General features: G+C 54.9%; 54 protein-coding genes (2 of these 54 cut by a window edge). 26 read left to right on the forward strand and 28 right to left on the reverse strand.

Going from position 1 to position 57,330, the window contains the following annotated elements; all coding sequences use genetic code 11:
• Positions 1-1,113: the 3' portion of a response regulator gene (locus tag HCH_RS03920; protein WP_011394829.1), read on the forward strand. Its footprint begins 297 nt before the window's first position; only the last 1,113 of its 1,410 coding nucleotides appear in the window; the start codon falls outside the window, past its left edge; it ends in the stop codon at positions 1,111-1,113.
• A gap of 54 nt (positions 1,114-1,167) precedes the next feature.
• On the opposite strand, the gene HCH_RS03925 is transcribed toward HCH_RS03920, so the two are convergent.
• Entirely contained in the window at positions 1,168-1,515 is a 348-nt protein-coding gene (locus HCH_RS03925; RefSeq protein WP_041599210.1) for a YceK/YidQ family lipoprotein, read from the reverse strand.
• A gap of 221 nt (positions 1,516-1,736) precedes the next feature.
• Here HCH_RS03925 and HCH_RS03930 point away from each other — a divergent pair, with 221 nt between their 5' ends.
• Genes HCH_RS03930 through HCH_RS03940 form a run of 3 tightly spaced genes read left to right on the forward strand, consistent with a single transcriptional unit; the run spans position 1,737 to position 4,436 of the window.
• Entirely contained in the window at positions 1,737-2,825 is a 1,089-nt protein-coding gene (locus tag HCH_RS03930) for a DUF2157 domain-containing protein (RefSeq protein ID WP_011394831.1), read from the forward strand.
• Complete coding sequence (locus HCH_RS03935; protein WP_011394832.1) at positions 2,815-3,912, forward strand: DUF4401 domain-containing protein; 1,098 nt, start codon at positions 2,815-2,817, stop codon at positions 3,910-3,912. Before HCH_RS03930 ends, HCH_RS03935 begins: the two co-directional genes overlap by 11 nt.
• Entirely contained in the window at positions 3,909-4,436 is a 528-nt protein-coding gene (locus tag HCH_RS03940; protein WP_011394833.1) for a GDYXXLXY domain-containing protein, read from the forward strand. The genes HCH_RS03935 and HCH_RS03940 overlap by 4 nt, the downstream gene beginning before the upstream one ends.
• A 1-nt stretch (position 4,437) precedes the next feature.
• Here HCH_RS03940 and HCH_RS03945 read toward each other — a convergent pair whose 3' ends face one another.
• Both HCH_RS03945 and HCH_RS03950 read right to left on the reverse strand, forming a co-directional pair.
• On the reverse strand, positions 4,438-5,730 hold the full coding sequence (locus HCH_RS03945; RefSeq protein WP_049780832.1) for an MFS transporter: 1,293 nt from the start codon (positions 5,728-5,730) through the stop codon (positions 4,438-4,440).
• 319 nt (positions 5,731-6,049) lie between these two features.
• Positions 6,050-8,329, reverse strand: a complete 2,280-nt coding sequence (locus HCH_RS03950; protein WP_011394837.1) for an Ig-like domain-containing protein — start codon at positions 8,327-8,329, stop codon at positions 6,050-6,052.
• Between the two features lie 618 nt (positions 8,330-8,947).
• Here HCH_RS03950 and HCH_RS03955 point away from each other — a divergent pair.
• Positions 8,948-9,673, forward strand: coding sequence for a DUF1223 domain-containing protein (locus HCH_RS03955; protein WP_238384966.1), 726 nt, complete (start codon positions 8,948-8,950; stop codon positions 9,671-9,673).
• A 15-nt stretch (positions 9,674-9,688) separates the two neighbouring features.
• Here the strand turns inward: HCH_RS03955 and HCH_RS03960 are convergent, their stop codons facing one another.
• Together HCH_RS03960 and lpdA are read right to left on the reverse strand one after the other, a co-directional pair.
• Positions 9,689-10,159 carry a type III secretion system chaperone gene (locus HCH_RS03960; RefSeq protein ID WP_011394839.1) on the reverse strand — a complete coding sequence of 157 codons (471 nt, stop codon included), beginning with the start codon at positions 10,157-10,159 and terminating at the stop codon, positions 9,689-9,691.
• 251 nt (positions 10,160-10,410) lie between these two features.
• Entirely contained in the window at positions 10,411-11,841 is a 1,431-nt protein-coding gene (gene lpdA / locus HCH_RS03965; RefSeq protein WP_011394840.1) for a dihydrolipoyl dehydrogenase, read from the reverse strand.
• 247 nt (positions 11,842-12,088) lie between these two features.
• On the opposite strand from lpdA, the gene HCH_RS03970 reads away from it, so the two are divergent.
• From HCH_RS03970 to HCH_RS03990, 5 genes are all read left to right on the forward strand, one after another.
• Complete coding sequence (locus HCH_RS03970) at positions 12,089-12,568, forward strand: DUF2059 domain-containing protein (protein WP_011394842.1); 480 nt, start codon at positions 12,089-12,091, stop codon at positions 12,566-12,568.
• 458 nt (positions 12,569-13,026) lie between these two features.
• On the forward strand, positions 13,027-13,254 hold the full coding sequence (locus HCH_RS03975; RefSeq protein ID WP_011394843.1) for a hypothetical protein: 228 nt from the start codon (positions 13,027-13,029) through the stop codon (positions 13,252-13,254).
• Between the two features lie 260 nt (positions 13,255-13,514).
• Positions 13,515-14,330 (forward strand): AraC family transcriptional regulator, encoded by an 816-nt coding sequence (locus HCH_RS03980; RefSeq protein ID WP_011394844.1) that lies wholly within the window; start codon positions 13,515-13,517, stop codon positions 14,328-14,330.
• 132 nt (positions 14,331-14,462) lie between these two features.
• Positions 14,463-15,200, forward strand: a complete 738-nt coding sequence (locus tag HCH_RS03985) for an AzlC family ABC transporter permease (RefSeq protein ID WP_011394845.1) — start codon at positions 14,463-14,465, stop codon at positions 15,198-15,200.
• Complete coding sequence (locus tag HCH_RS03990; protein WP_011394846.1) at positions 15,200-15,511, forward strand: AzlD domain-containing protein; 312 nt, start codon at positions 15,200-15,202, stop codon at positions 15,509-15,511. Before HCH_RS03985 ends, HCH_RS03990 begins: the two co-directional genes overlap by 1 nt.
• A 70-nt stretch (positions 15,512-15,581) precedes the next feature.
• Here HCH_RS03990 and HCH_RS03995 read toward each other — a convergent pair whose 3' ends face one another.
• The 4 genes from HCH_RS03995 to HCH_RS04010 all read right to left on the reverse strand — a co-directional run bounded on the left by HCH_RS03995 (position 15,582) and on the right by HCH_RS04010 (position 21,928).
• On the reverse strand, positions 15,582-16,292 hold the full coding sequence (locus tag HCH_RS03995; RefSeq protein WP_011394847.1) for a CARDB domain-containing protein: 711 nt from the start codon (positions 16,290-16,292) through the stop codon (positions 15,582-15,584).
• Between the two features lie 606 nt (positions 16,293-16,898).
• A complete protein-coding gene (locus HCH_RS04000; RefSeq protein WP_011394849.1) occupies positions 16,899-19,277 on the reverse strand; it encodes an ATP-dependent DNA helicase in 2,379 nt (792 codons plus the stop codon).
• Positions 19,268-20,932, reverse strand: a complete 1,665-nt coding sequence (locus HCH_RS04005; protein WP_011394850.1) for a VRR-NUC domain-containing protein — start codon at positions 20,930-20,932, stop codon at positions 19,268-19,270. Before HCH_RS04005 ends, HCH_RS04000 begins: the two co-directional genes overlap by 10 nt.
• 9 nt (positions 20,933-20,941) lie before the next feature.
• Positions 20,942-21,928 (reverse strand): GlxA family transcriptional regulator, encoded by a 987-nt coding sequence (locus tag HCH_RS04010; protein WP_041598410.1) that lies wholly within the window; start codon positions 21,926-21,928, stop codon positions 20,942-20,944.
• A gap of 321 nt (positions 21,929-22,249) precedes the next feature.
• On the opposite strand from HCH_RS04010, the gene HCH_RS04015 reads away from it, so the two are divergent.
• Entirely contained in the window at positions 22,250-22,516 is a 267-nt protein-coding gene (locus HCH_RS04015; protein ID WP_011394852.1) for a hypothetical protein, read from the forward strand.
• 76 nt (positions 22,517-22,592) lie between these two features.
• On the opposite strand, the gene HCH_RS04020 is transcribed toward HCH_RS04015, so the two are convergent.
• On the reverse strand, positions 22,593-23,516 hold the full coding sequence (locus HCH_RS04020) for an SdiA-regulated domain-containing protein (protein ID WP_011394853.1): 924 nt from the start codon (positions 23,514-23,516) through the stop codon (positions 22,593-22,595).
• Between the two features lie 248 nt (positions 23,517-23,764).
• On the opposite strand from HCH_RS04020, the gene ehuB reads away from it, so the two are divergent.
• From ehuB to HCH_RS04060, 8 genes are all read left to right on the forward strand, one after another.
• Positions 23,765-24,592 carry an ectoine/hydroxyectoine ABC transporter substrate-binding protein EhuB gene (gene ehuB / locus HCH_RS04025; RefSeq protein ID WP_011394854.1) on the forward strand — a complete coding sequence of 276 codons (828 nt, stop codon included), beginning with the start codon at positions 23,765-23,767 and terminating at the stop codon, positions 24,590-24,592.
• A complete protein-coding gene (gene ehuC / locus HCH_RS04030) occupies positions 24,583-25,266 on the forward strand; it encodes an ectoine/hydroxyectoine ABC transporter permease subunit EhuC (protein WP_238384967.1) in 684 nt (227 codons plus the stop codon). The genes ehuB and ehuC overlap by 10 nt, the downstream gene beginning before the upstream one ends.
• Positions 25,263-25,940: an ectoine/hydroxyectoine ABC transporter permease subunit EhuD gene (ehuD, locus tag HCH_RS04035; protein ID WP_011394856.1), complete on the forward strand. Its 678-nt coding sequence runs from the start codon at positions 25,263-25,265 to the stop codon at positions 25,938-25,940. The genes ehuC and ehuD overlap by 4 nt, the downstream gene beginning before the upstream one ends.
• Positions 25,937-26,710: an ectoine/hydroxyectoine ABC transporter ATP-binding protein EhuA gene (gene ehuA / locus HCH_RS04040; RefSeq protein WP_011394857.1), complete on the forward strand. Its 774-nt coding sequence runs from the start codon at positions 25,937-25,939 to the stop codon at positions 26,708-26,710. Before ehuD ends, ehuA begins: the two co-directional genes overlap by 4 nt.
• 114 nt (positions 26,711-26,824) lie before the next feature.
• The gene (locus HCH_RS04045) at positions 26,825-27,496 is read left to right on the forward strand and encodes a vWA domain-containing protein (protein WP_011394858.1); all 672 of its coding nucleotides are present in this window, start codon (positions 26,825-26,827) and stop codon (positions 27,494-27,496) included.
• Between the two features lie 5 nt (positions 27,497-27,501).
• Entirely contained in the window at positions 27,502-28,263 is a 762-nt protein-coding gene (locus HCH_RS32105; protein ID WP_011394859.1) for a PP2C family serine/threonine-protein phosphatase, read from the forward strand.
• A complete protein-coding gene (locus HCH_RS32110; protein ID WP_011394860.1) occupies positions 28,242-31,013 on the forward strand; it encodes a protein kinase domain-containing protein in 2,772 nt (923 codons plus the stop codon). The genes HCH_RS32105 and HCH_RS32110 overlap by 22 nt, the downstream gene beginning before the upstream one ends.
• A gap of 71 nt (positions 31,014-31,084) precedes the next feature.
• On the forward strand, positions 31,085-31,978 hold the full coding sequence (locus tag HCH_RS04060) for an ankyrin repeat domain-containing protein (protein ID WP_011394861.1): 894 nt from the start codon (positions 31,085-31,087) through the stop codon (positions 31,976-31,978).
• A gap of 121 nt (positions 31,979-32,099) precedes the next feature.
• Here HCH_RS04060 and HCH_RS04065 read toward each other — a convergent pair whose 3' ends face one another.
• Entirely contained in the window at positions 32,100-33,929 is a 1,830-nt protein-coding gene (locus tag HCH_RS04065; RefSeq protein ID WP_011394862.1) for a putative Ig domain-containing protein, read from the reverse strand.
• Positions 33,930-34,251: 322 nt separating this feature from the next.
• Here HCH_RS04065 and sbcD point away from each other — a divergent pair, with 322 nt between their 5' ends.
• On the forward strand, positions 34,252-35,568 hold the full coding sequence (gene sbcD, locus HCH_RS04070) for an exonuclease subunit SbcD (protein WP_011394863.1): 1,317 nt from the start codon (positions 34,252-34,254) through the stop codon (positions 35,566-35,568).
• Positions 35,565-39,254 carry an SbcC/MukB-like Walker B domain-containing protein gene (locus HCH_RS04075; protein WP_011394864.1) on the forward strand — a complete coding sequence of 1,230 codons (3,690 nt, stop codon included), beginning with the start codon at positions 35,565-35,567 and terminating at the stop codon, positions 39,252-39,254. Before sbcD ends, HCH_RS04075 begins: the two co-directional genes overlap by 4 nt.
• A 64-nt stretch (positions 39,255-39,318) precedes the next feature.
• On the opposite strand, the gene HCH_RS04080 is transcribed toward HCH_RS04075, so the two are convergent.
• Both HCH_RS04080 and HCH_RS04085 read right to left on the reverse strand, forming a co-directional pair.
• Positions 39,319-39,543: a hypothetical protein gene (locus HCH_RS04080; protein WP_011394865.1), complete on the reverse strand. Its 225-nt coding sequence runs from the start codon at positions 39,541-39,543 to the stop codon at positions 39,319-39,321.
• Between the two features lie 159 nt (positions 39,544-39,702).
• Entirely contained in the window at positions 39,703-40,728 is a 1,026-nt protein-coding gene (locus HCH_RS04085; protein WP_011394866.1) for a hypothetical protein, read from the reverse strand.
• 483 nt (positions 40,729-41,211) lie between these two features.
• Between HCH_RS04085 and HCH_RS04090 the strand changes: the two genes are divergently transcribed.
• Positions 41,212-42,315: an ABC transporter substrate-binding protein gene (locus HCH_RS04090; protein ID WP_238384968.1), complete on the forward strand. Its 1,104-nt coding sequence runs from the start codon at positions 41,212-41,214 to the stop codon at positions 42,313-42,315.
• Here the strand turns inward: HCH_RS04090 and HCH_RS04095 are convergent, their stop codons facing one another.
• Positions 42,316-43,098 carry a secretin N-terminal domain-containing protein gene (locus tag HCH_RS04095; protein WP_158304924.1) on the reverse strand — a complete coding sequence of 261 codons (783 nt, stop codon included), beginning with the start codon at positions 43,096-43,098 and terminating at the stop codon, positions 42,316-42,318.
• An 83-nt stretch (positions 43,099-43,181) separates the two neighbouring features.
• A complete protein-coding gene (locus HCH_RS04100) occupies positions 43,182-43,892 on the reverse strand; it encodes a hypothetical protein (protein ID WP_011394870.1) in 711 nt (236 codons plus the stop codon).
• A 200-nt stretch (positions 43,893-44,092) separates the two neighbouring features.
• Between HCH_RS04100 and HCH_RS04105 the strand changes: the two genes are divergently transcribed.
• Both HCH_RS04105 and HCH_RS04110 read left to right on the forward strand, forming a co-directional pair.
• Positions 44,093-44,929 (forward strand): hypothetical protein, encoded by an 837-nt coding sequence (locus tag HCH_RS04105; protein WP_148212471.1) that lies wholly within the window; start codon positions 44,093-44,095, stop codon positions 44,927-44,929.
• On the forward strand, positions 44,926-45,129 hold the full coding sequence (locus HCH_RS04110; RefSeq protein WP_041598412.1) for a hypothetical protein: 204 nt from the start codon (positions 44,926-44,928) through the stop codon (positions 45,127-45,129). Before HCH_RS04105 ends, HCH_RS04110 begins: the two co-directional genes overlap by 4 nt.
• Before the next feature lie 6 nt (positions 45,130-45,135).
• On the opposite strand, the gene HCH_RS04115 is transcribed toward HCH_RS04110, so the two are convergent.
• On the reverse strand, positions 45,136-46,077 hold the full coding sequence (locus HCH_RS04115; protein WP_011394873.1) for a LysR family transcriptional regulator: 942 nt from the start codon (positions 46,075-46,077) through the stop codon (positions 45,136-45,138).
• 152 nt (positions 46,078-46,229) lie between these two features.
• On the opposite strand from HCH_RS04115, the gene HCH_RS04120 reads away from it, so the two are divergent.
• Entirely contained in the window at positions 46,230-47,096 is an 867-nt protein-coding gene (locus tag HCH_RS04120; RefSeq protein ID WP_011394874.1) for a DMT family transporter, read from the forward strand.
• Between the two features lie 8 nt (positions 47,097-47,104).
• Here HCH_RS04120 and HCH_RS04125 read toward each other — a convergent pair whose 3' ends face one another.
• The 4 genes from HCH_RS04125 to HCH_RS04140 all read right to left on the reverse strand — a co-directional run bounded on the left by HCH_RS04125 (position 47,105) and on the right by HCH_RS04140 (position 50,819).
• A complete protein-coding gene (locus HCH_RS04125) occupies positions 47,105-47,647 on the reverse strand; it encodes a YaeQ family protein (protein ID WP_011394875.1) in 543 nt (180 codons plus the stop codon).
• 64 nt (positions 47,648-47,711) lie between these two features.
• Positions 47,712-48,512, reverse strand: a complete 801-nt coding sequence (locus HCH_RS04130) for a substrate-binding periplasmic protein (protein ID WP_011394876.1) — start codon at positions 48,510-48,512, stop codon at positions 47,712-47,714.
• Positions 48,513-49,029: 517 nt separating this feature from the next.
• Positions 49,030-49,971 carry a ribose-phosphate diphosphokinase gene (locus HCH_RS04135; protein WP_011394877.1) on the reverse strand — a complete coding sequence of 314 codons (942 nt, stop codon included), beginning with the start codon at positions 49,969-49,971 and terminating at the stop codon, positions 49,030-49,032.
• Positions 49,972-50,099: 128 nt separating this feature from the next.
• Entirely contained in the window at positions 50,100-50,819 is a 720-nt protein-coding gene (locus HCH_RS04140; protein WP_041598413.1) for a sterol desaturase family protein, read from the reverse strand.
• Between the two features lie 162 nt (positions 50,820-50,981).
• Between HCH_RS04140 and HCH_RS04145 the strand changes: the two genes are divergently transcribed.
• Entirely contained in the window at positions 50,982-51,401 is a 420-nt protein-coding gene (locus HCH_RS04145) for a hypothetical protein (protein ID WP_011394880.1), read from the forward strand.
• Here HCH_RS04145 and HCH_RS32115 read toward each other — a convergent pair.
• The 8 genes in view from HCH_RS32115 to atpD are tightly spaced (at most 31 nt apart) and all read right to left on the reverse strand, a layout consistent with a single transcriptional unit that may run on beyond the window.
• Positions 51,381-52,184, reverse strand: coding sequence for a F0F1 ATP synthase subunit gamma (locus HCH_RS32115; protein ID WP_011394881.1), 804 nt, complete (start codon positions 52,182-52,184; stop codon positions 51,381-51,383). The genes HCH_RS04145 and HCH_RS32115 overlap by 21 nt on opposite strands.
• Positions 52,185-52,187: 3 nt before the next feature.
• Positions 52,188-53,693, reverse strand: a complete 1,506-nt coding sequence (locus tag HCH_RS04155) for a F0F1 ATP synthase subunit alpha (protein WP_041598414.1) — start codon at positions 53,691-53,693, stop codon at positions 52,188-52,190.
• Positions 53,686-54,414: a F0F1 ATP synthase subunit delta gene (locus tag HCH_RS04160; protein WP_011394883.1), complete on the reverse strand. Its 729-nt coding sequence runs from the start codon at positions 54,412-54,414 to the stop codon at positions 53,686-53,688. The genes HCH_RS04155 and HCH_RS04160 overlap by 8 nt, the downstream gene beginning before the upstream one ends.
• A 27-nt stretch (positions 54,415-54,441) precedes the next feature.
• Positions 54,442-54,705: an ATP F0F1 synthase subunit C gene (locus tag HCH_RS04165; protein ID WP_420794869.1), complete on the reverse strand. Its 264-nt coding sequence runs from the start codon at positions 54,703-54,705 to the stop codon at positions 54,442-54,444.
• A gap of 8 nt (positions 54,706-54,713) precedes the next feature.
• A complete protein-coding gene (locus tag HCH_RS04170) occupies positions 54,714-55,418 on the reverse strand; it encodes a F0F1 ATP synthase subunit A (RefSeq protein WP_011394885.1) in 705 nt (234 codons plus the stop codon).
• Positions 55,419-55,449: 31 nt separating this feature from the next.
• A complete protein-coding gene (locus HCH_RS04175; RefSeq protein ID WP_011394886.1) occupies positions 55,450-55,716 on the reverse strand; it encodes an AtpZ/AtpI family protein in 267 nt (88 codons plus the stop codon).
• Positions 55,717-55,745: 29 nt separating this feature from the next.
• A complete protein-coding gene (locus HCH_RS04180; protein ID WP_011394887.1) occupies positions 55,746-56,129 on the reverse strand; it encodes a hypothetical protein in 384 nt (127 codons plus the stop codon).
• Positions 56,126-57,330, reverse strand: partial view of a F0F1 ATP synthase subunit beta gene (gene atpD / locus HCH_RS04185; RefSeq protein ID WP_011394888.1) — the 3' portion only. 175 nt of this gene lie beyond the right edge of the window; 1,205 of the gene's 1,380 nt are visible here — the last part of the coding sequence; its start codon lies off the right edge, out of view — the gene reads right to left on this strand; its stop codon occupies positions 56,126-56,128. The genes HCH_RS04180 and atpD overlap by 4 nt, the downstream gene beginning before the upstream one ends.

Below are 57,330 nucleotides of genomic sequence, written 5' to 3' on the forward strand. Positions count from 1 at the left end.
AAACAAGGCGCCGTGGACTATGTCATCAAACCGTTTAATTGGTTCGAACTCATCGCCAAGGTCAACACTCAACTGGTGTTGCGGGAAATGAAGTCGGAACTGCGCAACGCCCAGGAGCGGGAAGAGTTATTTCTGCGCCAGATTCAGCTGTCGTTGGAAGAGACCGAACTGACGCTTGGGGGCGGCAGACCACAAACCAAACAGCGCGTGCTCATCGTGGACGACTCCGTCAGCAATATCGAAACGCTGGCGAGCATGCTGGGGGACGAGTATGAGCTGTTCTTTGCGGTCAATGGCGAACAGGCCAAGCAGATCGCCCGTGAGGCGCATCCGCACCTGATTATGCTGGATGTAGTGTTGCCGGATACGGACGGCTATCAGGTCTGCAAACAGCTGAAGCGCGAACCGGAAACCCGCGATATTCCCATTGTGTTCGTCACTTCACGGGACTCTGCGGAAGACGAGACGCGCGGTTTGGAAGCCGGCGCCATCGACTATATTATCAAGCCCTATAGCCACTCTATCGTCAAAGCGCGAACGCGTAACTTGCTGGAGCTGGTGCGCAACCGGGACTTGCTGAAGAAGCTGACATTGACCGACGCGCTCACCGGCGTGCCAAACCGGCGCAATTTCCAGGAAGTCTATCGACGTGAATGGTTCCGCGCCTGCCGGGCGCGAGAGCCGCTGTCGCTGATCATGATCGACATTGATAACTTTAAGCGATTCAATGATTTCTACGGCCACCCCGCCGGTGACGCCTGTTTACAGAAAGTGGCCAAAATGATTTATCAAGTGCGCAAGCGCAACACGGATTTTGTCGCTCGCCTGGGGGGAGAAGAGTTCGTAGTCATTCTGCCGGACACGGACGCGGAAGGCGGGCAGCGCTTCGCTGACGCCATGTTGAACGCCGTGCGCAAACTGGCGATCGCCCATGAGCATAACGACGGCAAGAAAATCGTCACCATCAGCGCAGGTCTGGTTACTTGCTATCCTGGTCCACACATCAGTCGCGAAAATCTGCTGTCCACCGCCGACGAGTGCCTGTATCAGGCCAAGAAGGAAGGGCGTAACCGGGTATGCAGTCGCATGGAGCCGTCGGACGATCCGGCGTAAGCTCCACGGCTTGCACAGCCTGCCAATTCACTCTCCATTGGGGTTGCGCCCCGATCACTGGATGCGGATATTGCCCAGCTTGGACTGCTTGTAAATGGTGTAGGGCAGGGACAAAGTATCAAGCACGCCCGATACGACTATATCCACTACCAGCATGTGCGCCTCTCCATCCGTGGCCTGCCAGGTGTGGATGGGAGCGGGCGCGCCATGCAGGCGACAGAGGTCATAAGCAACGCCGCTATAAACCCGGGGGATGGACTCGCAATGAGTCCCGATTTCGTTGAGATTGCGCGCTGCGACATCATCGCCGCGCATGACAGTGTTTACTGTGCCACAGCCGGTAAAAACCGTGACGGAGACAGCCGCAAGGCTGCCCAGAATGGCGGTTTTAAATATATTCATTGTTGGCGGATTAACTGCTGTATTTGTTGTTTGGTTATTGTTTTTCTTTTTCTGTTTTTTCTTAGTCGGCGCCATGTTGACTGTTGGAAAAGTCTAGCCAAAAAATAAGCCTTTTGGTGTGAATTTCATCAACATTGTCAACCGGACTTGATTATAGAAAAGTATTCTAATAAGCGAGTCTGAGATAGACTACCGGCTAATGACCCTATGAAAATCCGCCTATGCAGACGAATCAGAATTTACCGCCTTCCACTGCTAAAGAAGCCGCTGAGCTGCCGGTTTCCCGCTCCTTGATCTTTTGTCTCGCCAATGAATTGCAATGGGACCAGGCGACGCTGGAGCGGGCGTTGAGTCATGCTGGTTATCAGACTTCTCGTTCAGACTGGCTGGCCAGGTGCCGCCTGTTTTTTATGTTGTGCGGCGCGGCGTTGATATTGGCCGGAGTCGCCGCTTTCTTTGCCTTTAACTGGCAAGATCTGCACAAATTCGCCAAATTCGCTTTGATCCAGACGGGTGTCGTGGCTGGAGCCTGGGGCGCCTGGCGTAAAGGGCTGGATAGCCTCGTTGGGCGATGCTGTCTGTTCGCCGCCGCGTTTTTGGCGGGCGTCCATCTGGCGGTATATGGTCAGATATATCAGACCGGCGCGGACCCTTATGGACTGTTTATCGCCTGGGGCGTATTGACCGCGGCCTGGGTCGCAATCGGCCGGCAACCTGGGTTATGGATGCTCGCGACGGTGCTGGCCAACTTGTCTCTGATTCTGTATTGGACGCAGATGCTTTATCCCCACTCAAGTTGGATCGAAGACTTTGGCGGTCCACTGCTCATGCTCGGTCAGATGGTGTGGGACCAGGGGCTGGCGTTGTCGCTATTGTTGCTGAATGGTCTGGTGCTCGTCATGTGGGAGCTTTGCGCCGAGCGTGGGGTGAGCTGGATGCAGGGACGCTGGTTTCCCCGCGTCGTCGCCACTGGCGTACTGGCGTTAATGGCCAGCGCCAGTTTATCGGTGATATTTGACGGTTGGGAGCATGGAGCGCGCTTAGCTCCGTTAACGCCTGTCGGGTTTGTTGTGGTGGTCGGCGGCTGCCTCTGGTTTTATCAGCGCCGCAAGCCTGACTTACTGGTTCTGGCTGAATGCGCGCTTGCGATCATTTTGGTAGTGAACTCTTTAATAGCAAGACTTTGGGCGGATTCATTCGAGTTCGCATTGTTCATGGCGCTGCTGGTTATCGGGCAAACCGCCTTCGCTGCGCTATGGTTGCGTGAGTTGGCGCGTAAGATCCGCAAGGGGGCTCCGCATGCGCGATGATCAATTGACGCTGGCGCAGCTTCTGGAGCGCATGCGGGCGGAGAACCCCGCGATTACCACTGCATCGGAAATGCCGACGCCGTTGCAACAACGACTGTTGCAGTATGAGGAGCAGCCCTGGTTCATCAAGGCGCTGGTGGGATTTGGCGCCTGGCTTGGCAGTTGGCTGTTTATCGCCTTCGCGTTAGGCGTTAGCTTGATGGCTTCCGATGGGGGATATATTGCCCTGGGATTGCTGTTTATAGGCGGCGCTACTGTTCTGAGTCGTGTAGTGGATCATCTGTTCGTCAATCAGGTCGCGCTGGCGACCAGCATGGCCGGCCAGCTGATGCTGGGCTTTGGTCTGGAAGAAATGAATCTGGTTGACGATGTGGAAGGCATACTGGCGACGCTGATTTTGGTCAATCTGGCGTTGATTCCTTTATTCGCGGACCGCGCACATCGCTTTTTGTCCATTCTCTTTATCTGTGTGGCGACGGCCATATTGCTTTATATCTACAAGCAACAAGCGCTGATACCTTTTGCGCCGCCTCTATTGGCGGCGGGATTCGCCTGGCTGACTCTGAATGACTCTCAAAGCGGGTTGCGTCGATACGAAGCCCTGACGTCGCCCCTCGCGGCGGGAATGATTGTCGCTGCGTTAGGATGGTCGCTATTGTCGGCGGTTTATGTACTGCCGGATCTGCTGGATGACTTTGTGTTTTATCCCAACCCTTGGATCTCCACTCTGGGAATTGCGGCGGTTTTGATCTGGTCGCTTTGGCGGGTGTTAACCCCTGTCTTCGGTGAAGATAAGCGCGCGCCGGCGGTGTTGATCGCGACGGTGTTGATCGCAGCGGTGACGGCGCATAACGCGCCAGGATTGACGGCGGCGTGTCTGGCCCTGGTGGTGGGCGTAGCGCAGCGGCGCACGTTTTATATTGGGTTAGGCGTCGTGTTTCTGTCCGTGTTTCTGACGGCATATTTCTACGGCATTGAGATAAGCCTGTTGGCGAAGTCTGTCAGCCTTGTCGCTACGGGCGCAGTATTGATCGGCGTACGCAAATTGCTTGATCGCATCGGCGTCGAAGAGGAGGCCTCGTCATGACGGAGATGTTACGCAGACGTATTCTCTGGGGCGGCCTGGCGTTGGTGCTGCTGGTATGCAACGGGCTGATTATCGCCAAAGAAAGACTGCTCGCAAGCGGTGAAACCCTGTTGTTGGAGTTGGCGCCTCGCGACCCCCGCTCGATTATGCAGGGAGACTATATGCGCCTGCGCTATTCACTCATGCGGGAAATTGACAATGCCTTGGGCGATCAGGAAGACGTGGCGACGGCGGATGGGTATGTGATTGCCACTCTGGATGAAGATAGCGTCGCCCGCTTCCAACGTTTGGCGCAATCAGCGGACGAGGCGGGCGCTTCTGAAGTGGCTATGTTGTATCGGATCAGAGGCGGGCGGGTCAAAATTGCTTCTGACGCGTTCTTCTTTCAGGAAGGGCTTGGCGAATTCTACGAAGCCGCCCGCTATGGAGAGGTTAAAGTGAGTCCTGGCGGCGATGTACTGCTGGTTGGGCTGCGGGATCGCGACAAGCGCCCCATGCAGCCCGCCTTGATAGACGTGGAATAAATTACGCCGCTTTCTCTTCCTTGCTGGCCGCTTCGTCGTTCAGGGAATCATCCTGATCTGAGCGCGGGTCGAATTCCGCCATGACTGGGGTATTGGGCGTAGTCAGGGTATAGGCCTGATGCTCGTCCAGCGGCACAGCGGTTCTGACTCTGCGGCGCCATAACAGGAATCCAACCAGAGCGAGCGACACCACGGCGAAGTAAGTGAAAATTCCCTTGGGGCCCATCATCGAAACGAAGGCGGGCTCCACCAGCGGGCCGGTCATAGCGCCGATGCTGTAAGCGATCAGCAGCCCCTGATTGGCGCTGATCACCTGTTCAGGCTGCAGCTCGTCACAGGCGTGGCTGAGACTGATGGGATAAATCGAGAACGCAACGCCGCCCAGCAGAAAGATCATCAGCGCCATCATGGCGTTGCTGCCGCCGGCGCCATAGCTCATCAGGCTCATGATGCTGCTGAGAATCGCCAGGGCCGCCGCCAGCGCCGTCAGCGTCAGACGACGGTCATAACGATCCGAGGCGCGGCCGACGGGATATTGCAGAGCCATACCGCCCACGATCACCACCGCCATCAGGTTGGCGACCCAGTCCAGATCGTAGCCGGACTGAGTGAAAAACAGCGGCAACAGGCCGTATATCACGCCCAACACCATCCCTGACATGAAGCTGCTCAGCACGCCTGCCGGCGTGAGTCGAATCAGCTCGATCATGCTCAATGGATGCGGTTCGCCCATTTCCGGCATGGCCACGCGTGTAAGGGAAAGCGGCACCACGGACAATGAGGCGGCGATAGCGGCCAGCGCGAAAGGAATCAACGTCAGAGGGTCGATGTACTTCAGCAACAACTGGCCGCAGGCCAGCGAAGCGTAGAAAAGAATCATGTAAATCGCCATCACCTTGCCGCGGTTTTCTGATGAGCTGGACACCAGCATCCAGGACTCTATCACCACTAACAGGCCGCCGGTGGCGAAACCGCCCAACAGGCGTAGAAAGGCCCAGGTATAGGGCTCCACCACCAGTCCGTACATGATGGCGACGCTTGCCAGCATGGAGGCGTACGCCGCGTAAGCGCGGATATGACCCACCCGGATGATGAGCTTGGCGTTGACGAATGATCCGATCACCAGGCCGGCGAAATATGCGGTGGAAATCATGCCGATGGCGAAGGTGGAGGCGCTCTCGGCGGACATGCGCACAGTTAAAAGAGTGGTCAACAGGCCATGGCCGATAACGAAGATCAGCATGCTGATGAGAGGGGGCATGACGCCGAGGGCGCCTGAACGGGGGGCTGACATGGTCAGGCTCATAGTGGAAATGAACTCACTTTGGTAAAACAGGAGACATGCGCATTTTTCAGGGGACTATAGTGTATGCAGCTATTTATTCAAGTTAGCGCAGGTACGTGAAGATACCTGTAACGGTCGTCATGTTCGGCTGGCGATCGCTGTTGGATGTGGCTATCTTTTTGTTTTATATGGAAATACTGTTTTTATGACTTTTGTGTAGAAATTGTAATCGGCGATTTACATGCCGATTAACCCGCTCGATATAAGCGGCGGCGCATTGCCTGAAAAAGGGATAAAAAAGGGCGCCGAAAGACGCCCAAGGCAGGGACTATAAACCGTTGAGGAACGGCTTATGGCTCTTCAGATATTCGTTGTTGTTGACGCGATCCCAGTTGATAGACCAGGTCATCAGACCTTTGAAGCCCGGATAACCCTCAGGGTTCTGTAACTGATAAGAACCGCCGAAAGACTGCCCTTTCACCAGATAGTTGACGGCTTGATGCACGACGGAGGGCAAGGTGTAGCCGCTGCCGGCGGCGGAGGTGGAGGCGGGCAGGCCGATCGCCACTTTTTCCGCAGGCAGGGGCGGGAAGCGGTTATTCGCATTGCCGCCCACGGGGAAGCCAGCCAATAGCATTTCCGCCATCGCAACATGGAAGTCGCCAGTGCTTACGCTGTAGCATTTGCCGTCCAACCCCAGCATGCAGCCGGAATTATAGTGCTGCACATGGATGAAGCTGAGCTCATTGCGCAGGGCGTGAATGACTGGCAGGTAAGCGCCTGAGCCGCCGCCATAGGCGCTGAACCCGCCTTGTACGTAGTAGGTTTCCGGCGCCATGGTCAGCATCAGGTTACCGCCGAAGTTGCTGATAATGCGTTTGCTGGCGGAAATCAGATGTGTGAGTACGGGAGACTTCGGATTTTTGAAGTCGGTGTCGCCAGCGTCCAGAGACAAGGAACTGCCTTCCAGGTCGATATCGAAACCGTCGAAGCCATACTCACGGATCAGCGCGGTCATACTGTCGACGAATTCTTCCTCGGCGTTGGCGTCAGTCAACCTCACAATCGCTTCCGCGCCGCCAATAGAGATTATGACCTTCTGACCACGGGCCTGTACGGCGGCGATATCCGCTTTCATTTGCGCCGGGGTGATCTGGAACGGAGAGAATTCCATATCCGAATGGCTGCCCAACTTAGGTGTGGCGAAGGCGACATCGATGACATCCCAGTCCGGTGACACATCAGGTAGTCTGACGAATCCGGAACCGTTATCGAAGTTATGCCAATAGCCCACGATAACGCGATCTGAGGTCTTGCCGCCAAGCACCGTCACCAGAATGGGCGCGGAAGTGGCGTCATAGCCGTCTTTGTCGGTGGCGGTGACGGTTAGCTGATACTGGCCTTCCGCGTTGGGAGTCCAGTTGCTTTGATAAGGCGCGCTGGCGTCAGAGGAAATAGAGGCTCCGTTGACGAAGAACTCGACCTTGGCGATATCTCCATTGATGGAGCTGGCGCTGGCGTTAATGCTGACGCTGGCCCCAAGAGTGACGCGCGCATTGTTTTGCGGCGAAGTGATGGCGGCGGCGACGGCTTCGTCGCTGACAGTGATGGTGACGCTGTCGGAGGTGGTGGATTTGCCTCCGTCGTCTTTCGCGACCGCCGTCAGAGTATGTTGCCCGACAGGCGCGTTCATCCACTCATAGGCGTAAGGCGTATTGACGGTGCTGCCCAACAGGTTGGAGCCGTTGTAGAAAGCGACTTCCGTGATGACGCCGTCGCTGTCGGAGGCGTTCGCCTGCAGATTGATCGCCGTACCGGAGAGAATGATTGCGCCATCCGCGGGACTGGTGAGGGAGACGGTCGGAGCCGCATTGCCGTCGCTGCATACGCCAAGATCGCCCCAGGCTTGCTCCCAGTAGAGCCCTTTACCGGGCTCATACGCCCAGGCGGCGCTGGAGGAGCACCATCCGCCCACCTTGCATTCGTAAACCCGTCCCAGATTTTGTACGTGATCGCCATTGGCGTACGGGGTACCCGCTGCGTACTGTTGTGCGTCGCAGTCAGACGAGGGGGGTTGCGTATCGTCATCGGAGACGTTGATAGAGATGGTCGCGGATTCCCCCTGCGCGGAGCCGTCATCAGTAGCGACGACTTTCAGGCTGTGTTCGCCTGCGGTGGCGGTCCAGGTCGCTGCATAAGGCGCGGTGGCGTCCTGAGCGATCTGCGCGCCGTCAACGAAGAACGCGACGCTGGATACGGAGCCGTCCGCATCGTTGGCCTCTGCGCTGATAGCGACGGTTGCTCCAACCTTGAATGACTGCCCTGCGCTAGGCGAAGTCAGCCTGGCGGAAGGACGCTGATTGCCCCCGGGGCCGTCGCAAGCACCTTCCGCTTTCCATTCCTGCCATTGTCCGGAACGGACTTCCGGGTCTGCGCCCTGGTTCCACCAGTTGGCGGTGTAGGCGTTTTGCTTGTGTTGGATTGTTTTGCCGCCGACATAGACGGCGGCGGCGTCCCAGTTGCTAAGTCCGGCGCAGTCGTAAGCCATTGCCGGCCCGGCTGCGATAAGCGCGGCGATAGCCGTCGCTTTAAGTCCCTGCTTAATCATTGGCGATACCTTAATGTATTTGTCAGGTTTAAAAGGCCGACGCGCTCACTGCGCGCGCCGGAATCTCCCGAGGAAGCTTTACGTCGGTGGAGCTGGGGTCGAGAGCGAGGCCTCGACATAGCCAATGCGGTATTAGCGCGCCAGCAGCCATGACGGACGGAAGACGGCGTCCGTCATGTCGCCCCCGGTAATTCGTCGCGACGAGAGTTGTTGCTGGTGCTTATAAGTAACGCTCTTATCCGTGGTTATTCAGACGGGACAAGACGTTGAAGTGGAATCGTTTTCATTATGTGTGCGAAATACTCTAGCTTTCCTTCAAAATATTGCAAACCCCCATTTGGACTACAGCCATAGAAATAAAAGATAAGGAACGCGTTTGTTAACGATGCTGTGGCGTGGCTTATTCTTGAGGGGCCACCACTTTCTTTGGAAAGCGTTTTCAATGACAACTGTCGAATCCAGATATTGATAAGAGGTTCAAAATGGAGTCGACGCAGCAGGGCGTACAGGGGAACTGATTGTCTTCCGTGGACTCTAAACCGACAGACTTTGGTTTTATTCAATACCCAGGGGCTGCCGTCCAAACGTCAACAGCCCCTGAAGCGCGAGGAGCGAAAAGTGAAAGCTAATCTGTTCACATGGCTATTGTTCACATGGTTATTGCTAGCGTGGCCTTTGCTGGCGTCGGCGCAGGAGTTCGTCAGTGATAAACAGGCCACGGATGTGGTCGAGCTTTTTACTTCCGAAGGGTGTAGCAGTTGCCCGCGAGCGGATGAATGGTTGTCGGAAATGAAAGGTGAAAAGGGGCTGTTTAAGGACTTTATTCCCATGGCGTTTCATGTGGACTACTGGAACCAGCTGGGCTGGACGGACCGCTTTTCTCGAGAAGAATACAGCGAAAGGCAGCGGGATTACGTGCGCTCAGGTCTGGTCGCTCATGTGTATACGCCGGGCATCGTGGTTAACAGCAAAGAGTGGCGTCGCTGGTTTTCCGGCGCCAGACGCTGGCCTGCCGGTGACGCCAAGCCGGGAGTCCTGTCTGCGCAGTTGCAGGATGGTCGCTTGCGCGCACAGTTCGCGGATCACAGCGCAGCTGTTTTGAATGTCGCCTATCTCGGCGTTGGTTTGATGTCCGAAGTGAAGTCAGGGGAAAACCGAGGACGTATGCTGCGGCACGACTTTGTCGTGCTGGACGTGCAGCAGGTCCCTGGCGCTGGGGAGTGGAATATAGAACTCCCGCCGCCGCCGCAAGTAGGCCAGGAGAAAACGGCGTTGGCGATATGGGTGTCGCCGCCGGATTCTCCCCGAATCATCCAGGCTGTAGGCGGGTACCTGCAGCCTTGATGCGCCGCGCTGGCGTCAGAGCGCTTGATGGCGAGCGTGCAGGACGCCGGCGCCAAAGTGAGGACTGCACGGCTTGGGCGTGCTTTGGGGCGTCTCCAGTTCCTGCCTGAGCGACTGCCGCAGATCCATCATGTTCAGCAGGATGGCGGCCATCTCGCTGTCGTCCAGACTAAGCGCCTCCCGGCTCATGCATAGCTCCACCGCCCCCGAGTGCTCTGAGAGCGCAAGCCATGCGCCCAACGTGGCTTCTGGTTGTGAGTTGATATTCAGCAGTTTGGCGTAAAACGCCTCCCGATTGACGTTGGGAGGCTGCGTCAGAGGCATCCTGAACACCACCGTTTCTGAATCCCGGCCGACCTGCACATGCAAACGGGACTCCTGATCAAAGGAGAGCGTGCAATAGCCGTTCTTCAGCGTCAAATCAACGCCGCAACGGTTTCCTATCAGCTGCAGCAATTGATGAATATGCGTTTGATATAGAGTCATATTGGAACTCGCTATACTCCTGTGGTTGATACTACCCGGTATAAATGCAGCGCCGATTCGTCCAGCTGGTCATCGCGCCTCAACTTGTAAGTAACAGGTAAAGCGAAAAAGTTCCTAGTCCAAAAAGATTATTCCTGCTGTGGCGCGCTAACCTTCAGCAGGTCTCTAACGTGTCAACTCTATTCAGGACGGGGGAAAGCAATTAAAAAAGCCGGCATGAAAGCCGGCTTTTAGGATCGCGAGAGAGGTGATCAGGATTTCTTGATCTTCGCCATGGGGTTGGGCAGGTCGGTAATGGTTCCCGCCGCCAATTCACCGGCCAGACCGACTGTTTCGTGCAGGGTCGGGTGAGCGTGAATGGTCAGCGCCAGGTCTTCTACGTCCGCGCCGAACTCAATGGCCAGGCTCAGCTCGCCCAACAGTTCGCCGGCGTTAATGCCCACGATGCCGCCGCCGATCAGTGTGCCGTCTTCTTTGTAGATCAGCTTGGTTTTGCCTTCGCTGCGTGCGGCGCCGAGGGCGCGCCCACTGGCTACCCAGGGGAATACAGCGGTTTTGTACGGAATGCCGGCCGCTTTGGCTTCTTTCTCGGTCAGGCCTGTCCAGGCGATTTCCGGGTTGGTGTAGGCGATGGAGGGAATCACTTTAGGATCGAACACGCATTTGTGGCCTGCGATCACTTCCGCCGCCACATGGCCCTGATGGGTGGCTTTGTGCGCCAGCATCGGGTTGCCGGCGATGTCGCCGATGGCGTAGATGTGCGGCACATTGGTGCGCTGCTGGTTGTCAGTATTGATGAAACCGCGCTCATCCACCTGGATGCCTGCTTTTTCCGCGCCGATCTTCTTACCGTTGGGGGAGCGGCCTACCGCCACCAGAATGGCGTCATAGGACTGCTGTCCTTCTGGCGCATTCTTGCCTTCGAAAGAAACGTACAGACCGTCTTTCTTCGCTTCCACCGCTGTTACCTTGGTGGACAGCATGACATTGAACTGGTCTTTGACGAATTTGCTGTAGACGGCGATCAGGTCTTTGTCCGCAGCCGGAACCAATTGATCGGCGAATTCGACGATGCTGACTTCACTGCCCAGCGCTTCATACACAGTGCCCATTTCCAGGCCGATAATGCCGCCGCCAACGATCAGCAGGCGTTTGGGGATTTCTTTCAACTCCAGGGCGGAGGTGGAGTCCAGAACGCGGGGATCGTCATGGGGAATGAAAGGCAGTTTAACGCTCTGTGAACCTGCCGCGATGATGCAGTGGTCAAAGGTAATTTCAGTTTTGACGCCGTCGTTGTCCACGGTAATCTGGTTGGGACCGGCGAATTCGCCATAACCATACACCACTTTTACTTTGCGGCCCTTGGCCATGCCCTGGATGCCCTGGGTCAGCTTCTTGACGGTGTTGTCTTTGAACGCGCGCACTTTATCCAGGTCCACTTCCGGTTTGGCGTAAGTGACGCCCACGGCGGAGGCGGAGTGCGCTTCTTCCATTACGTAAGCGACGTGCAGGAGCGCTTTGGACGGAATACAGCCTACATTAAGACAAACGCCGCCCAAGGATGAATAGCGCTCAATCAAGGTTACTTCCAAGCCCATATCCGCGGCTCTGAACGCTGCGGAGTAGCCCCCCGGTCCGCTGCCCAACACTACAACCTGGGAATGAGTCGTTTGCCCGGCCATATAGTCTCCTTAGTTGTCTTCTAGGTTAGATTTTTTACCAGCTAGGCAAACTAAAGGCTTATTCTCACCGGGTCAATAAGATGTTTGTCGACGGGATCTGACGGCAGTTTGGGCGTGCTGACAGTGCGCATCCTGCGCCTGGGGGAAACCCCAGGTTGTAGTGAATTGCAAGGCGTCAGAGTGAATGATTCGTTACAATGACCGCAGCGTCTGACTGTAAATCCATTGATTCTAAAGGAGAAACATTATGTTGAAATCTGTAGTCGCCTGCGTCATGACGGCGGTTCTACTCAGCCCTGGCGCCTTCGCTGCGGATGATGGCGCCAAAAAAGCCGCAGCCAAGCTGCTGGATGTCATGAATATGGAAGTTATGATGGAGAACTCCATCGAACAAATGATGACGATTCAGTTGCAACAAAACCCAAATCTGGCGCCTTTCCGGGATGTCATGATGAGGTATTTTAAAAAGCAGATGAGCTACGACACACTGAAAGGAGAGTTTGTAAATATCTACGCGGACGCCTTTACTGAAAAAGAGCTCAATGAGATTATCGCTTTCTACCAGACCGAAACCGGCCAGAAAGCCATCCAGAAGATGCCGGAGCTGATGAGCAAAGGCGCGCAACTGGGCGCAACTCGCGTGCAAGCGAATATTCAGGAACTGCAACAGATGATCAAAGCGGAAGCCGAACGTCTGAAAACGGAAGGCGGTCCGACTCCCCAGTAAGCGTCACCGGCACAAGGACGTGTCGCGGCTTTCAACTATTTCTTCAAATCTCCTCGCCACTATACTGCTCAATTATCGCTCGGTTTAACCGACCTGACGGCCTGTCAGAGTCTCGGGCCCTTTCCAGAATCTTCCCACACCCGTCTTTGGCGGCGGAAATCTGGAAAAATATTGAACGACGTTCACTTATCGGGAGCCCAGGCCTGGTCTGGACTAGGACAAATATAGATCCTTTGGGTGATCGTCTGGAAACGGTTCCCGTCCTATACTCGGCGGTTTCGAGAAAAAGATAGTTACTCATGTTTGGGTGTAGCTTGCGGAGGCGGATTTGATAGGTGTTCCAGCAAGTCTATGGCGCGATCTCCGGGGACGCAGTAAGTTTCGAAACGTTGCAACGAGCGCGGCGGAAATCACCCAGGCGAATCAGAATTTCTTAAACGATACAGGTAGTAATGCATATGGATAAGCAAAAGCAGCCCACGCCTCAGCAAATGGTTGAAGAAGCGATCAAACGCTACGCTCCGATATATGTTCCTGATGCGCCGCAATGGGCTGAGGAGCAGGTCTGGCCGACAACGGATGAGCAACGGGACTGCCGATATCGCAGGAATATGGGACTGCGCCAGATCGCAGAAGTCATAAACGGAGGAGTCGCCCCATCTCAGGTCAAAAGAAAGAAGAGCTGATTTCCAGTAAGTACGGCTGCAGGCGCTGAATACAGCGACCTGGCTGTCAGCCGCATAGTTTCGCATTAATAGAATTGTTCCTCTTTGCCCTCCATTCTCACACCCTCCCTTCAATTATCCTTTCCCCCTCATGGGCTTTCGTCTTTCCGCTGTATATAGAGCAAAAACGTACAATACAGGCGCCGCTGAAGCCGCTAGACTGATTTCATATTGGGCCTTCCCATTCTTCGTTAAATGACGTTAACCATGAGTGTCGGTTTGTGATTGAACAGGCTAAGTATTGGCAGGACAAAGCGCTCGGCGGCGTCGAAATTCTGAAAGCTACGTTCGTAAAACAGCACTTTCCCCGGCATGTGCACGAGGGATATTGTGTGGCGGTGATCGAGAAAGGGGCGCAGCACTTCCTTCGTGATGGCGCTGAACATACTGCGCCGGTCGGGAGTATCGTGTTGGTGAATTCTGATCAGGTGCATACGGGCCGTACTGCGACGGAAGAAGGATGGTCCTACCGGGCGATTTATCCCACCCCGGCTGAGCTGGCGCCAGTCATCGCAGACATTTTCGGACCTGGCGTGGAGCCCTGGTTTCCTGAGCCGGTGGTGCGCGATCTGCAATTGGCCAGAGGCTTGCAGGTCTTGCACCGCCTTCTGGAGCAGGGCGACGAGCCGCTGCATTGCGAAACCCTTTATTACCAGATGATGGGGCAACTCATGCAGCGCCATGCCCGCATGCGTCCGCGCCAGCTCATGGAACAATGCGGCTCGCACTGGGCGGTGGCCAAGGTGAAAGAGTATCTCCAGGCGCATTACGCCGATGCAGTGTCACTGAAGGATTTAACGGAATGCACCGGGCTCAGTCCCAGCTATCTGACGCGGCTATTTACGCGAATGACGGGCATGCCGCCGCATGCGTATTTGAATCAGGTGCGGGTAAGCCGCGCACAACAGCTGTTGCGGATGGGATTGAGCCTGACTGACGTGGCTGTGGCGACCGGCTTCTCAGACCAGAGCCACCTGAGCCGCCACTTTCAGCGTATTATGGGCGTTTCACCGGGACGATTCGCCAAGGTCTGCTAACTGCGCACGCGGCGCATATCAACTTCGACAAGCTGCCATTGCAGACAAATACTGTCACTGCGGACAAATAGAAGGAAGCTATTTGTCCGCCTGATCAATAAACACGGATATAGCATTGAGAGCAGTTCCTCTATGAGCACACATGCATTCGAAACGCCAGGACAAGCGTTTAAGTCCGGCGCGCAGAACACGATTCCCCTGATCGTTGGCGCGATCCCTTTTGGCATCGTGTTTGGCACCTTGGGACCGGTGAACGGGTTGTCGTTTGAAGCGACGCTGTGTATGTCCTTGATCGTTTTCGCCGGCTCTGCGCAATTCATTTCGTTGGGCTTGCTGGCGGCGGGCGCATCGCCATGGCTGATTGTTCTGACGACCTTTGTGGTTAATCTGCGCCATTTACTGTACGCCGTGACCTTGATTCCTATGGTGCGCACGTTGCCGCAACGTTGGCGGGCGCCGATGGCGTTCTGGTTAACGGATGAGACCTTCGCCGTCGTAGCCGGGCGTTTGGCGAGCGAGCATAGAGGACAGTTTCATTGGTATTATCTGGGGTCCGCGTTATCCATGTACCTCAATTGGCAGCTTTGTACGTTGCTGGGTCTGACTTTGGGCGAGTGGGTTCCCGATATCGAGAATTGGGGACTGGATGTGGCCATGGCGGTGACTTTTATCGGCATTGTCGCCCCGCAAGTAGTTAACCGCCCTCGTTTGGCGGCGGTGCTGGCGGCAGGCGTCTGCTCGGTATGGTGGCGTGATTGGCCGCATCAATTGGGACTATTTGCAGCGGCGCTGACGGGGATACTGTGTGGCTTGGGCGCGGAAATGGCGCTACAGGATCGCAAGTCTGAACTGGCCGAAGGAGGTTGCTGATGGAGTGGGCCATGTTATTGGGCATGATGGCGGTAACCTTTGGTATTCGCTACCTGCCGTTCGCGCTTGCGGACCGGCTGCGTCTCAATCCCTGGGTGGAAAGAGCCCTGAGCTATGCGCCGATGGCGGTGCTGTCGGCGATCATTGCGCCAGCGGTGTTGGCGCCCAAAGGCGAGCTTTGGCTTGACTGGCGCAATCCTTACCTGATCGCAGCGGCGGCGGCGATTGTTGTCGCCGCGCTCACCCGTAACCTGCTGGCGACTATCGCCGCGGGCATGGGGCTTTTTGCACTATGGCGGTTTTGGCTGTAGCTCCGCCTGATGGCGGCTGGGGAAGGGCGCTCCCAAGAGCGCCGTTAGCCTGCCACCAGAACAGTCATTACTACCCCTGCTTCTTATAAATAGCGGTATTGTTGCTTTCGTCGCATTCGTCCACCTTGTAAGAATAATCCACCATGAAATGCAACTCGGCGTCAGGGTCGAATACCCAATAGCCAAGCCGGAACTTAACGCCGGCGGAAGCGCCGGGCGCCAGCGCGACGACAGGTTGGATGTCTGACGCGCCTGTGCCGGGGTCGTAAACTCGCGCGTCTGTTGCGGCCGACATGCCGACGCCTACATTAGTGACCACGATTTTTATGACGGACTCGCCGGTCGTAGAGTCCCACACCGGGTCGTATACTGTGCGAATCACTAAATCCGGGCCGCTGCACTCGCTGACGCAGAGACAGTAATAACGCTCGCTGACGACGGTTTTTTCATGGGGCGTACCCATAAAACAGGCCGTTTTCTCATCGAACTGATTGCCGTAGAGCCATACGTCTCTATCAGTCGGCGAGGGGAATGTGTCAAGGTTGTTGGATTTGCATACATAGGTGCGCTTTATGCCGTCATACGGCGCCAACTCACCTTCCGCCCGCCACCCCGTCCAGGCGCGACAGGTTTTCGGGCAGGTTAAGGGCCCCTCGTTTTCATAGACGTTTGGGTACCAGCCGGCCTTGTAGTGGTTGGACACGCTGTCCTGGATGGGATCAGCGAAAGCGTTGGAGATCGCAAACAAAAGTGCGATAGCAATACAGCGAAGAAATGTCATGGCTTCCCTCCATCATAATCCTGAAGTGATAAAGGCATCCTGCTCGGGCGTGAGAGTCCATGCCCAGTATGGATAGTTTAGATTCAGCGGGATTTTATTGGAAACAGAGGAAAGGAACTTATTGATTTAAGGTCGGGCGTTATTACATCGTTGAGCAATATGCGCTGTTTTTTGCAGCTAAAACATCAATCCTTGAGATCAAATATAAAGGTTATGGACCTAAACTCCTTATTATAAACGTCCTCTGGCAGGCTTTTTAATTTGGCGAAAATTGGCGTGGATTCCCTCACGGCCGCAAGGGCGCTGAGATCGCAGTCTGAATTTCCGCTGCTTCAGTTTATTGCTTGCATAAATAAAAGGATAGGATGGCTGCAACCAGAAGCGCCGCCTGAGGGTGACGCGGCATTATCCTTATTTTGTTGAGAAGTTGTTATTTTTTTCTGGCGGACTGCTTAACATTGCCTACACTTAGGAAGACACAGCGAATGCGCAGTCTGCCTCATCAGACCAGCGGTTCGAACCTCTCGAATGATGTTTTCTTGAACGCTACTCGGCCCCTGCTTGGGGCCTTTTTTTGTGCTTCCGTTTGAGGCGCCGCATGGCTTCTTACTTAACGTCTGAATTGTCATCAGGAGTTGAGTCTTGCGACCAAAACTGGAGAAGGGCGGTTTGCAGGCTTTTTGGCGTGCGGACGACCCGCGGGCGCCAATGCTGAGGCTCCAGGGCGGGATAGGGCGGTTTGGTGAAGCGGTCGTCAACCAGTATGACCACGCCTTTGTCTAATTCCGTGCGGATCACTCGTCCCGCGGCCTGCACCACTTTTTGCCAGCCTGGCAGTTGGTAGGCGTAGGCGAAGCCATCCATCCCCTGGCGTTCAAAGTAGGCGGAAACCTGCTCGTTAACCGGGCTGATCTGAGGGAGGCCGGGCCCAAGAATAATACAGCCCACCAGACTGTCGCCGACCATATCAATACTTTCCCCGTAGACGCCGCCAATGACGGTAAAGCCCAGCAGATTCCTGGCCTTTCGAAAGCGCGCGAGAAACCGCTGTTGGTCCTCCTGGCTGGCCTGTCGGGTCTGCTGCACGAATTCCACTTCGGGATACAGCGCCGCGAAGCGTTCGGTAAGCTGCTCCATGTAACTGAAGGCTGGAGTGAACGTCCAATAATTACCTGGTCGTGAAGCGATGGTCTGGTGGATCAACGCGCACACCGCATCCAGTTGCGACTCTCTGCTGCGCAAACGGAAGTTCAGATAGGGCGCCACAAAAATTCCCAGATGCTCTGGCGGAAAGGGCGACAGGCTGCGCAGCCGACGCGGATTCTCTTCCAGTCCCAGTAGGTTCTGATAGTAGTAAGGCGGCGTCAATGTGGCGGAAAAAAGAGTGGCGCCATGGCAAGCCTGTAACATCGGGCGTAGTAAGCGTGCGGGAGACAGGCAACGTAAACTCAGGACGCGCTGCTGTTCCCAATGGCGTTCGAAGCAGGCGAAGTCGTCGCCAATGCTGGGGGCCAGGCGTATCCAGGCTTGCGCGTTGAAAATCGCTTCCTGTACCTGGCGGTTTAGTTCCGTGTCCGCCGGGGCGAGCAGGTCCTGAGGCGACATCAGCCAGTTCTCCGCTGCGGCGCAGAAGTCCTGCAAACGCCCTTCCAGCGCCTGCTGACCTTTGCCCGGCGCTTGCTCAGGGGTGATTTGCATTTGATTGATCGCCTTGGCGACGGCGTTGGCGTCCTTCTTCAGCGCCTTACACTGACGTCCGATGCGGTTGAACGGGGCTTCGGACAGCTCCGCTGAGAACAGGTCACGCGCCCGGTCAGGCAGGTTATGCGCTTCATCCGCCAGCAGGCCGACACGGTTGCGGGTGAAAAGGCTGTCGGACCTGACCTGTGGTGAAAATGCGTAGTTATAGTCTCCTATCAGGACGTCCACCCAGGGGGCCAGTTCGCCTTGTAAACCGTGTGGGCAGAGGTCGTGTTTCAAGGCGATGTCCCGCAAGCGCTCTCCGTCCAGCCACGCCGCCGCCAGGGCTTCTTCCCGCGCCTCCGGCAGGCGCTGATAAAAGTCTCTGCGCCGTGGGCAGTCCAGAGGATCGCAAACAGAGTCGCCGCCGCAGATGCGCTCGCGCGCATGCAGATGCAGGACGCGCAGAGAGGTTGTATGTAAGCGCATATCCCGTAATGCTTTTAGGGCCGCTTCCTGGGACGAGGTCTTGGCGGTAATTAACATCACCTGATCCAGATGGCCTTCGCCCATGGCTTTCAATGCCGGGAAGAGCGTCGCCAGGGACTTGCCGCTGCCGGTGGGCGCCTCTATCAGCGCCTGCCCCGCGTCGCGAAGGCTTAGATAAGTCTGACGCGCCAGCTCTCGTTGGCCTGGGCGAAATCCGCTGTAGGGAAAATCCAGATCGCGCAGCAGAGCGTTGCGTTCAAAACGGTGTTGCGTCAGGCTCCGATACCAGTCTTGCAGACGCTGAAATAGCGCGTCGCTTTCCTGTTGCGCCTCCTCGCAGGACATCTCATTGTCAAAGCGCGTCTGCTCCATATCCGGAACACGCACATAGTTCAGACGCAACCTGCTCGGCGTTGGCGGCGGCGCTGTTTGCTCCTGTCGCCACAACAGGGCATACAGCAGCAGTTGCAGTCGGTGTCTTTCCGCGAGGCCTAGCGGAAGTCGTTGCGGGTCCTGGCGTAGCGTTTTGATCTCTTCGAACAACACATGGTCGTCCGCAACGCGGAGCCCGTCTATGCGGCCTTGCAGCTGCAATTGGAAGTCCGCTTCGGAGAGCGTGATCTTTACCGGGGCTTCACTGACATAATCCGCCGGCCAGCTTTCCTGTACTTGCTTGTGCGCAAGCTGTCCTTCGCGGGCGCTGGCGGTTTCCCGGTCTTGATGGTCCAGGTCGCCCAATTGCGCGAGGAAATGAGCCGCTTCCCGGACGCTGAGCTTGTAAGTGAGTTTGTCGGATGCAGACGTTTTTATAGCCAAGTGACCTGAACCAGTTGATAGGGAATGTCGTTTTTCTCGAACGTCGCCATCCAGCGTTTTTGATTGGGTTGCAGACTGTCGGTGGGGCTTTTCACTTCCAGCAATTCATAGCCTCCCTGCTCGGGGAAATGAATCAAGTCAGGAAAACCGCTGCCATTCTCCCGCAAGTCCCGCAGCATGCGTTGAAAGACAGCTCGCCAATGCTCGCGAGGAATGCGCTCCAACGCCAGACTTATACAGTCTTCCCCTGCTTCCGGCCAGCCGACGAAGGGATTGCTCAGGCCAAACTTCTCTCGCCATCGCCCTATGACGACATTGACCCACTCCTCTGAGTCTATTAAAGCGAAAGCAGTTTGGATCAGCACACTACGCTTTTTAGTAAAGCCGGCGTCGTAAAGGTCATGGGGACGATGCTGATACGGATGGCTGAAAGCGCCGGCGACGGGAGCGAAAACCGCGGGCCAGAAGGTCAGACCGAATACCGCATTGAATAACCAGTTCTCCACATACGCACAGACGCCGCCTTCTGTCGCGACTTCCTGGCGCACCAGCTCTTCCACCCGCAATTCAGGGTGAGCGGCGATGGTGAGTGAGCGCTGCGCGGGCCGAAAAGGCTTGCTGCGGGGCATGGTGTGGCCGAGGACTTTGATGCATTTATCGCGAAACTGCTCGGCGAAAATCAATTCGGCTTCAGTATGCGGCGCGTCAATAATGGCGGCGCACAGGTCGCGCGCTTCGGCGTATTTCTCCTGTTTGAACAGGATACGGGCGCGGCGCTCCCGCGAGGGCGGCGCCTCCGTACGCTGGTAAACCTGATAAGCCAGATCCAGGTCCTGTAAGCGTTCCAGGTCGCGGGCGATTTTATTGCAGAAACGGTCGTGACGACGGCGCAGTGCGGCGTTATCTCCCGGCGCAGGCGTTTTGGCGATGATATCGGCGCAAATCTGTGAACTCAGGGATTCCAATGACGCATACTCGTCCGCCAACGCCACCAGTTGTTTGATGCGGTCAATGTCCTCGCGAGTGGCGAACAGCCTGTGCTCAGGATCAAGCTGATAGGTTTCGTAGCGAATGACGCCCAGGTCGGAAGTGACGAACGTGGTCAGGTCCTGGTAGAGGTTGCCGAAAAACAGTAATCGGAACAGCAACACCAGTTCAGTGTGATTGAGTTGTAGAAATCGATAGGCGTCATGTTGGTAAATATCCGCACACGCCAGCTCAAGGTTTTCGAGCAGCATGTCGCGTTTACTGCTGCGAGGGGCGTCCGCGCGCCAGCCTTGCCGGATTTCTTCTTTGGTCAGCAGCGCAAGCAGCGTTGACGCCTCGGCGTCAGGGTTGAACTCAATCCAGCCGGCGCTCGCCAGAACATCCAGATCGTCGTTGAGATGGGGAATTTCCGCATACGCCAGTTTGTCGCAGCGAAACAGGGGGCCTTTACGACCATACAGACGCACCAGCAATGCCTGTTGCGTGCGCGACAATTTGCGAAAACCGCGTATGTATGCGCTTTCCTCCGCGCTCAGGAGGTTGGCGTATTGCGCCTCCACGCAGTTCAATAAAGTGTGGAAGTTGTCGAGATAATAAAACGGCTGCAGTGGCGTGGTCTGGGCTGTTTCTGAAGCGGCGGCGGTATGGATCGCGATTTGATCAGACATAAGACGGCGTCAGGTAATGCTGCGGCGTTGGAATTTGTTGCGATATTCTTTCGGCGTTAGCCCGGTTTTCTGTCGGAACAGTTTGGTGAATGAGCTGACGTCTTCATAGCCTACCGCCAAGGTAATCTGACTGACATTGTCAGAGGTCTCCTCCAACAGTTTTTTAGCCTGCTCCAGGCGCAGCGTCTGCAGGTAACCGAGCGGCGTGTCGCCGGTGGCGGCCTTAAAGCGCCGGGCCAGGGTGCGAGGGCTCATATTGAAACGGACCGCCAGATCGTCGATACGTACGTCCTGGCCGCAGTGGGTTTCCAGCCAGTTTTGCACCCGCAGCACATCTTCGTCGCGGTGATACTTGCGCGCCCGCATGGAGGAGTAGCTGGACTGATAAGTGCGGCCCATGTCGATGACGAAGGTCTTGGCGGTCTGCACCGCCACTTCGTGTCCGCAGAAGTGTTCGATTAGATACAGGCACAGGTCCAGCCAGGCGATGCCGCCGCCGGAGCAGAATACGTTTTCGGAGGCGGTGAGCATTTGCTCCGGTCGCAGATCCACCTTGGGATAACGTTGCCGGAACATGTCCACGAAGGCCCAGTGGGTGGTTGCAGTGCGGTTGTCGAGAATGCCGGCTTCCGCCATAAAGAAAGCGCCGGTGCAGTTGCCGGCGATGACCGTCCCCTGGCTGTTCATGTTTTTCAGAACATCAATCAGCTGAGGGTTTTGCGCCAGTGTTTTCTCGATGTCGCCGGCGATAGAGGGAATAACCAGGATGTCGCTCGGCTCAATGGCGTCAAAACAGGCGTCAGCCTGAATCAGCAGCCGGTTATGGCAGCGCACTGGTTGCGAATCCCGGGTGGCCACGCGAATGTTGAACTTGGGATGGGGCTGGCTGCGTTGAATGTGATTCCAGGTGACCCCGGCCATGGCCAGCAAATCCACCACGCCGGTGATGGCGGAAGATACCGCGTAATCGAAACCGAGAATTGTGACTTGTTGCATGCTTTTACTCGTCATCGCTTGGATTGGCTATATTAGCCTAAAAAATGTCGAAACAGACAGTGTTGAAGAAGCGTGATGCATGACATTCTGCCCTGGCCAACCAGATAGCGGCCTAACAGCTATCCTTTCTGGTTTGATTTGTCTCATACGCACCGCGTCAGCGGTACTTATCAGCCCATGTCCGACGGCTTCCATGAAGGCGCCGGGCGTGGGTTTTTTTATGGATAAACCCTCACTATACTCACTATGAGAACTCAGATACGTTGTCTCTTAGTTTTTGCGAAATAAATTATTAGAACAAGCTGTTACAGGAGATCGCCAATGAGTATGGCGGAAGAGAGCCGACAGGCAAAAATGATTTCGGAAATGCGGGGCTTCATTAAGAAAGTGCTGATGGACCCTACCATTCCGGTCAAGTGCATGGAAATCGCACGCAGATTGCACCAGGAGAAAGACGCAGAGCGCAAAATTGCGGATGAGATCAGCGCCAGCACGACCATTCGCATCCCCGAAAATATGAGCGATGCGGACAAATTATTCCTGGATGTGGTCAACGAAGTATTGGAGGACGAGTCGGCGCTGTACTGATTCGCGCAGGCCGGGCTCTCCGGCCATTATCGATTGACGCGCCTGACGGGAACTCGTGTCGGGCGCTGCGCGCATCTTACTCTTGCATGATCAGTTTGTAGGCGTACAACGCCGCGTCTTTATCGCTGACGACGTAAAGGGTCCCGCTCTTGGAGTCGTAAGCGACGCCTTCCGCTTTTCTCACTGCTTTGAACTTGCCGGGCGCCTTTGCAGGACGCATCAGCTCAGCAGACCCCTTCACCTGTCCGCTTTGCAAGTCATAAAAAAAGACCCGCGCTGCTTTGTCACTGACGATAGCCAACAGGTTATGTTCAGGGATCACCGTCAGGCCGGAGTAGTCGATGTCGTCTAAGGCGGTATCGTCGTCACTGACGCCTGTTTCGCTTAGTTTCACTGTTTTAATGACACGATTCAGGTCGCTGCTGAGGTGTATCAGCACGCCGGGCTCTCCTTCCTTTATGACATAAAAGGAACCATCGACAGGGTTCCAGGCGATGCCTTCCAGGCCTTTGTTTGCGCCGCCCTGACTGAAGTAGGGGGCGGCTTGGGAGAAACCTTCTACCGCTGACAGCTTGCGACGCTCGATCAGTTGCTTGTTACCGGGATTAATAATGAAGAGTTCGTTGCTCTCTTCTTTAACGGCGATCAGGCGGCTGTTTTTTGCATCATAGGCAACGCCTTCAAAGCCTGCGCCCGTCACATCCAGGCTATCTATAATCGCGCCTCCGGCGTTCAACCGAAACAGCTTGGCGGTATCGTCGCTGACTGTCCATAAGTCGCCGTTCGCCCCCATACTCAGGCCGGACGGCTCGGTCAATCCCTGTGCTTTGTTTTTGATGGAGGGCGACTCGGTGAGCTGTAGTGAGATCTCTATGGCCTCTGCATGCGCAACCAGGCCGACGCTGAATGTGATCGAAGCGGCCAGCCTCAGGCTGTGTTTGATGCAATGAGTAAGGTGGCCGGAAAATGCGGATAATCGGATGACTGGCGAACGGCGCATAAATTTGATGACAAATAATTGCTGAAGATGTTGGGCCGCTATTGTAGTGGAAATTTCAGCGCAGCACTCAGTAAAGCTGTTGCAGGCCTTTATGGGTGGGCGTTTGCAACGAGTCTCAGGCAGATATGCGTAGACTATTATTGTTAGAATTCAAAATAATTATTGAGAATTAATTTTGAGCTACTTATGATTTTTAAGGGTTATGATAAGTACTTTTGTTTAGTGATATAAGGAATTCGAGGGAAGTCATGAAAAGCATATTCGCGTTTATTCTGCTCACACTCTCCACTTTTACCATGGCGGATACCTGGGATGAGATCAGTAAAGAAGGCAAGATTACCCTGGGGGTCGCCAATGAGCGCCCTTATGGTTACCTCACTCCCATGGGAGAGCCCGCCGGTGAAGCGCCGTCCATCGCCATGTACGTGCTGGACAAACTCGGCGTGGACGACGTGGAAGTGGTGGTGACAGAGTTCGGCTCTCTGATTCCCGGGCTGAAAGCTGGCCGGTTCGACGTCATTGCCGCCGGCATGTATGTGAACCCTAAGCGGTGCAAACAGGTGCTGTTTTCCAATCCGACTTACACTATCGGCGAGGGCTTTCTGGTGCTGGACGGCAATCCCAAAGGGTTACATGGTTACGGTGATGTGAAAAAAGCGGATGGAGTAAAAATGGGCGTTATGGCTGGCGCCGTAGAGTTCGGTTACGCCAAAAAGTTCGGCGTGCCGCTGGATCGTATTGTGACACTGCCGGATTATCCTGCTGGCGTAGCGGCGCTGAAAGCCGGACGTATTGATGCATTGGCGGGGACCAGTCTCACCATGGCGCAATTGGCGCAGAAAGACGAGCGGGTTGAATTGGCGCAGCCGTTTGATGAACTGAAGATCGAAGGCGAGTCTGTCAAAGGCTATGGCGCATTCGGTTTCCGTAAAGGCGATGAAACCTTGCGCGACAACTTCAATCGAGTGCTGGATGGCTTCCTGGGAACGGAGCAACACGTCAGCATGGTGGAAGAATACGGTTTTGGTAAACACACCTTACCGGGAGACGTCACTACTCAGGAGCTGTGCAACTAAGCCTTTATCTCATGGAACTGAGCGAACTGACGCCCATCCTGCTAGAGGGCGCCTGGATTACCCTGAAAATTCTCTGCCTGTCTCTGCCTGTCGCAGGGGCGCTGGCTTTTATCGCTGGCTTGACGCGACTATTCGCGCCCACGCCCCTGCGACAGATCGCGCGCGTCTACATTGAGTTTTTTCGCGGCACCTCCGCACTGATTCAGCTGTATTGGATTTATTTTGTGTTGCCGTTTTTCGGCTTGAGCCTGGACGCCATGACAGCCAGTGTCATTGCGCTGGGGCTGAACATCGGCGCTTATGGCGCAGAGGTGGTGAGAGGCTCCGTGCTGGCTGTGCCCAAAGGTCAGTACGAAGCGGCGGTGGCGTTGAATTTTACGCCCTGGAGCCGTCTCTGGCGCATTATCTTGCCGCAATCCTTGGTCAACATGATCCCGCCGTTCGGCAACCTCGCGATTGAGCTGATGAAGGCGACGTCGCTGGTGTCTCTGATCACCATCGGCGATCTCACCTACAAAGCTAAAACGCTGGCGGACGCGACCCTGCAGGTTGGCGAAATATTCGGCCTGGTGCTGCTGATTTATTTTGTCATTGCACAAGTGATGGCGTATCTGTTTCGACTGCTGGAAGCGCGGTTGGGCCGAGGTATGGATAGAGGAGGGCTGCGCTCATGATCGAATTGAATTGGGACTGGGACTTCACCTGGGAAGTGCTGCCGGATCTATTGAACGCGGCTCAAATCACGCTGGCGGCGACGCTGTTGGGCAGCTTGCTGGCGATTGCGGCAGGTCTGATGCTGTCTATGCTGCGTCGCAGCGCTTTGCGTTGGATCAGTTGGCCGACTTATTGGGTGGTGGAGTTTATTCGCAGCACTCCTTTGCTAGTGCAGATCTTCTTTCTGTACTACGTCATGCCCGAGTTCGGCGTCAGCATGTCGCCCATGACGACGGGCGTGCTGGCGCTTGGCGCGCACTACGGGGCCTATCTTTCCGAGGTGTTCCGCAGCGGCATCGACGGCGTGGAGAAGGGGCAGTGGGAAGCCGCCAGAGCGCTTAATCTGTCTCAGCTCACAACCTATCGCGACGTTATTCTGCCGCAGGCGTTGCGCGCCATGATTCCTGCGACGGGAAATTACATCATCGCGATGTTTAAGGAAACGCCCCAGCTCTCCGCCATTACTTTGCTGGAAATGTTGCAGACGGCGAAGATTCTGGGTTCGGAAAATTTTCGTTATCTGGAGCCGTTCACGCTGGTCGGCTTGCTTTATCTGGCGTTCAGCATCGTCGCAGCCCTTGGCGTACATCAGGTTGAGCGCCGCTTTCCGAAAGAAGGATTCAGTCTGAGATGACTTCCCCCATCATTGAGTTTAAGAACGTAAAAAAGCAGTTCGGCGAATTGGCGCTGTTCGATAATTTCAACTTCTCTGTCGCTGAAGGGGAGATCGTTTCTATTATCGGCTCCAGCGGTTCTGGGAAAAGCACCTTACTGCGCATCCTGATGACGCTTGAGGGTATCGACGGCGGCGTGGTCAATGTGAAAGGCGAGCCGTTATGGCATATGCATAAAGGCGATCGCCTCGTCCCTGCTGATAAAAAGCATCTGCGCAAAATGCGCAATCATATGGGAATGGTGTTTCAGCACTTTAATCTGTTTCCCCATATGACGGTGCGTCGCAATATCACCGAGGCGCCCATGCGGGTGAAAGGTAAAACCCGGCAGGAAGCCGAGCGGGAAGCCATGGACTTGCTTGCCCTGGTAGGGTTGCAAGATAAGGCGGACAGTTATCCCGCTCAATTGTCCGGCGGCCAGAAGCAACGGGTCGGCATCGCTCGCGCATTGGCCATGCGTCCGGAGATCCTGCTGTTGGATGAGATCACCTCGGCGCTTGACCCAGAGCTGGTGGATGAGGTGCTGGACGTTATTCGCAATCTCGCCAAAGAACATAGCTTCACTATGCTGTTGGTGACCCATGAGATGTATTTCGCCAGGGAGATCAGCGACCGCGTCTGCTTTTTCGATCAGGGCCGGATTCTCGAAGAAGGTCCGCCGGACAAGATTTTCGTAGCGCCGGAGAAAGAGCGCACCCAGGCGTTTCTGAATGCTTTCATCAGCGCCTGATATCCTTCAGAATGTCGTCCAACTCAGCTTGGGCGAGTTTGTGAAGGGGCCTTTGAAAAAATAGCGCTTTGTGTTTCTTTTGCCTGAATTTCTGGAAGTAAGCGAGGAGTAGGTATGTCTGACACATTGATTCCGGATGTGGTTTTTAACGATAACAACAGCCAGCGCACCCCCTGCGTTCTGGTTCTGGACGGCTCCAGCTCCATGTTCGGCGAGCCGATCAGACAGCTCAACGAAGGACTGAAGTTGTTGGAGCGGGCGTTGAAAGAAGACGCCAGCACCGCGATGCGCGTGCAGTTGCTGGTCATCCGCGCAGGCAATCACGATCAGGCGGAAGTGCTGACGGACTGGGTGGATGCGATGGACTTCAACGCCCCTGAAGTGTTTGCGAACGGTACGACTCCCCTTGGAGGGGCCATGAATCTGGCGCTCGACAAAATCGAAGACCAGAAAGCGGCCTACGACGCCAACGGAATTTCCTCCACCCGCCCCTGGATTATCCTCATCAGCGACGGCGCCCCCACAGACTTTAACTGGGAAGCAGTGGCTGATCGCTGCCGCCATGCAGAGCAAAATCGTAAAGTCGTGATTTTCCCCATCGGTGTGGAAGGCGCAACATTCGAGACGCTAAATCAGTTTTCAAACAAAGGCGCCAAGAAGCTGAAAGGCCTGCAATTCCGTGAGCTGTTCGTGTGGCTGAGCCGTAGTATGGCCACTGTATCGGTGTCCTCTCCCGGTGAGAAAGTGCAGTTGCCTGCGACAGACTGGTCTGAAGTCGAAGTCTGATTTTTATGACAAGCAGTTATCCAGAGCCGGCCTGGAAAGTGGTCGCGGCCAGTGTTGCTGGTCCGCATCATATCCGGGACGGACTTCCCTGTCAGGATGCGTTCAGTTGGCGTGTTGTCGGCGGTTCTCTTATCGCGGCGGTCAGTGACGGCGCTGGCTCCGCCGCGTTGTCGGAGCACGGCAGCCGTATGCTGAGCCAGTGTGTCGTGGATGCTTTCGCGGACCTGCCTTTATTGGAATGGGACGAGTCAAGCATTCGCCGGACTGCGGAGCAGGCCATCGACGCCTGTCGTAGCGCTCTACTGCAGAACTATCCCGCCGCCAGTATGGCGGACTTCCACGCCACCCTGGCCGCCGCCGTTATTGGCGACAACGGCGGATTTGTTCTGCAAATTGGCGACGGCATGGCGGCGGCGGTGCAGGACCGGCAATGGGCGCCCTGTCTGTTGTGCCTGCCGGAGAATGGCGAATATGCGGAAGAAACCTTCTTTTTCACCCAGGACGGCTGGCGCCGACATTTGCGCATAACCCCTGTGCCTGCGGGTTATGATGAACTGGTGCTGGTGACGGACGGCGCATACAGCTTCACCGCCAAACCCGCTGCGAACGGGCTGGATCGCGATTTTATCGATCCAGTCTGCGTTTTTCTGGAGCAGAACGACGAAGAGCGTGGCGTCGCTGCGCTCAAGCAGATTCTCGATCACGCTAACGCCCGCCGTATTTCCGGCGACGACAAGACGCTGTTATGGGCCAGACGCAAACGCTGATTGAGGTGGGCGGCGGAGCCGTCCGCCTGTTGGATAAACCTCTGGGACAAGGCGCGGACGCTGCGATTTATCGTGTCGACGGACGTCCTGATCTGGTCGCCAAAATCTACCACAAACCGGAGCAGGACCCAGGGCGGCGCGCCAAGCTGGAGGCCATGCTGGCGAACTCGCCGGAGCTGTCTCATATCGAGCACGACGGCCATCGCTTTGTGCAAATCGCCTGGCCGCTGTCCATTCTGATGGACGCACGAGGCAATCTGAAAGGCTATCTGATGCCTTTCGTCGATCTGTCCCGGGCGGTTTCACTGGAAATGATGTTGAACCGTAAGACAAGGCAGTTCAGCAAGCTACCGGAACATTACGGATACCGCCTTTCCGCCGCCAAAAACGTGGCGGCTTTGATTGCCGCGCTGCATCGTAAGCGCCACCATGTCGTCGACATGAAGCCGATAAACATCAATGTTTATCGGGAGACTTTCTTTACCGCTTTGCTGGACTGCGACGGTTTCAGTATTCAAGGCGCTGGCAAGCGCTTCACGGCGCACCAGTACACACCTGACTACATCGCCCCGGAAGCCATTAAGGGGCGTCAAGGACCGGATCAACTCGGCGAAGAGCAGGACCGTTTTGCATTGGCGGTCATCCTGTTTCAACTGCTTAATCAAGGCGTACATCCGTTTCAGGGAGCCCCCAAAGGCGGCGCCAATTTACCCACGACCAACCACGAGCGTATTGGTGCGGGGTTGTATGCTTATGGCCTGCAGGAGCATCCTCGGATTGCGCCTTCGCCGTGGAGTATTCACCAGTCGCTGGATACGCGCACGCGTCAGTTATTTGAAAACGCCTTCACTAAATCGCCCTACGCCAGACCAAGCGCACAGGAGTGGAGCGACCATCTGCATTGGTTGCTGGCGGGAAATGACTCCCCTTTGCAACCCTGTCCGAATAACAAGGAGCACTTGAGTTTCGGCAATGGATGTCCGTTCTGTTCCGTCGAACAAAAAGCGGCGAACAGCGTAAAGCGTAAAGCCAAGAGACCCGGTCAGGCTCAACGTCCCCGAGGCGGAACCGCTCCACAACCTGCGTGGCGGGCGCAGCCCCAATATACTCAGACGCCTCAGCCTGCTGCACAGCCTATAGTGATGCCGCGCAAGCTCAAGTGGGGGCTGATCGCGGCTCTTTCAGCCGTGGTTATTCCGTTTCTGTTATCAGCGATTTTGAATCCGGTGATAGCTTCCTGGCGCTGGCCTGGCGTTACGGAGGCCGCCTTAGATCTGGGATGGCCCGTTTGTGACAGTGATAAAGACTACAATCTGCTTTACCAGGCTATCGCCTCCAAAGACTCGTCGTATCTTGAATTGGCTTTGGATAACATCCATGGAGTCAGTTGTCTGGGGACTGTCTCGATCACTTACGCGAAGGGATACATTGTTGACGCCGGCGTGGTGGATGGCGATACGCTCTGGCGCTTACTGCAAAAACTGTCTTCTGCGCCGCAGAACTATCAACGCTGGCTAACCTTGGAGTCGATTTCGCTGAGCTATAACGGGTCCTATATGGGCTACTATAGCGAGCCTCTGGAGTATATTGATGAAGCAGTGTCAGAGTATCTGGCGACTCAGTATTATCAGCAGGAATTGCGGGATACCTGGCGACAGCGCCTGGCGGTTTTGAGTGAAGATCACGGTCGTCGGGCGTTGGGCGGGGAAACGCCTGGCGATGAGCTGGACCCGGAGTATTCACGCGGCAGAAGAGTGGTGAACGCCATAGAAGAATCTATATTTGAGCCCCTTTGGAAGTGGACCGCCAAGCACAATGTTAAGGATTTTGTGGAGATATTACCCCCACGCCCGGTTGTAGATTTGGATAAGGTGGATTGGATCGTTGCTACTGTCGCTGAAGACAACCAGGAAGGTATGGAGAAGCTTCTCAAGCACCCAGCCATTTCTTTTCAGGACGCTAAGCTTTCCCAAAAACAACAAGCCGAGCGCGATGAGGTTATCGCCACCAGCGCGCTTAAGGCGAAAGATATTTCCCAGCTTCCAAGTGCGGTTAAAGCATTGCCTTTGAGTTGCGACGGGCTGTACAGCGCTATTTATACCCTGGGCGTCGGCAACCTTAATATTATTAAATCCCGTAATAATACAACCTCGTACTACAGCACTCGGCGGAGAACGGGAGGTTCGTCATCGCAGATAACTTTGAAAGAAGGGGGGATGAACTATCTGGTTCGGCAGCCGCAGTTGGCCTGCGCGCTGGCGGCAATGACAGGCATGAAGAACAGCAGTGGGGAAGATCTACAAGGCGTCGCTGACTTTTTGAACGAAATGGAGGCCGAGGCTCCGGGCGTTAAGCAGAAAGTGCTCTGGGATATGGCGCGGAATTTTCCTCAATGGGAAGGCGAGATTCGCTTGATTCTTAAAGGAAGCCGCAATAACGCAGAGAGGCTATTGGTCTGGCTGTTGAAAGATCAGTCTGCTGTCGAGTGGGTGGATAAAGACGGCGAGACGCTGGTGCATTACTTGGTGAACTGGGTTTCGCCGGAGTTGGTGCAACGTCTGCCTAGCCTGGGGGCGTCGACGTTGCGGCGCAATAGTAGCAATTTAACTTTGAAAGAAGCTTATCAGCGCCGTCTGTCCGCGCAAGGAGCGGCGTCGAACCAAGAGAAAGCTGCCCTGGAGGCGCTGGGGCGCCGTAGTCCTGCGGAGAAGCTTGATGACTACTTTTTTGGAAACGAGAGCAATACATGATGGCGTTTTTCAGGGGAGGCCCATCCATCGCTAAAAAGTGTATCGCGAGGACATTGGTCACGGGAATTACGATGTCCATCCTGTTGGTTTCTTGCTGGGCCAAAGCAGAAACTGAGAGGGTGAAGGCGGAGGCGTTATATGCGGCGGACAGATTGCAGTGGGATCAGTTAGTGGACACAGCATGGCCGGAGATGATGAAAAACGCCAAGCATACTCATTATCCGGCGCAAGGCATTAATCCAGATAAATACACGGATAAAAATACGCAGGCGTACGGGGGAATCTCTTATCTCAATTTTCTAGCCCGAGATGGAATGTATGAAGCGCTTTTGGATGCCCTGCGCGCTGGCGTGAAGTTTCCCCGTAGCGATAACTATAACGCTATGTACACGGCGGTCGTTGAATCCAAAAAGCATGACAACCCTTATCTCACCATGGCGTTGGTGTCCTCTATCGATCAATGGAATATCGCCCATCGTTTGGCGGCTCGTAACAAGGTAAAAGAATTGCGCGCGCTGGATAAAAAAGTAGTGATGGCGCGGACGGAGTTTGGGCGCAATGCATTGATGCTGGCGATTCTTTACCAGAATAAAGAGGCGGTGAAGTATCTGAGTTCCTTTAAAGCACTGTTGAACCAGAAAGATGACTTTGGGTGGAGCCCGATGATGTACGCGGTTTACACGGAGAACATGGCGATACTGGAGCTGCTGTTTAATTTACCTGAGCCCCCGAATGTTAACCTGGAGTCCTATACCTGCGTAGGCCCAATCAAACTACGCATCGCCATGATTGGTAGCCGCATGATCAGACGAGCCATGTCCGGTAACGGAAGCCATGAAGACCCGAAGAGCTTGCTACAGGAGGATGTTATCTACGCGCGGCTGAAGGAACTCTCCGATAAACAACGGGAGGATCGCTGCAAGTACTATTTAATGGACAGGCCTTATCACAACTGGTTGCTATAGCTGCAAACAGTAGCCCACACTCTATTTCGCTTCTCTAAGTAAAAAGGCCGAGCTTCCTGATGGATGCCCGGCCTGTCTCGCGGCTGTTAGTCAGCCGATTATTACACTCTTATCGATGACATCAGTTACAGGGAACAGCGCCGATGTCGGAGCCGTCACTGCCTGCGCCACAGACTGGGGAGTTGGGGAGCGGGGTGTAGTCACGGAAGGCTGGACCTGTGAGCATGGGGCTTCCTACAATGCTATTAACATCTTGGCCAAATGAGTTCCATGTAGACATTGTGAAGCGATTGCTTCCCCACATGCCTGCGATGATGGAGCTAGATGTTGAATATAGATTGTAGTCTCTCTCGGAAATTTCAGAGGCCCATGCTCCACCATCTCCAGTGTTACAGCAGAAAACAGCAGGTCTAGATGATCCGATGCTATCAATAATATTGTCACGAATTTGTATGCTATTCGCTCCACCCACTGGAGTAGTGCCGTTTTTGTGCTCCATTCCACCATATACTGTATTGTGATGGGCAAGGATATTGCCTATAACACCAACATTCTGATGGCCGACTCGGAGCCCGACAAACTTACCAGTAAGCTTATTATTAAGAATGTCTACTCCAAAGGAATAGTATTGATTGGAAATAGATAAGCCAGCTTGACTAACGTTGTAGGCTAGATTGCCTCTAAACGTATTCTTGAATGAGTTATCTTTGTCGTGGTAACCATTGCCGTCAATGTTGTATGCGACATTATCTTCAACTAGAGACTCTCGCACATCGTACATAACCATTGAAGAGCCATGGTGGTTGGATGTGTTGTCTCCATGGATACCTGAACCGCGATCAAATAAATCATGAAAGGTATTGTTTTGTATTACGAAGCGGGCGGTGTTATATCTGCCTCCATCATTGAAGAAAATAAAAGATGGATTTCCAGAAGTGGAAGTGTCATATAAGTGATGCATATGATTTCTTCTAAATATCCAGTCTGTTTCAGCTCCGCTGACATAGAAGCACCAGCGAGCACAGTTTTTAATCTCTAGTCCATCAATGACGCCAAATTCGCCTTTGGTGTCCATTACCCCTGCATAGTTTACATCGACAACTGGGGTTTCACTTGGGAACGCAAGAACTTTATTGGTTTTGTTCGCGGAGAAATTAATAAGCTCATAATAGTCTCCACCGCGAACATACAGAATATCATCTGTAGTTCCTTGATCAACACCATGTGAAATGGTTTTCCATGGACTGTTGATTGTTCCATCTCCGCTTTCGTCAGATCCATAGGGAGATACGAAGTGGAAGCCTGTGGATGTTACTTGGAGTGTATACTCCTGTGAGGTCATTTGCTGAAGGCTGTCATATACATCCACTTTTACTTGGTAGCTTTGCCCTTCTAAAGAGGCGGAAGGCTTCCAAGATATTTCACCTGTTTTGGGATGGATAGACATGCCTGAAGGCGCTTGCGTTAAGCCAAAGGTATAAGGAAACTTACCGCCAATTACGCCTAGTCGAATGTTGTATTCAACTCCAGGGTAAGCCTTTGTTAGTGGCCAGGAAACGATTTCTGGCGTTAAGCTCACCATTGAGTAAATATTTGCAGGTTTCCCTTGTGGGCTAGAGGTAGCAGTTAAAGAGCTTTCACTAATCCAGCCATCAACACCTGAATCAAAATCCACATGCCACCAGTTAGAGCCGCTTAATGTTGCTGGCCCTTCGATGACAACCCCAGTCGCGTCGGTTGACTGAGAGCCGATAGGAGTGATGCTTGAAAACTTTGGTGGTTGAGCATAAATGCTGCTGTCGGAATTATTTTTCACCAGAACGTTAAGTGCCAGAGAAAAGTCTTCAGCGCTTGCTGAACCTGCTGATGCGATTAAACCAAGCGGCGCAAGCAATGCGAGATTGCGAGCTAGCTTTGATTGAAAGATATGAGTAGTTTGTTTCTTTAACATGACCGAATTAACTCCGTAGTCGGTTGTTTAAGAGCTTTATCGTTTTATGGGCGTCACGGAAGGAGAAAATTTGTTCGGCCATCCGTGTCCGCGTCGCAAATCTATACTACTCGTTATAACGACATAACTAGGGTGTGCACTAGGTAAGTTTTTGACTTGAAATGTGATAGCAGGTTTTGATTTGGGCTCGAAAGCATTTTTTTCGCGCTTAAAGGCTGGGCGAATTATTAGGAGAGTTATCACCTTCCGCCCTTCATCTATAGCCTTTACCCGCCAAGCTTCGTAAACTTTGCCGAAATTTGGATTCGGCTGACTTTTTCTAATGACCTTTCGTATTCTTCATACCTCGGACTGGCACCTTGGCCAGCACTTTTTCGGTAAAACCCGGGCGGACGAGCACGCCATGTTTTTCAACTGGCTGTTGGAGCAAGTCCAGGTGCATGAGGTGGATGCTTTAATCGTCGCTGGCGATATTTTCGACACCGGAGCGCCGCCCAGTTATGCGAGGGAGTTGTACAACCGCTTTGTCGTGGAGTTGCAGCGCACTGACTGTCAGCTGGTGCTGCTGGCGGGTAATCATGATTCCGTCGCCACGTTGAATGAGTCCAAAGATCTGTTGGCCTGCCTGAACGTGCATGTCGTCGCCGGTATGCCTGGTACGCCAGAAAATAATGTGCTGCTGTTGAATGACCGCAATGAGGAGCCGGGGGCGATTCTGTGTGCGGTTCCTTTTTTGCGGCAAAGGGATCTTACCACCAGCAAGGCCGGGCAGGATGGGGCGGAGAAACAGCAGGCATTGCAGCAGGCGATCGCTGACTACTATGCGCGTCTGTTTCAGTTGGCGCAGGCGCGCCGCGAGGAATTCGGCGAAGCATTGCCCATCATCGCCACCGGTCATTTGACGACGGTGGGAGCGGAACTTACGGAATCGGTGCGGGATATTTATATTGGCGCTCTGGACGCATTTCCTTCTGGCGCCTTTCCTCCAGTGGACTACATCGCTTTAGGCCATATTCATCGCTCACAGAAGGTGGGCGGTCAGGAACATATTCGTTACAGCGGTTCGCCGATTCCTCTGAGTTTTGATGAAGCGGAGCAGTCCAAATCAGTATTAATGGTGGATTTCGAAGATGGGCGCCTGCAACAGGTGACGCCCCTGGAGACTCCCTGCTTTCAGCCTATGCAGGTGATACGCGGAGATCTGAAATCCATAGAGAAACAGCTGGGTTCCATTGTTGCGCCCAATTCACAACTGTCGCTATTCAGCAATGCGGATAAAGTCTGGGTCGATATTGAGGTGGCGGCGACCCAAGACTACCTTGATGATTTGCAGCGCCGCATCCAGGACATGGTCGGCGCTCTGCCAGTGGAAGTGCTTTTGGTGCGTCGCGAACGTAAGAACAAGGGGCTTAGGCTGGAACGGCTGGAGAAAGAAACATTGGCGGAGTTGACGGTGGAAGAAGTTTTTGAGCGCCGTCTCGCTCAGGAAGTCTGGGAGGGAGAGGAGGCGGAGGCGCGGCGACAACGTCTATTAGGCATGTTCCGCCAGGTGGAGAATGATGTGCTTGGGGACGGTTTGGAGGCGGATGCTGAAGCTGAACCCCATGTCGAAACGTCTGTGACGGGGGGCGATGTATGAGAATTTTGAGCCTTCGTCTTAAAAACCTGAACTCACTCAAGGGCGAGTGGAAAGTAGATTTCAGAGCGGACCCTTTCCATAGTAATGGATTGTTCGCCATTACCGGCCCGACCGGCGCAGGCAAAACCACATTGCTGGATGCGATCTGTCTGGCGCTGTATCACCAGACGCCACGGATCAATGTCTCGCCGACCAACAACGAAATTATGACCCGGCATACGGCGGAGTGTCTGGCGGAGGTCGAGTTTGAAGTCAAAGGCGAGGCCTATCGCGCCTTTTGGAGCCAACGGCGTGCGCGCAATCTGGCGGAAGGCCGGTTTCAGCCGCCGCACGTTGAACTGGCGACGGCGGACGGCAAGATCCTGGCGGATAAAGTGAAGGATAAGCTGACGCTGATAGCCGAGTTAACAGGCCTGGACTTTGCTCGCTTCACTAAATCCATGCTGTTGGCGCAGGGCGGCTTCGCGGCGTTTTTAAACGCCCCCGCAAACGAACGGGCTGAATTGCTGGAAGAACTGACCGGCACCGAAATCTACGGCAAGATTTCCGCCAGGGTATTTGAACGCCAGCGTGATGCGAAAGGAGAGCTGGAACGACTGCGAGCCAAGGCGGAAGGGCAGGATCTGCTCAGTGACGATGAGCTGACTGCGTATTACGAAGAATCGACGGCTCTCGAAACTCAGGAAAAAACAGAAGCTGAACGCCTGGAGTCTTTGCGAACGCAGAAGCAGTGGCTGGACCGAGTTACCCAGGCGCAGCAGTCCTTTAAGGAAGCAGAGCTGCGACTGACTGAGGCGACCGCGCGGCTGGAACAGGAGAAGACCGATCTGGGGCGTTTGGCTCTAAGCGAACCGGCTGAGAAACTGCGTCCTTTTTATAAAGATTACCAGCAGGCCCATGACGCGTATGCGCAGACGGAAAGGCATATCAAGTCTCTGACGGAAAGCCTGGAACTAGCTCGAGTAGAGCTGGAGCGCAAATCTTCCGAACTAGCTCTGGCGAAAAAAGCATTGATGCAACTGCAGACGCAACGTGAAGAGCTGGAAAGCTTGGTAGCGGAAAAAGTCATGCCGCTGGATCAGGCTATTGAACAGCTAAATTCCCTGATGGGACAGCAACAGGAGACTGTTGCTGAGGTAGTGCGTCGTCGGGATGAATCCAGTGAGCAGGAAAAAGCGCTCAGCGTCCAGCTAAAAGCGTTGCGGGAGGAGATTCAAGCGGCGAATGAATACCTCGAAAGCAGACGCTCCCATAAGTTGCTGCCGGAGAGTCTGCCGTTATGGCGGGAGCGTCTGGCGCAGCGAACAAAAGCCAGGGGCGAACTGACAAAACTGGCGGAGGCGATTAAGGCGCGCGAGGCTGAGCAGCGTAAACAGGAAGTGGAATCCGGTCGTTTGCAGGAAGCCCAGACGGAGGCGCTTAAGGTGCTTGAAGAGCACCGCCGGGTGGTCGCGGACACTCAAAAGGCGATACTTGGCGTTTTATCCGGGGAAACCGATGCCGAGCTGCGTGAATGTCTGGCGTCAATGCAAAAAAGCCGGACCGACCGTTTTCGGTTGGGGCGTCTGGCGGATGATTATGGCAAACGGCGACAGGAGCTGGCTGAGCTTAAGGCGCAATTGCAGGAACGTGAGGGAGAGCTGGCGCAAGGCAAGCAATCTCTGCTGATGATGCGCAAGCAATATAAGGCGGAGAAAGCGCACCTGGATGATCTTGATCGTCTGATGCAGAAGGAACGCCAGATTGCGTCTCTCAGTGAGCATCGCTCCCGTCTGAGTCCTGGCGAGCCCTGTCCGCTGTGCGGGTCTCATGAACATCCCGGTATCGCTGCGTATGAGGCGCAGCAGGAGTCCGACACGGAGAAACGTCTGCAGGAAAAGCGCAAGCAACTTCAGGAACTGGAAGAGAAGGGTAAAAAGCTGAACGAAGCGGCGGCCCGGCTGTCCAGTGAGCTGGAAATTGGCGCAGGCGCACGTGGAAAGCTGGAGCGGGAAATGACGGCGCTGCAGGCCGAGTGGACGCAATTGTGCGGTGAATTCGGCGTAAATTTGGTCATTGATGCGCCGGCTGGCGCGCAAAATGCCGTGGATGTCTATTTACAGAAAGAAGAAGCCAAAGAAAATGCGCTGGCGGAGCGTGTCCGATCATTGGAGCAAACGGAAAAACAATTGCAGCAGGCTAAAGAGTCCGCTACTGCTGCGGAGCAGGAACTCGGCGAGATTCTCAGAAAACTGGAGCTGCAACAACGCGACCTGCAAAATCTCAGCAAAGAGATTAATGCGCAACTAACGCAGCAGGCGGAGCAAAGCGCTGCGCTGAGCGCTCTGGAACAGGGGGTGTCGGAGGCGTTCGCCACCTTGGGCTACGCGATGCCCCGGGATGAAGAACAGGATGCATGGCTGGAAACACGTAACGCTGAAGCGCGAGAGTATCAGGCTCGTCAAGAGAAGCTGGAGCAGGGCGTGAAGCAGGCGGGGGATCTGGAGCGTCAGCTGGAGCATGCTGCGGAGAAAGCTACGGAGATTGCGCAGACCTTAAAAGGGTTACAGGAAAACTTGACGCAGACGCAAGCGGCGTTGGCGGAGAAAAAAGCGCAACGTCAGGCGCTGTTCGGTGATAAATCGCCGACGGAGGAGCGCAAGCGTATGCAAGAGCAGTTGGCGGCGGCGGAAAAGCGCTGGACCACATTGCAGGAAGACAAAGAAAGAGCCGACACTGCTTTGCAGCAGCATTTGGGACGCGAGGAATTACTGAAGACGCAATTAGGCTCGCAGCGCGCCTTATTATCCGATGCCGAGCGCTTATGGAGCGAAGCGCTTGCAGCCAGCCGCTTTGCGGATCAAACCGCCTTTGAGCAGGCGTTGCTCAATGAAGAGGAGCGACAGGCGCTGGCGGTATTGAAGCAGGAACTGGATCAGCAGAAGGATCGGGCGGCGACGTTGAAGCAGCGGGCGGAAGCCGAACTGAATGAGCTATTGGCGACGCCGGCGACTCAGCTAAGTGAGCCCGAATTGGCGGAGCAGCTACAAACGGTCGCCGATGGCCTGAAGGCGGTCAGTCAAAAGCAGGGCGAAATCAGGCAGCTCTTGCAAAGCGATCAGACTCGGCGCATGAGTCGGCAAAAACTATTGGTAGATATTGAGTCGCAACAACAACGTTACGACGACTGGGCTTATCTGAGCAGTCTGATCGGGGCGGCGGACGGCGCCAAGTTCCGCCGTTATGCGCAAGGGCTGACTTTGGATCATCTGGTGTACCTCGCCAACCAGCATTTGAGTCGCTTGCATGGTCGCTATGAACTGGAGCGTCGCGAAGGCGAAGCTCTTGAGCTGCAAGTGGTGGATACCTGGCAGGCGGATACCGTCAGAGACACCAAAACCCTGTCAGGTGGAGAAAGCTTCCTGGTGAGCCTGGCGTTGGCGCTGGCGTTGTCAGACCTGGTGAGTCATAAAACCAGCATCGACTCGTTATTTCTGGACGAAGGCTTTGGCGCCCTGGACAGCGAGACACTGGAGGTGGCGCTGGACGCACTGGATTGCCTGAACGCAAGCGGCAAGATGATCGGCGTCATCAGCCATGTAGAGGCGATGAAAGAGCGTATTTCCGTACAGATCAAAGTGAAGAAGATGAGCGGATTGGGCGTCAGCCGGTTGGATAACCGATATTGCCTGGAGAGCGCCATGTAGCGCGGAATTTGGAAAAAATGAAGACAATAAAAAACCGAGGCGTTCGCCTCGGTTTTTTGTCCGCTTAGAGCAGGATGTGCACTTTGCGGGGATCGCTCTCAAGTCCGAAGAAGTTGGTGATTTTTTTCTCACCATCTTGCACTAACTCACGGACTTCTGAGGCTGATAATTCTTCCGGGATATTACGGAGCATCAACTCCCGTAACTCGCCGCCGAATGCGTAAAAGAACAGCTCAAGTCCGCTTGGATGAATGGCGTTTCTTTGGCTGCTATTGATTATCCAGTCCACAACACTAACCGTATATGTTTCTATGTATTCGAGAGTAGTCTAAAGAATCAGTCGGTTAGCGGTCTGTAGTGGATTCTCTGTAAGCATTATTGCTTAAGGCTGAAAGCAGGAATGTAGGCCAGGGCGGACTTGCTGTCCGCCCTTGAAAAATAAGGCTTTTCAGCTATTGCAACGCTTGAGTGCGGGGATCGCCTTACGCATATCCTGCAAGCTGAATTCCTGGTGAGAAAGCGATGACTTTTGCTCACCTAACACCAGGTAAACATGCAGCATTTTGCTTTTCTCAATCTCGTCAGTGATATCGGATAAGACGAGGCTGCGGGTGGGATAGTCTTGCTGGGAAAAAGACATCAGTTTGGACTGGTCCAGACGTAAGCCCACGCCCCGTTTTTTCAGAAAAATGTCGGAGGAGGCGTAAACGACAAAACGTCCTGGCTCCAGGGATAGCCATATCTGAGAAGTGTGGTCGCCGATTTCCACTTGGCGGGTTGGCGTGCTGAGGCGGCACCTGTCTGGGTGTTCGCCGTCCCAGTTGCGTTCTAACGTCCAGATGCCGAATGAACCGATGTTCTGACTCAGTGCGGCAGTCGTGGTCGAGCGTTTGATGGAGGCGGGCTGGGCTTTGACTTCCACAGCCTTCAGCGAGCCGGCTTCCTCGTTGTCCTCCTTCGTAGCGTGCTCGTTTGTCTTGTCCTTGACGGCGCTGAGGTCTTCAGCTGGAGGCGGAATAACTTGCGTCATCGCCAGAGTCTGTTGTGGCGGTCCTTGCGTAGCGGGTGATATTTCGCCGGAGGAATGTGCTGGCGTGGCGACGGACCCTTCCACAACGACCTCGGCGCTTGGCAATTGCAGAGGTTCTTCCTGCCGGGCTTCGCTTGCAGGCCCTGCCGCGGGAGGTGGGCTGTTGATGGCCTCAACAAGCGCATCAGTAGACTGCGCCTCATCGTTCTGCAAAACTTCCGACGGCGATGCAACCTGAGGTTGCGCTATGTCCGACGAGGCTTCTTTAACTGGTGCGGTGGTTTCCAACTGGCTAACGTCTTCCGGTGGCGCAGTGGTTTCTGGACTGCTCCACCAACTAACAGCGCACCCTTGCAGGCTGACGAATAGACTGACGATAAGGCTTGAACGAAATGTTTGGACTAGGCGTTGGGAGAACTGCGGCTTTATTATTGTTGGAGGCATGGCTGTTACCCTGAAATAGGCTTTCCTGATTCGATATGACGGCTTTTAACCCGGCAGGCTAGCACTTAATTTCAGGGTAAACTGATAAACAGTCCTCGAAGTCGGTGTTCTACTGCAGAATCCCTTCAGCGATCATAATGCGACGAGGAATGCTCTTGCTGAACGCCAGTTTTGCTTCTTAATTAATCAGGCAGACAAATAGCTTCCTTCTATTTGTCTGCAACGACAGGGCCTGACATGCGCAGGCCCTGTCTCCCGCGGCTAGCCGCCGCGCAGGCGCACCCATGCGCCTGATATCAACATGTCAATATCATTGCCATATTAATATTGCGGCGACGCAGGCCGCGCAATCAGTACGCGCCGACATGGGAGGAAATCTCTTATGTGACCGGACGCAAGGCGGATTCTTTGCAAACCAGCGGTTATGGTCCACTCTTAATGAAGGCGTCTTATCTATAGTTAACTATGAATCTCGCAATTGTTATGAAGTGCTTGCGCGGCTTCATTGTCGTCTGGGTTATCGCTTCGTCCTGGCTGTGTCATGCTGGCGGTCCGCCTGTCGGGCGTTTGTCCGATACTGATTATTTCCTGTTTATTTCGCCGTCGCCCGTTGAAAACATTTTTTGGGGAAAGACCGGCGCCTTCGCCAAGGAGGTGGCGAAAGACCTGGGCGTCAAACTGGAAGTCATGTATGGGGACGATCAACGCTTTTCAGTGCTGAAGATGGGCATGGAGGCGCTACAGCGACCTAATCCGCCGAAGGCTATTATTGTGGGATATTTCTTTTCCATTACTGAAAAGCTCCTGCAGGAAGCCAATGCCCGTGATGTCGGCGTATTTCTAGTCAATACCAGCGTGCCGGAGCGCGATCGGGTTTTAGTGGGACAGCCCCGTTCTGAGAAGTTTCCCAACTGGCTTGGACATATGTACCCCGATGATGAGGAGGTAGGCTATCTGGTCGCGGCGGAGTTGTTACGACAGGCTCAAGAAAAGTGGCCGCGCCGGAAAAGCTTTGACCTTCTAGGCATCAGTGGAAGCATGGATTCTACGGCGGCTTTAGACCGTAACGCTGGTCTGAAGCGGTTTCTGTCAGAGCACACTGATAAGGTGATCCTGAAGCAACTGGTGTACGCCAACTGGTTTTGGGATGAAGTCACTGCCCGCACTCCGAAAATGCTGGAACGCTATCCCTCGGTGGACCTGATCTGGGCCGCCAGTGACTTGATGGCGTTGGCGGCGCGCTCAGTGGCGCCGGAGCCGGAGCGCCTGATTGGAGGTGTGGATTGGTCGAATGAAGGATTGCAGGGCGTCAAGGACGGACGGCTGTCGCACAGTGTTGGCGGGCACTTTGTCGAAGCAGGCTGGGCGGTCGTGCTTCTGTATGATTATTTTAACGGCGTCGACTTTGCGGACTATCTGGGCGTTAACATTCGCACGCATCTGGCGTTGGCGACGTCGGCCAACGTTGATAAAGCGATCGATGTCGTCACGGAATCTCATTGGACTAAAGAAGACTTCCGCCGCTTCTCGCTATCTTTGCGCCCAGAGAATAAGGGCTACCATTTCCACGACTTTTTTACTGAGTAGCTAATGCCCCAGTAACTCCACCTTTATGAGAACGCTTTGTTCATCTGCGCTTTGTCTGCGTGTGGAATAGGTTATGCCGCTGTCTGAACGGTTGCTGGTTAGCGTCGCGCCTCCCAGCTCCACCCACTCGCCGAGCTGGACGACGCGGAGGGTGTCCAGAGAAGACGTATTGATCCGCTGCTGTTGGATGTCGTCACGCTCGTTGCTCTGTGAGCGAACTTTCAATTCAACCCGATTCTGTCCCGTCAACCGGGGCTCTACGTAGACGCCGCTGCTGAGGTCCAGATATTCCACACTGTCGACCACCCGGCCATTAATACGCTGCGTTGTTCTGACTGGCTGCTTTTGGCCCGTGTTAATAAAGGCGGAGGAGCCTTCCACGACGGTGAGGGTTTGTTGTCCGCCGCCTCGTGTTGAGTAAACTTTCTTGCCCGCTTCGACCCGCGCCGACCCGCCTTCGTTGCTGATGACGCCGGAAACGCCCCAGCCGCTGTTTTCCCCCATTCTGCTGCGGTCGCGGCTGATGGTGATGAGAAATTGCCGTTGCGGTGTATCCAGTTGCATCACCAGGTCCTGGATTTCATCGATCACCGAGTCGTCGGCCCGGATAAGCAGTTGGTTGAGATGACCGCTGATATGGGCCTGATCCGCGGGGTACAACTCCCGAACCTGCCGCGCCATGTCCTCTGCTGTCCGGTGTTGCAGTGTGATCGTCTCCAGGCGTTGGGCCTGTGTCATAAGACTCAGCCCCAAGGTTAACAGCAATGTTATGGCGCGCAGCATGTCCATACTCCCTCAATCGATTCTGGCCCGGCCACGAAAAGTGGGAGGCGTTCCAACTGAGGATAAATGACGTCGCCGAGGAGTTAAAGAGCGGGAGCAGCGCTTGCGCTGGTTTCTTGCCTGAGTCGTTCGCCGAAGTTTTTCAAAGCGTCCAGACGGGCGAGGCGTCGGGTTTCATACCTTTCTGAGTACATGAATGGCCTAGTCTGAGACGCTTTGCCGAAGGCGCGGGCGAAAGCGTAGAGATAGCCGTTGCGAACATCCACCAGAGAGCCTTCCAGACGTATGTCCGACGAAGTGTGATGCGCCGGGACCACCCACATACCGACCAGCGTGATGTTGAGAATACTTAGTGGGTTGGCGTATTCCTCTTCACTGCTGTTAATGTCGAAAGCGAGCCAGGCGTCCGCCTGAAAGCGCGCGGCCTCCATACGCTGTTCTTCAAGCTGGCAGTTGTCATACTGATAGCAATGTTTGCGCGTTGATTCCGGCGCGACAAACAATTCGGACACCAATCCATTTTGTTTTAAAAATGGCTTCCACGACTCGATTTCCTCAATTTCCTCCTGGCTCCACGGGTTGTCATTGGCGGGTTGTGGTACGTACAGCCGTAATGGAAGCTCGGCTTGAGGCTTCAGTGCATCGATTTCTTTAACGGAGTCGGCCCGTGTGTATTCCTTGGGGTGTCCGGGCTGGGCGGACGCTTCCTCCAATGCTGCGCGGTTAAAGTGGGGCGAAGTTGCGCAGCCACTGAGGTAGAGGAGTGTGATTGCGGCGAAAGCAAATTTTTTCATGATCGATTCCTATGATGCGGGTTGTGAGGTTGGCGGCGCTTGACGCAACCTTTGATTCCCAGTCAGCATAGCGAACTGAAAAGAACCCTAAAAAACCAGTTTCGCCGTATGAATTGGTCTTGACATACTGAAAAATACGCATGCCTACAACGTTCAATAAAATTCATCGTTTGAAACGTCTTTGGACATGGGAGGCGTTTGTGGCCCAGTATGACGCGGGCCCGGATATCAAAACGCTGAAGGCCAACTATCAGCATCCCCACCACAAGCCTAATAAGAACACGGTGGATGTGATTAACGCGTTGCATGAACGGGAATTTCCCAACCCTTTCCCTGCTGCGTTGGAAGGGATGTTTGATCTGTACGAAGATCTGCATCGTCGCAATGGCGATCTGTCGCAGGAGGAAAATATCGACCGCATGGAGGTTTTCCTGCGCCATGAATTGAACGTGACAGGGCGCGAGCAAGTGTGCCAGGCGCGCATGCTATGGTTGCTGGGAGACATGTTGTTTGACCGTTGCCTTGGCGCGCGCAAACGTAATCAGGAGCAGCGTATGTTGGCGTATCGCGAAGAGGCGATTCAGGCTTACCAGTCCGCCTTGGATATTCTTGAGCAAGCGCAACTGGCCAATTTAGTCATTCGTTATAAGTTGCGGCAGAATATCCTCGCCTGCTACCTCAATGCATCGAAACGCCGGGGCGTATGGATGAAGGACCCGGAAACTTTGAATTATTTCCATGAATCCTGTTTTCTGACGCGAACAAAGGAGTTGCTGGCTGAAGAGCCCTTTCAATGGAGTATCGCCAGAAACGGACTGCGTTTTGCCTCACTGTTGGAAAGTGCGGAAGAGGTTATTTATTTTTTCGCTTGTCTGCTTAAGGTCAGCGCGAGATTTGCGGACTTTGATTATCAGCCCTATCAAGCCCCGGCGATTGGACGCAGTAAGGATTTCGTATGGGCGCGGGAAAACGTATTGACGGATGAGCGGGTTCTTCGCTTGGTTGACGAGTGCAAACTAAAAGGAAAAACAAGGTGAATAAGCTGTTAAGACATAAAGTGCGCTGGCTGAGGCCCGTATTGGTCGCTCTGCTGGCGCTGGTGCTGTCATCCTGCGCGTCGCATCATCAGACTGATCCGCAAAGCCAGCATCCGATTTGCGATGAGACGCAAACGGACAAAGAATGCCGCAAAACTGAAGAACTGTCCGAAGACGACGATATGGGTCGTTTGCGTTGACCGTCTTTAATCGCTCAATAGGCCGTCCGCCTCTATGAATCCGTCGCTGAAACGCTCGGACACCATCACCGTCCGTATGGCTTGCGCCAGAGCTGCGAGCCGCTTGCGGATCGGCGCTGACGGCGGGTAACTCAAGTAAAACTCCGTCAGTAACGGCGCGCTGAACGACGGAAACAGTTCAATGACCTTTCCTTCCGCGATATCTTTGCCCACTGCGAAGCTTGGCAATATCGCCACTCCCAGATTATTGCGTACGCCTTCCGCGAGGGCGAAGGTATTGCCAAGACGCATGCGCTCCGGCATGGCGTCCAGACTAAGGTCATTCTGCCTGAATAGCTGTCCCCAGCTGGCGGCTTTGCCATTGGCGCGCGTAAGCAGGCGATGATGTTTCAGGTCCGCAAGGGTTTCCGGCAGGCCGCGTCGTTGCAGATACTCTTTGCCGGCCACTACCTGTTTTTTGGAAGTTGTCAGCAAGTGATGCGTCAACGCAGCGCCCGTCGCAGGAGAGCGGATGGCGACGTCAAACTGTTGCGCGATGAGGTCAATCAGATCGTCGCTCACATGCAGCTCTATTTGCAGCGCAGGCGCCAGATGTTCCAGTTCCGCAATGGCGGCGGGCATAACCAGGCTGCCGAAGTCGATGGGAGCTGTGATCTTTAATCTGCCGCTGAGGCTTTCTCCGGCCAGGCTGTCGAGGGTCGCCTGCAGGCGCTGCTCGCTTATCAAATACTCGTCCACCAGATTTTGTCCGGCATGGGTCAGATGGATGCGACTGCCTGACTGTCGCACGACCAGACAAACCCCGATCTTTTGTTCCAACTGACGAATCTGGTAACTCACCGCCGCCTGAGATACGTGCATTTCCTCCGCTGCGCGGGTAAAGCTGCGAGCGCGATAGACTGCGGCGAGAAAAGGGAGATGGGCGATGATATGGTGGGACAAATTCATAAAATAATTTTATTAATTAATAAAAATAAACTCGTTTCACAAATGTTAGACGCTGCCACAAGCTATCCCAAGTGAAATTTTCCACCTCGCACTGCTGATCATGGAGCTTGGCGAGTGCGATGTGGTGTAGGACTGACTTGAGGAGTGGCGATATGAGAGTGGCGCTGATGGCCCTGTGCGGCTTTTTCTTTTTTACCTGGATGGATTTGAGCATCAAGCATCTGTTGGCGACCTATCCGTTGCCGCAAGTGATTTTCTTTAATTGTCTGTTTGCCCTACTGGCGTTATCAGTATGGGTGATTCCGCGCTGGACGTTGTTGAAGACAAAGCGGCCGGGGTTGCATTTGACGCGGGCGATCATGTTGTTGTTGGTCGATGCTTTAGCGTTCTACAGCTATGGCGCTGCGCCGTTGACGGAGGCGTACAGCCTGATTCTGACTATGCCTGTCTTTGTCGCGGTGTTCGCCATGGCGATCAACCTAGAGCGCTTTGACACGGGACGCTTCATGTTGGCGTTGATAGGCTTTGTCGGCGCGCTGATTGTGCTTTCGCCAAGCTTCGGTGTGGTGAATATGGCTTTATTGCCCGCCTTGGCGAGCGCCATGATCGAAGCGGCGGCGTTTATTATGGTCGCAAAATACAAAGATCAGGAGCATCCTCTTGCGTTCGCCGTTTATGGACTGAGTTTGATTGTCGTCGTGGCGGGATGCTGGCCTGGATGGTCTTTGTTCTCCTTTGATTTGTCGGCGCTGGCGATCAGTGCGGTGGGTGGCGTGTGCTACACCTTGGCGACTTTGCTGGTGTTATCGGCGTTTCAGAGCGGGTCGCCCAGTACGGTCAGCGCGATGCAATATTCACAGCTGGTATGGGGCATGCTGCTGGCCTACGCGTTCTGGGAAGAGACGCCTGCGTCCCTGGCGCTAATCGGCGCGCTACTGATCGCGACGAGCGGCTTGTTGCTAATGCGTCGGGAAATGAGCGTGCGGCGCGCCAGAAAACGCGCGCCGATTGCCGCGTAAGTGAAGCGCTACACCGGAAACAGACTGACGGGTTCAATGGCGACGCTGTTGGATGCGTCGCTCAGCCAGACCTGGCCATCCTGAATAGTGCACTGCAGGTCCATGGCGCGTTGCGCCAATGCCGCCAGTTGCTTGGTCGCCTCCGCGCTGACTTCCATAATGCGCAGATTATCGAAGCGGGCGAGTTCGTCTTGGTATTTGCGCCACCATAACGCAACGGCTCGACCACCATAGGCGTAGATAATGACTTGCCTGGCGCGACCGCAGGCCTTGCGAATGCGGCTTTCTTCCGGCAGTCCGAGATCAATCCACAGATCAATTTCGTCGCTCAGGCTTTTTTCCCAGATATCCGGCTCGTCCTGTGTGCTGATGCCTTTGGTGAACTGCAGGCGATCTGATGCGTGCAGCGCGAAAGCGACCAGACGCAGCATCATGCGCTCGTCGGTTTCTGAAGGGTGTCTGGCGATGGTGAGCGTCAGGTCCTCGTAGTAGTTCCGGTCCATATCTGCAACATGCAGTACGGCTTTATAAATGGTTGCTTTTAACGCCATGAGGTTTGCTCCGCTGATTCCGGCGGGGATTATACATCTGCGGCGACCACAGTGAGAGGCTCAATTACTCCGGGTTAAGGTACTTCTGCTGGATCGCCAGGATTTCCCCTTTGTCCCACAGCGTTTGCAGCGCGCGCCTGAGACTGTCTACGGTTGCGTCCGGCGTTCCCAGGCTGCACGCCATGTAAAGGTTGTAGGAAATGCCGTCCAGCGTCAGCACTTTCTCTACTTCAGCAGGGGGGAAGCCTTCTTGCTTCAACATAACGGGGAGGCTGAATTCGCTGAAGGGAATCAGGTCGATGCGTTTGGCGAACAGCATACGAATGTTGAGCTCGTCCCCTGGCATCAGCACAATGTTTTTGCCCACTTCGAAGCCCTGTTTAACCAGGTAGTCCTGCTTGATGTCCTGATACTCGCCGCCGACGACATAACGTTTGGCGTCTTCCAGGCTGTCGACATTGATATCCGACCGACTTTTCAGCTTGTAGAGATTGACCCGAAACGGCGCAATCTCACCCACCCATTTAAATAGCTGCTCTCGTTCGGAGGAACGGGCGATAGAATAAATAAGGGTATTGGGCTCGGTTTGAGCCAGCTTATAAGCACGCGCCCAAGGATAAACGCGGAACGAAGACACGCCGACGTCAGACTTCGCCAGCACGGCTTTCACTACCTCCGTCGCCATACCGCGGATTTCGCCGCTTTCTTCAAAGGAATAGGGTGGGAAGTCTGTGGTGACTACTTTGATTTCTGCTGCGGGAAGTCTGAAGGAGCATAGCGCCAGCGTTATTGTGACGAGTAGTATGCCAAGCTTTCCTTTTTTACTTAACGGTGAGTTTTCCATAACGATCCTGCTAAGAGACATAGTTCGTCCTTTTGAAGTGGCGTATCAGGAATAAGTTTAATGCATAACCGAAAGCTTTCACCTTGGAAATTAAATGGGCTTCTCATGGGCTTGGCAAATAGGTCATATATTTCATGCAATTATTTTCTATACGTGAGGTGCTTTCAGCTTTTTGGGACGCTAGCAATTTGTTTTATTAACATGGCAATGATGCTGGTATGTTAATAATCAGGCGTACGGATGCACCTGCGCGGCTAGCCGCGGGAGACAGGGTTTGACTCGTGCAGGCCCTGTCGTTGCAGGCAAATAGAAGGAAGCTATCTTTATCAATTGAAGGCTTCTTACGTCATACAAGGCGGTCTGTTGCTTTGCGCCTGCGGTATGTGAATTTTTTGCGTCAATTGGCATGACGAGTGGACTTGGGCGCGCTATTGACGAGATCATAAGTCACATCAGCGCATGGCATAAAAAGTCCACGTATCTTGCCTCTTGTTGGGGCCCGCCTAACAGTAGCCTGTTTCGCTAGTCGCGCCTGCTCTCAACTAAACAAAGCCCCCACACTCTCCCCGGAATGGATTCGGCTGATCGCCTCCGCCATTAAGGAGGCGACGGAGAGTTGGGTGATTTTTTCCAGTTGTTTCTGTTCCGGTAGATAAACCGTATTGGTGACCACCAAAGAGGAAATATCCGCCTCACGCAGATTGGTGATGGCTGGACCGCAAAGCACTGGGTGTACGGCTCCGACATGAATGCTGCGTACGCCGGCTTGCTGTAACGTTTTGACGGTGGACATCAGGGTGCCGCCGGTGGAAATTTCATCTTCGAAGATCACGGCGTCCATATCCTTTACGTCGCCGACGACATGGCCCTGTTTGACCTGAGTGTCGCTGACGCGTCGCTTATCGATGATCGCCAGAGGAATATTCAGGCGTTCGGAAAAACGTCCCGCCCGTTTTGCGCCGCCGGCGTCCGTCGCTACCGCCACCATACGGCTCAGATCGTAGTTCGCTTTGAAATAGTCGGCGATCAGCGGGACGGCGGTCAGGTGGTCGACGGGAATATTAAAAAAGCCATGCACCTGATCTGCGTGTAAATCCATGGTCAACACCCGATTGGCGCCGGCGGTTTGCAGTAAATCCGCGATCAGCTTTCCCGCGATGGAAATACGGGGAGCGTCTTTCTTGTCGGAACGGGCGTAGGAGTAATAGGGAATGACTGCGGTAATACGGCGGGCGGAGGCGCTGCGTAAGGCGTCCAGCGTAATCAGCAGCTCCATGATGTGTTCGCTGACCGGCTCGGTGAACGGCTGTACTACAAACACATCCCGCTCGCGCACGTTTTCCTGGATCTGTACAAACAGGTTATCGTTGGAGAAACGTGAGATTTGCAAGGGGCTTAGGTCTATCCCCAGATGCCCGCATATTTCGTGGGCCAGGGCTGGGTTGGAGTTGCCGGTGAACACTTTCAGGGGATGTTTCATTGCGCCTCTCTCGTTGGGTTCCGCGCTGCATTGATAACCCGTATTACACATCAATTCAAGGGATTGCGCTATTTTATTGGCGTTAATATCACATGCCTCAGCCCGCTTTGTGAGCAGGCGGAGAGACCCTATTCTTTATGGACGTCACGATACAGCAGCATATCCAGCAGGCGCTGTTCTTTGGCGTCGTCGAAACCACAGGTTTTATTCCAGGTTTTTGGGTTCTCATAAGTGCCAAAAAGCATGTCCCACCAAGTGATATCTCCATAGTTGTTTTTGTGACGGCCGTATTCATGATGAATACGGTGCATTTCCGGGCGTTGGAAAAAGTAACCCACCCAGTGCGGGGTTTTAACATTGGTGTGATAGAAGAACTCGCCGATCGCGGTGCAGAAGGTGTATACCGCGCCTGCGGCGGGGTCCAGTCCGAGCAGCGCATAGACCAGCAGACCGCCCAGGATGGAGTTGAAGACCATTTCACCCGGGTGTTTATAAAAGGATGTGATTACCTCAAGGCGCTGAGGGCTGTGATGTATTTGATGAAATATGCGCCATAGAAAATCGCTTTCATGACGCCAGCGATGCCACCAGTAAAAAACGAAGGTGGCGATGAAGTATGCAAGCAGGCCGCCGGCGATGGGGTTCAGGTAATTCGAGAGATGAAAAACGGAGTAAGCGGACAACCAGATTTCCCAGGTGACGCCAGCCAGCAATACCACCCCCAGTTGGAATGCATTCACCAGTAATACACGGAACCACCAAGTCTTTACCTGCGGAAGTCGCCAGCCGGTAAACAGGCGCTCGAAAATAAAGCAACCGATAAAGATCAAAAAAAGATAGAGCAACATCATGTAGTCCTGACAAGCGTGGTTGGAGTCGTTGGAAGAACGGCTACCTTGCCTGATTGATCCGCGTCGGCGCCAACCTGGAGGCGCAGGTCGCTCTTTGTAATACGCAGGGTTCTGGCATAAGCTACGGGCAGGATTACCTTTGTTGAAACGATTCTGTCTATGCGCGCCTGCAATATTGTTCTGTCGTTATTATTGCTCGGCCCCACGTTATGCGTCGGGGAGGAACTCAAGCCTTTCACCAGCGATGGCTGCAGTCTGTTTCCAGATGGCTCGCTCAGTGAAGAAAACCTTTGGCTGGACTGTTGTTACCAGCATGATCTGGCTTATTGGAGAGGCGGCGCATACGAAGAGCGCGTGCAGGCGGATAAAGCCCTGCAACAATGCGTCGCCAGCGTTGGAGAGGAAAACCTGTCGTTTGTGATGGAAACCGGAGTGCGCTTTGGTGGATCGCCCTACTGGCCTACCGGTTTCCGTTGGGGGTATGGCTGGCCTTATCTGAGAGGGTACAAGGCGCTCACTGACGAGGAGATGCGTCAGGTGGAAAAGGCGTTGGAGGCGTCAGTCCGCCACGACAAATAGTAACGCCTCAATCTCCTCAATGATCTCTTCCTGGCGCAGCATATTGGTTTGCAGGGTTAGCGCATTCATACGTTCCTGCAAGTGGCGTGTTGCATATTCCAGATGACTGAGCCGTTTTCTGTTCTCCCCCAGCAACGCATCTTTGAGGCAGGATTGCAGAGAAGCGAACAGGTACATGGGGATGAGTTCCAGCAACAGCTCCTGTGCGGGACGGTACATCATGGGAGCTATGTTCGTGGCGCTGTTTCCCTGCATTGGCTTGGAGAAAAGTGGAAACCGGCGAGGGCGTTCTTCCTGTTCGTGATAGTAGAGTATTTCCACTTCTATTAATGGGTAGCGTGCGCTGTGTTGTGTGAGCAAAGTGACCAACTCATCGGTGACCGATTCGACGTCCTCCGCCACGGAAGGGCCTGTTACTTGCGCCAGTACTTCAAAGTCCGCGTGGGCATGGCGATATAAACGATCGCCCACCAGAATGACGCCGCATGGCGTTGTCCGAATAATCTCAGCCGTTGCGTCCAGCAGTCGTCGGTTGATGTCGCCGCAAAAACCTCGTTCCGTTCCCAGCACGATGATCAGCTTATTAAGCGGATTGTCCGCCATAGGGTGCTGTTGCAGTTTTGCTATTGCTGCGCGCATGCGCTCAGCGATAGCCAGCTGCGGCGGAATTTGTCGCTGCAGCTTGCGGGTTTCCGCATAGGCGAGGGCCTTTAGCGCCGTCATGATTTTATTCAATGTGGCGTAAAGCTCTTTCTTACCTTGCAACTGGCGTCTGCTTGGCATGGCTCAGACGTCCGCGGTCGTCAGCATTTTCTGAAGCGCCGCCGTCCAGTCTTCGCGTGGCGTCTCCAGGCTCAGCCGAGCGTCGAGCCTGGACTGTATCTGCAGCAACGCGGCAGGGATATCGGTGAGTGGATGTTCGTCCAAAAGCCCTTCGTTATAGGCGATCATCCAGGCCAGCTCCTGCTCTGGCGAGAAGCGTTCGAAACGATCCTGTTTGAGCAGTTCGCGGAGCAGTTGGCCGCGTTTGATGACGGTCTGCATGCCGGGGTCTAACTTGGCGCCGAAACGAGTGAAGATTTCCAGCTCCAAAAAACGAGAATAGTCCAGCTTCATGCGGATGGCTTCATGTTTGATGGCGGGATGCTGGGCTTTACCGCCGATGCGTGATACCGAGCGTCCCACATCAATGGCGGGACGTACGCCGGCGGCGAACAGGCTGCGCTCCAGATAGATCTGACCGTCCGTGATGGAGATCAGGTTAGTGGGAATATAAGCGGCGATTTCTCCCTGTTGGGTTTCCGCAATGGGCAACGCAGTGAGGCTGCCGCCGCCTTGTTCGGGTGAAAGGCAGGTCGCCTGCTCCAGCAGACGGGCGTGAACGGAGAACACATCGCCGGGATAAGCTTCGCGCCCAGGAGGTCTGCGCAGCAACAGCGACAACTCCCGATAACTGCGCGCATGGCTGGAGAGGTCGTCGTACACCATCAGAACATGGCGTCCCTGTCGCATCCAGTGCGACGCCAACGCCGACCCGGCGAACGGAGCCAGATACTGCAAGCCCGGCGGAGAGCCGGCGTCGGCTACTACCAGCGTGGTGTAAGCATCCGCGCCATGCCGTTGCAGTGTCTGCATGACATTGACCGCCGCGCCTCGTTTTTGTCCGATCAGCACATAGATACAGCGAACGTCTTTATCTTTCTGATGTAATACCGCATTCAGCGCGATGGACGTGCGTCCCAGTCCTTCGTCGCCAATGATTAGCTGCCGCTGCCCTCTGCCGATAGGAATCATGGCGTCGATCATGCGGATGCCGGTGTAAAGAGGCTCGTGCACGAAGTCCCGTTCAACGATGGCTGGCGTTGGGGAATTCAGGTTGACCCAGGCTCCTTCATGAAGGGGGGATTGGCCATCCAGAGGTCGTCCGGTGGGATCAATCACACGGCCAAGCAGACTGTCATGGGCCAGCAGCCCTAAAGGGCGACGGGTGCGATGTACTTCTTGTCCTGCGGTCAGTGAGCCCGTTTGTTGCAGAATGACCGCCCCGACCAACTCCTCGCAAAGATCGAACACCATGCCCAGGCTGCCGTCCTCAAAATCCAGCAACTCTTCCATGCGCGCTGACGGCAGGCCTTTGATCCAGGCGACGCCATCGCCGACGGACACCAGCACGCCGCGCTCCTGTATGCGGACATCCGGGGAGTAGCCGGATATCCAGTGGCGGGTGCGCTGCAGTGCGCGGTCATCTTTGCTTGAGGCGTGATCTTGCATTGGATCAGTAAGATTATTCATGGTGTGACTCGGCGAACCCTCTTAATTCATCCGCCAGATTCAGACCCAGCGTCCAGCCTCCAGAGGCGATTCTGATGCCCGCCAGAAGGCTTGTGTCCTGTTGAAAGAGCACCGGGCGATGATCCGTAGCCAATGCCTGCAGCGTTTCTCGCAGGCGATGTTGGGCATGTTCCTGCAACGGATAGGCGGTGCTGATTTCAATATTCCCGCCATTGCGCAGGCCGCTAAGACGCTCAGGGGGCCAGGCGCTGACCCGCTCGCAGAAAAGGTTGACCAGACGCTCTTCTAAATGAGGGTCAGCCAGTGGCCGCAACAGCGCCGAGGCGAAGCCGGCGCCCATCTGCAAAGCCTGTTCGGCGGTCTCTCTGCGCCACTGCTGGTTCTGGCTTTCGCGAGCTGCGCGGGCTTTGTCCACCTCCTTATCCAGACGCATCCGCAATGATTCCAGCTTGCCTGCTTTTTCGCGGGCGAGTTCTTCCTGCAATTTATGGCGGGCTTCCTGCTTCTCCTGTTCCCAGGTCTGCAGACGCTCAGTGTACTGGCGTTTGAGAACGTCAGCCTGCTCCTGGGCGTCGCGGGCCTGGTCAAGGGAGGCTTTGATATTGGCCTGCCGCTGTTCGACGATGTTCAGCACGGGACGGTAGAGAAAGCGTTTCAGTAACCACACCAGAATAATGAAATTGATAATTTCCAGTGCGACGGTGGTCCAATCCAGTTCCACGGTATTTTCCTTCTAGGCCGGTCGGGATTATTGCGCTGGCGGCAGGTACTCCAAAAGCGGATTGCGGAACAAGACGATCAGCACGATGACCAGCACATAGATCGCCAGGGATTCAATCATCGCCAAGCCGATGAACAGCGTGCGGGTAATCGACTTTTCCGCTTCCGGTTGTCGCGCCAGCGCATCAAGCGCGCTGCTGATCGCCTTGCCCATGGCCAGCGCCGGCAGCATGGCGCCCAACGCAATGCCGATAATCGCGGCGACGGTCGAGAAGGATACAAAACTGTTCATGGTCTCCATTAGGGGGCTCCTGAGGTTGAACGTGACGAGCTGGTTATGGGGGATTCCGTTGTTTGTTGCATGGCGCCGGCGACATAGATCAGCGCCAGCATGCCGAAGATATACGCCTGCACCAGCGCTTCAATGATGTGCAGCATGAGAATGGGCACCGGCGCCAGAAAGCCCGCCACCAGCAGAATCAGCAGCGCAGCCATTTCCAGACTCATGATATTGCCGAACAGACGGATCGCCAGCGCGACGGTGCGGGTGAACTCGCTGATAATATGAAACGGCAGCAGAATCGGACTGGGAGACAGGTAGTGCTTAAAGTAGCCCAGGCCGGATTGGCGAACGCCATAGGCGTGCACCGCAAAAAACACGACCAGCGCCAGAGCGGCGGTGACCGACAGATCGCGAGTGGGCGAATGCATGCCCGGAATGACGCCAAGCAGATTGGCCACGGGAAGAAATATCCAGAAGGTTCCTATCAGAGGCAGCAGGCGTCGCGCATTGCGGCTGTCGGCGTTGGCGATGGCGCTTTCCAATGTCAGGACGACGCCTTCCAGCATGGCCTGTAAGCGTCCCGGCTGAAGGGACAGTCTGCGCGTCAGCAGAATACTGGCGACCACCAGAACGAGCATGATCAGCCAGGTAGTGACCACCGTTTCATGGATCTCCAGCGGGCCGATATGCAGCCATACCGGAGTCGATACCCCGTCGTTCATGTGTGTTCCTCTAAGCCACAGGTTGCGTTAATCACTCCCGCAACGCCAAATAGGCGTTTACGCCGCCAACGATGATCCCAAGTAGAATAAAGCCGACAGTCCAACGCACGGAGTAGCCTTCGCTGAGGCCGTCCAGCCAGTGGCCCAGATAAGCGCCCCCGATCACTGGCAATACAAACAGGAAGCCCAGCACGCCGAGAATGCGGGTAGCCTGCATCAGGGTGGAGCGTTCCCGGCCCGCCTTGTCCAGACGGGCTTTGTCACGTTCCAGATTATCCTGCAGTCGTTTGTATTCCATGATGTTTCAGTTTCCCCTTCCGCGCGCTTTTAAGCGCGACTCAGTCGGCGCATCAGTTCATGCTCCAACTGTTGCAGATGGACGTGCGAACTGGACCGGCGTTCTTTCTCATTGGCCAACCAGGCGATAAGTTGCGTCTGGATCAGGTCAGCATCTGCATCTATGAAAAAGCGCCGTGTGTTGAAGTAAAGCACGCCTTTCTCAAATTCCAACAAACCGCCGGTCGCCGCCAGAAACAGTTGGCCTGCGTTCTGCGTCAGCCGACTGAGTCCCGGCTCGGTGAGAGTGAGGAAGTCGGCGTGACGCGCCTGCAGGCTAAAGCCGCCGCTGGCGTCGCGGCTGCGAAAAGAAATCACATCATCAATGCGTAACTCCTGGTCGCTGTCTCGCAGAATGACTGGGAAGGGCGTCATGACGACAATCCTTCCAGGCCGCCGCGCATGTAAAACTGGTCTTCGCTGACGTCGTCGTAGCGCCCGGCCAGAATACCGTCGCAGTCGGAAATAGTTTGCTTCAGCTCAACAGATGAACCGGCCATGCCTGTATGGGCGGCGGTGACGACAAAGGGTTGCGTCAGATAACGCTGTAATTTCCTGGCGCGAGCCACGACCTGCTGGTCCTCCGCGGACAACTCTTCTACGCCCAGCATGGCGATAATGTCCTCCAGTTCTTTATAGCGGGCGAGATGTCCGCGCACGGCTTCGGCGGCAGTGTAGTGGGCGGCGCCAAGGGTGTGACGATCCATTGCCTTGCTCCCTGACAGCAACGGGTCCACGGCGGGGTAGAGCCCTTTCGCCGCCTGGGTGCGGGAGAGAATTACGCTGGTGTCCAGGTGGCTGAGAATGGTCGTCACCGCCGGGTCGGTCATGTCGTCGGCGGGGACGTAGACCGCTTGCACGGAGGTAATGGCGCCATGCAGAGAAGAGGTGATGCGGTCTTCCAGTTCGGCGACTTCACTGCCCAGCGTTGGTTGGTAGCCCACGGTGGCGGGCATGCGGCCCAGCAGACTGGAGACTTCCGCCCCGGCTTGCACGAACCGAAATACATTATCCATTACCAACAGCACGTCCCGGCGCAGGCTGTCGCGAAAATACTCTGCGTACGCCAGGGCGGATAAACTGACCCGGAAACGCACGCCGGGAGATTCATCCATCTGTCCGAACACCAGTAAGGCGCGATCCATGACGCCGGCGTCCTGCATGTCCCGCCAGAGTTCGTGCGCCTCGCGAATGCGCTCGCCGATTCCGGAGAATACAGATACACCTTGATGAAGATGCGCGATGGCGTGCATGAATTCCATGATCAACACGGTTTTGCCCACGCCGGCGCCCCCGAACAAGCCTGCCTTGCCGCCGCGGATAAACGGACAGAGAAGATCGACCACTTTGATGCCGGTAGGCAGAAGATCGCCCTGGGCCGTCAGTTCATTGAGCGGAGCGGGAGAGTGATGGATATTGCGGTAGTGATCGGTTTCGATGGCTGGGCCGCCGTCCAGCGGCTCGCCGAAGATATTCAGCAATCGTCCCAGACAGCTTTCCGCTACGGGGACATGCAGAGGCGAGCCGCTGTCGTACACCGGCATGCCGCGCCATAAACCCTGGGTGCTGTGCAGCG

Source organism: Hahella chejuensis KCTC 2396 (assembly GCF_000012985.1).
In the GTDB taxonomy this organism is placed as follows: domain Bacteria; phylum Pseudomonadota; class Gammaproteobacteria; order Pseudomonadales; family Oleiphilaceae; genus Hahella; species Hahella chejuensis.

Bases quoted from the DNA above. Each gene is read 5' to 3' on its own strand.
- HCH_RS03925 (WP_041599210.1), bottom strand. From the start codon at position 1,515: ATGAATATATTTAAAACCGCCATTCTGGGCAGCCTTGCGGCTGTCTCC.
- HCH_RS03930 (WP_011394831.1), top strand. From the start codon at position 1,737: ATGCAGACGAATCAGAATTTACCGCCTTCCACTGCTAAAGAAGCCGCT.
- HCH_RS03935 (WP_011394832.1), top strand. From the start codon at position 2,815: ATGCGCGATGATCAATTGACGCTGGCGCAGCTTCTGGAGCGCATGCGG.
- HCH_RS03940 (WP_011394833.1), top strand. From the start codon at position 3,909: ATGACGGAGATGTTACGCAGACGTATTCTCTGGGGCGGCCTGGCGTTG.
- HCH_RS03945 (WP_049780832.1), bottom strand. From the start codon at position 5,730: ATGTCAGCCCCCCGTTCAGGCGCCCTCGGCGTCATGCCCCCTCTCATC.
- HCH_RS03950 (WP_011394837.1), bottom strand. From the start codon at position 8,329: ATGATTAAGCAGGGACTTAAAGCGACGGCTATCGCCGCGCTTATCGCA.
- HCH_RS03960 (WP_011394839.1), bottom strand. From the start codon at position 10,159: ATGACTCTATATCAAACGCATATTCATCAATTGCTGCAGCTGATAGGA.
- lpdA (WP_011394840.1), bottom strand. From the start codon at position 11,841: ATGGCCGGGCAAACGACTCATTCCCAGGTTGTAGTGTTGGGCAGCGGA.
- HCH_RS03970 (WP_011394842.1), top strand. From the start codon at position 12,089: ATGTTGAAATCTGTAGTCGCCTGCGTCATGACGGCGGTTCTACTCAGC.
- HCH_RS03975 (WP_011394843.1), top strand. From the start codon at position 13,027: ATGGATAAGCAAAAGCAGCCCACGCCTCAGCAAATGGTTGAAGAAGCG.
- HCH_RS03985 (WP_011394845.1), top strand. From the start codon at position 14,463: ATGAGCACACATGCATTCGAAACGCCAGGACAAGCGTTTAAGTCCGGC.
- HCH_RS03990 (WP_011394846.1), top strand. From the start codon at position 15,200: ATGGAGTGGGCCATGTTATTGGGCATGATGGCGGTAACCTTTGGTATT.
- HCH_RS03995 (WP_011394847.1), bottom strand. From the start codon at position 16,292: ATGACATTTCTTCGCTGTATTGCTATCGCACTTTTGTTTGCGATCTCC.
- HCH_RS04005 (WP_011394850.1), bottom strand. From the start codon at position 20,932: ATGTCTGATCAAATCGCGATCCATACCGCCGCCGCTTCAGAAACAGCC.
- HCH_RS04010 (WP_041598410.1), bottom strand. From the start codon at position 21,928: ATGCAACAAGTCACAATTCTCGGTTTCGATTACGCGGTATCTTCCGCC.
- HCH_RS04015 (WP_011394852.1), top strand. From the start codon at position 22,250: ATGAGTATGGCGGAAGAGAGCCGACAGGCAAAAATGATTTCGGAAATG.
- HCH_RS04020 (WP_011394853.1), bottom strand. From the start codon at position 23,516: ATGCGCCGTTCGCCAGTCATCCGATTATCCGCATTTTCCGGCCACCTT.
- ehuB (WP_011394854.1), top strand. From the start codon at position 23,765: ATGAAAAGCATATTCGCGTTTATTCTGCTCACACTCTCCACTTTTACC.
- ehuD (WP_011394856.1), top strand. From the start codon at position 25,263: ATGATCGAATTGAATTGGGACTGGGACTTCACCTGGGAAGTGCTGCCG.
- ehuA (WP_011394857.1), top strand. From the start codon at position 25,937: ATGACTTCCCCCATCATTGAGTTTAAGAACGTAAAAAAGCAGTTCGGC.
- HCH_RS04045 (WP_011394858.1), top strand. From the start codon at position 26,825: ATGTCTGACACATTGATTCCGGATGTGGTTTTTAACGATAACAACAGC.
- HCH_RS32105 (WP_011394859.1), top strand. From the start codon at position 27,502: ATGACAAGCAGTTATCCAGAGCCGGCCTGGAAAGTGGTCGCGGCCAGT.
- HCH_RS32110 (WP_011394860.1), top strand. From the start codon at position 28,242: ATGGGCCAGACGCAAACGCTGATTGAGGTGGGCGGCGGAGCCGTCCGC.
- HCH_RS04060 (WP_011394861.1), top strand. From the start codon at position 31,085: ATGTCCATCCTGTTGGTTTCTTGCTGGGCCAAAGCAGAAACTGAGAGG.
- HCH_RS04065 (WP_011394862.1), bottom strand. From the start codon at position 33,929: ATGTTAAAGAAACAAACTACTCATATCTTTCAATCAAAGCTAGCTCGC.
- sbcD (WP_011394863.1), top strand. From the start codon at position 34,252: ATGACCTTTCGTATTCTTCATACCTCGGACTGGCACCTTGGCCAGCAC.
- HCH_RS04075 (WP_011394864.1), top strand. From the start codon at position 35,565: ATGAGAATTTTGAGCCTTCGTCTTAAAAACCTGAACTCACTCAAGGGC.
- HCH_RS04085 (WP_011394866.1), bottom strand. From the start codon at position 40,728: ATGCCTCCAACAATAATAAAGCCGCAGTTCTCCCAACGCCTAGTCCAA.
- HCH_RS04090 (WP_238384968.1), top strand. From the start codon at position 41,212: ATGAAGTGCTTGCGCGGCTTCATTGTCGTCTGGGTTATCGCTTCGTCC.
- HCH_RS04095 (WP_158304924.1), bottom strand. From the start codon at position 43,098: ATGCTGCGCGCCATAACATTGCTGTTAACCTTGGGGCTGAGTCTTATG.
- HCH_RS04100 (WP_011394870.1), bottom strand. From the start codon at position 43,892: ATGAAAAAATTTGCTTTCGCCGCAATCACACTCCTCTACCTCAGTGGC.
- HCH_RS04115 (WP_011394873.1), bottom strand. From the start codon at position 46,077: ATGAATTTGTCCCACCATATCATCGCCCATCTCCCTTTTCTCGCCGCA.
- HCH_RS04120 (WP_011394874.1), top strand. From the start codon at position 46,230: ATGAGAGTGGCGCTGATGGCCCTGTGCGGCTTTTTCTTTTTTACCTGG.
- HCH_RS04125 (WP_011394875.1), bottom strand. From the start codon at position 47,647: ATGGCGTTAAAAGCAACCATTTATAAAGCCGTACTGCATGTTGCAGAT.
- HCH_RS04130 (WP_011394876.1), bottom strand. From the start codon at position 48,512: ATGTCTCTTAGCAGGATCGTTATGGAAAACTCACCGTTAAGTAAAAAA.
- HCH_RS04135 (WP_011394877.1), bottom strand. From the start codon at position 49,971: ATGAAACATCCCCTGAAAGTGTTCACCGGCAACTCCAACCCAGCCCTG.
- HCH_RS04140 (WP_041598413.1), bottom strand. From the start codon at position 50,819: ATGTTGCTCTATCTTTTTTTGATCTTTATCGGTTGCTTTATTTTCGAG.
- HCH_RS04145 (WP_011394880.1), top strand. From the start codon at position 50,982: ATGCGCGCCTGCAATATTGTTCTGTCGTTATTATTGCTCGGCCCCACG.
- HCH_RS32115 (WP_011394881.1), bottom strand. From the start codon at position 52,184: ATGCCAAGCAGACGCCAGTTGCAAGGTAAGAAAGAGCTTTACGCCACA.
- HCH_RS04155 (WP_041598414.1), bottom strand. From the start codon at position 53,693: ATGAATAATCTTACTGATCCAATGCAAGATCACGCCTCAAGCAAAGAT.
- HCH_RS04165 (WP_420794869.1), bottom strand. From the start codon at position 54,705: ATGAACAGTTTTGTATCCTTCTCGACCGTCGCCGCGATTATCGGCATT.
- HCH_RS04170 (WP_011394885.1), bottom strand. From the start codon at position 55,418: ATGAACGACGGGGTATCGACTCCGGTATGGCTGCATATCGGCCCGCTG.
- HCH_RS04175 (WP_011394886.1), bottom strand. From the start codon at position 55,716: ATGGAATACAAACGACTGCAGGATAATCTGGAACGTGACAAAGCCCGT.
- HCH_RS04180 (WP_011394887.1), bottom strand. From the start codon at position 56,129: ATGACGCCCTTCCCAGTCATTCTGCGAGACAGCGACCAGGAGTTACGC.